Annotated in this window: 48 protein-coding genes, 2 tRNA genes and 1 pseudogene (2 of these 51 only partly in view); 7 read left to right on the top strand and 44 right to left on the bottom strand. The window is 29.7% G+C overall.

All coding sequences use genetic code 11. The features are described 5' to 3' along the window. The 5 genes from AC5SL0_RS02700 to AC5SL0_RS02680 form a co-directional block, all read right to left on the bottom strand. Positions 1-8361 carry the start of a cadherin-like domain-containing protein gene (locus AC5SL0_RS02700; RefSeq protein ID WP_494618639.1) on the bottom strand. Its footprint begins 13590 nt before the window's first position, so the window shows 8361 of its 21951 coding nt (coding positions 1-8361); its start codon is at positions 8359-8361; its stop codon lies off the left edge, out of view. Positions 8362-8417: 56 nt separating this feature from the next. Beyond that, complete coding sequence (locus AC5SL0_RS02695) at positions 8418-8645, bottom strand: hypothetical protein (RefSeq protein WP_011282048.1); 228 nt, start codon at positions 8643-8645, stop codon at positions 8418-8420. A 14-nt stretch (positions 8646-8659) separates the two neighbouring features. Beyond that, a complete protein-coding gene (locus AC5SL0_RS02690) occupies positions 8660-10558 on the bottom strand; it encodes a TolC family protein (protein ID WP_494618637.1) in 1899 nt (632 codons plus the stop codon). Positions 10559-10662: 104 nt separating this feature from the next. Beyond that, positions 10663-10962: a preprotein translocase subunit SecG gene (gene secG / locus AC5SL0_RS02685; RefSeq protein WP_006996993.1), complete on the bottom strand. Its 300-nt coding sequence runs from the start codon at positions 10960-10962 to the stop codon at positions 10663-10665. 5 nt (positions 10963-10967) lie between these two features. After that, on the bottom strand, positions 10968-11708 hold the full coding sequence (locus tag AC5SL0_RS02680) for a triose-phosphate isomerase (RefSeq protein WP_494618635.1): 741 nt from the start codon (positions 11706-11708) through the stop codon (positions 10968-10970). 56 nt (positions 11709-11764) lie between these two features. Between AC5SL0_RS02680 and AC5SL0_RS02675 the strand changes: the two genes are divergently transcribed. The 7 genes from AC5SL0_RS02675 (at position 11765) to gltX (ending at position 19177) form a co-directional block, all read left to right on the top strand. Continuing rightward, positions 11765-13186 (top strand): SurA N-terminal domain-containing protein, encoded by a 1422-nt coding sequence (locus AC5SL0_RS02675; protein ID WP_494592559.1) that lies wholly within the window; start codon positions 11765-11767, stop codon positions 13184-13186. Next, positions 13186-14640: an anthranilate synthase component I gene (gene trpE, locus AC5SL0_RS02670; RefSeq protein WP_494618633.1), complete on the top strand. Its 1455-nt coding sequence runs from the start codon at positions 13186-13188 to the stop codon at positions 14638-14640. Before AC5SL0_RS02675 ends, trpE begins: the two co-directional genes overlap by 1 nt. Beyond that, positions 14640-15215, top strand: a complete 576-nt coding sequence (locus AC5SL0_RS02665; RefSeq protein WP_018414084.1) for an aminodeoxychorismate/anthranilate synthase component II — start codon at positions 14640-14642, stop codon at positions 15213-15215. Before trpE ends, AC5SL0_RS02665 begins: the two co-directional genes overlap by 1 nt. Further along, complete coding sequence (gene trpD, locus AC5SL0_RS02660) at positions 15212-16204, top strand: anthranilate phosphoribosyltransferase (protein ID WP_006996998.1); 993 nt, start codon at positions 15212-15214, stop codon at positions 16202-16204. The genes AC5SL0_RS02665 and trpD overlap by 4 nt, the downstream gene beginning before the upstream one ends. Further along, the gene (locus tag AC5SL0_RS02655) at positions 16197-16988 is read left to right on the top strand and encodes an indole-3-glycerol phosphate synthase TrpC (protein WP_027306564.1); all 792 of its coding nucleotides are present in this window, start codon (positions 16197-16199) and stop codon (positions 16986-16988) included. The genes trpD and AC5SL0_RS02655 overlap by 8 nt, the downstream gene beginning before the upstream one ends. A gap of 88 nt (positions 16989-17076) precedes the next feature. Beyond that, on the top strand, positions 17077-17754 hold the full coding sequence (gene lexA, locus AC5SL0_RS02650; RefSeq protein ID WP_006997000.1) for a transcriptional repressor LexA: 678 nt from the start codon (positions 17077-17079) through the stop codon (positions 17752-17754). A gap of 22 nt (positions 17755-17776) precedes the next feature. Further along, complete coding sequence (gltX, locus tag AC5SL0_RS02645; RefSeq protein WP_494618630.1) at positions 17777-19177, top strand: glutamate--tRNA ligase; 1401 nt, start codon at positions 17777-17779, stop codon at positions 19175-19177. Here the strand turns inward: gltX and lpxB are convergent. From lpxB to clpX, 39 genes and pseudogenes are all read right to left on the bottom strand, one after another. Continuing rightward, the gene (lpxB, locus tag AC5SL0_RS02640) at positions 19154-20290 is read right to left on the bottom strand and encodes a lipid-A-disaccharide synthase (protein WP_494618628.1); all 1137 of its coding nucleotides are present in this window, start codon (positions 20288-20290) and stop codon (positions 19154-19156) included. The two genes, gltX and lpxB, sit on opposite strands and share 24 nt — an antisense overlap. After that, positions 20287-21072, bottom strand: a complete 786-nt coding sequence (gene lpxI, locus AC5SL0_RS02635) for a UDP-2,3-diacylglucosamine diphosphatase LpxI domain-containing protein (RefSeq protein WP_494618626.1) — start codon at positions 21070-21072, stop codon at positions 20287-20289. Before lpxI ends, lpxB begins: the two co-directional genes overlap by 4 nt. Position 21073: 1 nt before the next feature. Next, the gene (gene lpxA, locus AC5SL0_RS02630; protein WP_494618624.1) at positions 21074-21856 is read right to left on the bottom strand and encodes an acyl-ACP--UDP-N-acetylglucosamine O-acyltransferase; all 783 of its coding nucleotides are present in this window, start codon (positions 21854-21856) and stop codon (positions 21074-21076) included. Continuing rightward, a complete protein-coding gene (lpxD, locus tag AC5SL0_RS02625) occupies positions 21853-22833 on the bottom strand; it encodes a UDP-3-O-(3-hydroxymyristoyl)glucosamine N-acyltransferase (protein ID WP_494618622.1) in 981 nt (326 codons plus the stop codon). The genes lpxA and lpxD overlap by 4 nt, the downstream gene beginning before the upstream one ends. A gap of 52 nt (positions 22834-22885) precedes the next feature. Next, positions 22886-23326, bottom strand: a complete 441-nt coding sequence (gene fabZ, locus AC5SL0_RS02620) for a 3-hydroxyacyl-ACP dehydratase FabZ (protein ID WP_027306569.1) — start codon at positions 23324-23326, stop codon at positions 22886-22888. Positions 23327-23330: 4 nt separating this feature from the next. Continuing rightward, positions 23331-23855, bottom strand: a complete 525-nt coding sequence (locus tag AC5SL0_RS02615; RefSeq protein WP_494618620.1) for an OmpH/Skp family outer membrane protein — start codon at positions 23853-23855, stop codon at positions 23331-23333. Continuing rightward, the gene (gene bamA / locus AC5SL0_RS02610) at positions 23855-26092 is read right to left on the bottom strand and encodes an outer membrane protein assembly factor BamA (RefSeq protein WP_494618618.1); all 2238 of its coding nucleotides are present in this window, start codon (positions 26090-26092) and stop codon (positions 23855-23857) included. The genes AC5SL0_RS02615 and bamA overlap by 1 nt, the downstream gene beginning before the upstream one ends. A gap of 7 nt (positions 26093-26099) precedes the next feature. Next, complete coding sequence (locus tag AC5SL0_RS02605) at positions 26100-27266, bottom strand: 1-deoxy-D-xylulose-5-phosphate reductoisomerase (protein WP_494618616.1); 1167 nt, start codon at positions 27264-27266, stop codon at positions 26100-26102. A 1-nt stretch (position 27267) separates the two neighbouring features. Further along, on the bottom strand, positions 27268-27930 hold the full coding sequence (locus tag AC5SL0_RS02600) for a phosphatidate cytidylyltransferase (RefSeq protein ID WP_494618614.1): 663 nt from the start codon (positions 27928-27930) through the stop codon (positions 27268-27270). Further along, on the bottom strand, positions 27930-28607 hold the full coding sequence (gene uppS, locus AC5SL0_RS02595) for a polyprenyl diphosphate synthase (RefSeq protein WP_494618612.1): 678 nt from the start codon (positions 28605-28607) through the stop codon (positions 27930-27932). Before uppS ends, AC5SL0_RS02600 begins: the two co-directional genes overlap by 1 nt. Next, a complete protein-coding gene (frr, locus tag AC5SL0_RS02590; protein ID WP_320412859.1) occupies positions 28604-29155 on the bottom strand; it encodes a ribosome recycling factor in 552 nt (183 codons plus the stop codon). The genes uppS and frr overlap by 4 nt, the downstream gene beginning before the upstream one ends. Next, complete coding sequence (tsf, locus tag AC5SL0_RS02585) at positions 29156-30007, bottom strand: translation elongation factor Ts (RefSeq protein ID WP_494618610.1); 852 nt, start codon at positions 30005-30007, stop codon at positions 29156-29158. Between the two features lies 1 nt (position 30008). Beyond that, entirely contained in the window at positions 30009-30830 is an 822-nt protein-coding gene (rpsB, locus tag AC5SL0_RS02580; RefSeq protein ID WP_494618608.1) for a 30S ribosomal protein S2, read from the bottom strand. Between the two features lie 129 nt (positions 30831-30959). Further along, positions 30960-34374 (bottom strand): annotated as a pseudogene (gene dnaE / locus AC5SL0_RS02575) (DNA polymerase III subunit alpha). Then, positions 34358-35044 carry an ABC transporter ATP-binding protein gene (locus AC5SL0_RS02570; RefSeq protein ID WP_494618606.1) on the bottom strand — a complete coding sequence of 229 codons (687 nt, stop codon included), beginning with the start codon at positions 35042-35044 and terminating at the stop codon, positions 34358-34360. The pseudogene dnaE and the gene AC5SL0_RS02570 overlap by 17 nt, the downstream one beginning before the upstream one ends. After that, positions 35037-36269 carry an FtsX-like permease family protein gene (locus AC5SL0_RS02565; RefSeq protein WP_494618604.1) on the bottom strand — a complete coding sequence of 411 codons (1233 nt, stop codon included), beginning with the start codon at positions 36267-36269 and terminating at the stop codon, positions 35037-35039. Before AC5SL0_RS02565 ends, AC5SL0_RS02570 begins: the two co-directional genes overlap by 8 nt. After that, positions 36266-37600 (bottom strand): proline--tRNA ligase, encoded by a 1335-nt coding sequence (gene proS / locus AC5SL0_RS02560; protein ID WP_494618602.1) that lies wholly within the window; start codon positions 37598-37600, stop codon positions 36266-36268. The genes AC5SL0_RS02565 and proS overlap by 4 nt, the downstream gene beginning before the upstream one ends. Position 37601: 1 nt before the next feature. Then, positions 37602-37847, bottom strand: coding sequence for a DUF1467 family protein (locus AC5SL0_RS02555; protein WP_011282023.1), 246 nt, complete (start codon positions 37845-37847; stop codon positions 37602-37604). Further along, positions 37848-39503 (bottom strand): ribonuclease J, encoded by a 1656-nt coding sequence (locus AC5SL0_RS02550; RefSeq protein WP_494618600.1) that lies wholly within the window; start codon positions 39501-39503, stop codon positions 37848-37850. 2 nt (positions 39504-39505) lie between these two features. Next, positions 39506-40252, bottom strand: coding sequence for a type III pantothenate kinase (locus AC5SL0_RS02545; RefSeq protein WP_494618598.1), 747 nt, complete (start codon positions 40250-40252; stop codon positions 39506-39508). Next, a complete protein-coding gene (locus tag AC5SL0_RS02540) occupies positions 40249-40812 on the bottom strand; it encodes a biotin--[acetyl-CoA-carboxylase] ligase (protein WP_494591223.1) in 564 nt (187 codons plus the stop codon). Before AC5SL0_RS02540 ends, AC5SL0_RS02545 begins: the two co-directional genes overlap by 4 nt. Continuing rightward, the gene (nuoN, locus tag AC5SL0_RS02535) at positions 40812-42227 is read right to left on the bottom strand and encodes an NADH-quinone oxidoreductase subunit NuoN (protein ID WP_020169349.1); all 1416 of its coding nucleotides are present in this window, start codon (positions 42225-42227) and stop codon (positions 40812-40814) included. Before nuoN ends, AC5SL0_RS02540 begins: the two co-directional genes overlap by 1 nt. Further along, complete coding sequence (locus AC5SL0_RS02530) at positions 42227-43720, bottom strand: NADH-quinone oxidoreductase subunit M (protein WP_006997024.1); 1494 nt, start codon at positions 43718-43720, stop codon at positions 42227-42229. The genes nuoN and AC5SL0_RS02530 overlap by 1 nt, the downstream gene beginning before the upstream one ends. Next, complete coding sequence (gene nuoL / locus AC5SL0_RS02525) at positions 43720-45633, bottom strand: NADH-quinone oxidoreductase subunit L (RefSeq protein WP_494618596.1); 1914 nt, start codon at positions 45631-45633, stop codon at positions 43720-43722. The genes AC5SL0_RS02530 and nuoL overlap by 1 nt, the downstream gene beginning before the upstream one ends. A 1-nt stretch (position 45634) precedes the next feature. Then, positions 45635-45943 (bottom strand): NADH-quinone oxidoreductase subunit NuoK, encoded by a 309-nt coding sequence (gene nuoK / locus AC5SL0_RS02520; RefSeq protein WP_026225064.1) that lies wholly within the window; start codon positions 45941-45943, stop codon positions 45635-45637. Next, positions 45939-46571 carry an NADH-quinone oxidoreductase subunit J gene (locus tag AC5SL0_RS02515; protein ID WP_006997027.1) on the bottom strand — a complete coding sequence of 211 codons (633 nt, stop codon included), beginning with the start codon at positions 46569-46571 and terminating at the stop codon, positions 45939-45941. The genes nuoK and AC5SL0_RS02515 overlap by 5 nt, the downstream gene beginning before the upstream one ends. A 2-nt stretch (positions 46572-46573) precedes the next feature. Then, entirely contained in the window at positions 46574-47059 is a 486-nt protein-coding gene (nuoI, locus tag AC5SL0_RS02510; RefSeq protein WP_006997028.1) for an NADH-quinone oxidoreductase subunit NuoI, read from the bottom strand. Between the two features lie 2 nt (positions 47060-47061). Beyond that, a complete protein-coding gene (gene nuoH / locus AC5SL0_RS02505) occupies positions 47062-48060 on the bottom strand; it encodes an NADH-quinone oxidoreductase subunit NuoH (RefSeq protein ID WP_494618595.1) in 999 nt (332 codons plus the stop codon). Positions 48061-48063: 3 nt separating this feature from the next. Further along, positions 48064-50103 (bottom strand): NADH-quinone oxidoreductase subunit NuoG, encoded by a 2040-nt coding sequence (gene nuoG / locus AC5SL0_RS02500; protein ID WP_494618593.1) that lies wholly within the window; start codon positions 50101-50103, stop codon positions 48064-48066. After that, positions 50096-51427: an NADH-quinone oxidoreductase subunit NuoF gene (nuoF, locus tag AC5SL0_RS02495; protein ID WP_011282015.1), complete on the bottom strand. Its 1332-nt coding sequence runs from the start codon at positions 51425-51427 to the stop codon at positions 50096-50098. The genes nuoG and nuoF overlap by 8 nt, the downstream gene beginning before the upstream one ends. After that, a complete protein-coding gene (gene nuoE, locus AC5SL0_RS02490; RefSeq protein WP_011282014.1) occupies positions 51420-52028 on the bottom strand; it encodes an NADH-quinone oxidoreductase subunit NuoE in 609 nt (202 codons plus the stop codon). The genes nuoF and nuoE overlap by 8 nt, the downstream gene beginning before the upstream one ends. Then, positions 52028-53203, bottom strand: a complete 1176-nt coding sequence (locus tag AC5SL0_RS02485; RefSeq protein WP_494618592.1) for an NADH-quinone oxidoreductase subunit D — start codon at positions 53201-53203, stop codon at positions 52028-52030. Before AC5SL0_RS02485 ends, nuoE begins: the two co-directional genes overlap by 1 nt. Further along, the gene (locus AC5SL0_RS02480; RefSeq protein WP_006997034.1) at positions 53187-53795 is read right to left on the bottom strand and encodes an NADH-quinone oxidoreductase subunit C; all 609 of its coding nucleotides are present in this window, start codon (positions 53793-53795) and stop codon (positions 53187-53189) included. Before AC5SL0_RS02480 ends, AC5SL0_RS02485 begins: the two co-directional genes overlap by 17 nt. 5 nt (positions 53796-53800) lie before the next feature. Further along, complete coding sequence (locus tag AC5SL0_RS02475; protein WP_006997035.1) at positions 53801-54322, bottom strand: NuoB/complex I 20 kDa subunit family protein; 522 nt, start codon at positions 54320-54322, stop codon at positions 53801-53803. An 11-nt stretch (positions 54323-54333) separates the two neighbouring features. Continuing rightward, positions 54334-54702 carry an NADH-quinone oxidoreductase subunit A gene (locus AC5SL0_RS02470; RefSeq protein WP_006997036.1) on the bottom strand — a complete coding sequence of 123 codons (369 nt, stop codon included), beginning with the start codon at positions 54700-54702 and terminating at the stop codon, positions 54334-54336. A gap of 88 nt (positions 54703-54790) precedes the next feature. Beyond that, positions 54791-54867: transfer RNA gene (locus tag AC5SL0_RS02465), tRNA-Asp, on the bottom strand. Positions 54868-54880: 13 nt separating this feature from the next. Further along, a tRNA-Val gene (locus AC5SL0_RS02460) sits at positions 54881-54956 on the bottom strand. A 49-nt stretch (positions 54957-55005) separates the two neighbouring features. Then, positions 55006-57390, bottom strand: coding sequence for an endopeptidase La (gene lon, locus AC5SL0_RS02455; protein WP_011282012.1), 2385 nt, complete (start codon positions 57388-57390; stop codon positions 55006-55008). Positions 57391-57449: 59 nt separating this feature from the next. Then, positions 57450-57671, bottom strand: partial view of an ATP-dependent Clp protease ATP-binding subunit ClpX gene (gene clpX, locus AC5SL0_RS02450; protein ID WP_011282011.1) — the end only. It continues 1047 nt past the right edge of the window; the window shows 222 of its 1269 coding nt (coding positions 1048-1269); its start codon lies beyond the right edge, outside the window; the stop codon is at positions 57450-57452.

Below are 57671 nucleotides of genomic sequence, written 5' to 3'. Positions count from 1 at the left end.
TAAAACTGCAATATCCGTTTCACCTTGTCCATCTGAAACTGTATAATTAAAAGTGTCAGTTACCACATCACCTGGATCCAATGCATCCGCTGCATCTTGATTTGCTACATAGGTATATGATCCATTTGCAGCAATTGTTAATTGACCGTATGTTCCTGTTAAAGCTGAACCAACAGATCCTACGGTACCCGATCCCTCACTTGATCCTGTTCTAATCGCAGTAACTGTAAGAGTATCGCTATCAGGGTCTGTATCATAATTAGCAGTTGAACTTGTGTTAATGACATCTCCTGAATGTTCGCCGCTAACATTTACTACATTAAAAGGTGAAGCTAGATTCCATTCTTTAATTTTTGCTGGATCACTACTACCATTAAAACTAAAGAATTTTGATCCATCATTGTTAAAAGTGATAAATTGAGTAGGGACTCCATTACCAAGAGAACCAGTAGCTTCACCAGTATCAAAATAGGTGCTATTTGAACTTGCAGTCATAAGATCATAAGCAGTTGACAATGACCACTGTGATATTTTTGCTGTAGAACCAATTGTTGTTGTTTGATAAACTGTAAATAACTTTGTACCATCGTTATTATATTGCATACCAGTAACACTTGCAGACAAATATGAAGAAGTTTTTGAAGCAGTTGAAGTATCAAAAGAAGTACTTAAAGTATATTTGTATATACCACTAACTTCACTAATAAACATCTCTGAACCATCGTCATTAAAAAGAAATCTTCTATAATTTTTATACTGATTCCCTAACCGGAGGGAATTACCCGCTGTTACAGTGCTGGTAATATCGTAAGGGGTGCTTAAAGTGTATTGATACATATAACTTGAAGTATTTTGATTAGGAGAATCAAAAAGAACAAAAAGCTTTGTTCCGTCATTATTAAATCTCATAGCTTCGTTGTCTGTAGTCCATGAGCCTCCAACATCAGCATTATCATTACTTGAAACTGAAGCAGTTGATACGTCAAAAGGAATTGATAATGTGTATTGAAAAAGGCTTCTACCAGAGAGACCAGAAGCAGATCCTAATGTGTACATTTTTGTTCCATCAGGATTAAAAAGTAAATCGTTAAAAGTACTTTGAGTAGTAACAGGATTTGAATCTGAACCTGCAATAGTAAAGCTATCGCTATCATCGTAAGATGCTGGTGCAACAGTTGTTAAATTATCACCATCATCAACTTCTAACGTTGCATCTTCATTTACAGTACCATTATCATCTCGTGCAGTTAGATCTTGGCTAGCAATAATATTCATTGTAAGGGTTGCAGTAGATGTAGTGGAGCCATCTGAAACGATATAAGTGAAGACATCCTTTATATTTGCATCTCCTGCATCAAGGCCTGATATATTTGAGTTTGCAACATAAGAGTAAGAACCATCAGAGTTAATTGTTAAAGTACCGTACTCACCTGTCACTGTTTCAGAGTTACTTGAAAAAGTTGTTTGTGCATTTCCACCTGCTGTCGTTGCAGTGATACTAGTAATATTGCTACCATTATCAGTAATATCTCCAGTATGATTACCGGTGCTTGCTCCAGAGTTAGCGGCTGCACTATTTGCAACAGTTAAAGTTCCACCTTCTTTAATGAAACCTGCATCATTAACTCCAAGAATTGTAATTGTAATTACTCCAATGTCTGTTGCTGTTCCATCTGATAATGTGTAATTAAATGATTCTGTGACTGAGTCACCTACCGCTGCATCTTGATTAGCTACATAAGAATAAGAGCCATCTGCTGCAATGGTTAATTGACCATAAGTACCCGTTAAAGCTGAACCAATTGAACCAGCGGTTCCTGAACCTTCGCTTGAGCCTGTTCTAATTGCTGAAACTGTTAGAGATGCACTAGCATCGGCATCACTATCTGTATGAGAACTTGAACTAGTATCAATTACATCACCAGAATGTTCACCTGTTGCATCATAAGAACCTGAAACATTGGCATTAGCACCATTTGAAACTGTTAAAGTTCCATCTTCGACAATAACTCCAACATCATTTTGTGCAACTGGAGCATCATTCATACCAATTACTGTAATTGTTATAGTTGCTGTATCAGTTCCACCATTTCCATCATCTACAGTATAAGTAAATATATCTGTTACAGTATCTCCTGAATCTAAGGCCTGAGTTACTGTTAGATCTGCAGTATAAGTGTAAGAACCATTACCTTCTAAATCCAATGTTCCATAATAACCTGTAACATTGTTGGTTCCAGCTGTTCCAGTACTGCTTGTTGAAGATATACTACCCCCATCTTGATCTGTTGCTGATGTATGAGAGTAAGTTGTAACCGTTAGTGCGTCGCCCTCAGGGTCTGTATCATAATTATCTGTTGAACTTGTGTTAATGACATCTCCTGAATGTTCACCTGATACATCTATTAAGCTGAAAGGAGTAGTAAGCGAATATTCAAAAAGTTTATCTTGTTGTGAGCCTGTCACAAACATTTTTGTACCATCATTGTTAAATGTAATACCGAGTGGATACCAATCTTTAGATGAAACATCAAAACTACCTACAAACTCAAAAGTAGATGATAAGTCAAAACCAGTTGAGAGTGTATATTCATTAACATCCTTTCCCAATCCAGATATAAACATTTTTTTTCCATCATTGCTAAATGCAAAACCGTATGGACTTGCTTCTTGAGTGCCAACACTTACATAATTATTTGTACGAGATGCTGAAGTTACATCAAAGGCAGTTGAAAGAGAGTATTCATGCACTTCACGTTGTTGTGCATCTAGCGCAAATAATTTGGTTCCATCGCTATTAAATGCTACGTTTACACCACTACCCATATTACGAGTATTTGGGTACTCCAGTATTAAATCAAAGAAATTATTATTATAAGAACTTGTGGAAATATCATAAGCAGTTGATACGTCATATTCATATAATCTACCCGAATAAGCTGAATAGAATTTGGTTCCATCATTATTAAATGTGAAATTACTCGATGAAGAATTCTCATTACTAAGGTCAAAAGTTTCATCTGCACCATCAAATGAAGCACTAGAAATATCAAAGGCGGTTGTTAATGTATATTGATGAATTTCATTTGTATTTTGATAAGTATCAAGCACAAACATTTTTGTTCCATCAGGACTAAATTTTGTTTCCTGACTTTGATATCCTGCATCCCCTAAAGATTTAGATCTAACAAATGAAGCTGCAGTAACACTTGTTGTTGCATTACTACTATTAGAAACTGTTAACGTTACATCTTCATTTACAATACCAGTGTCACCTCTTGCAGTTGGTGCATCGTTAACTGCTGTTACATTGACTGTAATTGTATTAGCTGAGGCACTGTCTGCATCGCCATCATTTACTGTAAAATCAAAACTAGTGTAAGAAGATCCATTTTCATTTGCAGCTGGGTTAAATCTCAATTTATTATTACCGATATCCGTTGCTGTTATCACTTGATTTTCAGTTACATCTACCCAAGCTGATCCATTGTTATATTGTAAAGCACCAGCAGATTCTAATCCTGTAATTTTTACACTTACTAACGCATCATCATCATCTGCATCTGTGTAGCCAAAATCTGATGCTGAAAATACATAAGCTGTATCCTCATTTGTAGTTACAGTTTTATCTGCAGCTTCTGGTACATCATTGATACCTGTCACTGTTATTGTAATTGTTGCAGTATCCGTTGCGGTTCCATCTGAAACCGTGTAAGTAAAACTATCGGTTGCGGTATCTCCAGCATCAAGGTCATCAGCAGCTGATTGATCTGCTGTATAAGTATAAGTACCATCCGCACCAATTACTAAAGTACCATAAGTACCTGTTTTTGATGTTCCGTTACTATTGTAAGTACTACTTCCTGCAACTGATGAAGCAGATGCACCTGTTACTGCAATTTGGGTAACGGTTAATGCATCATTTTCAGTATCAGTGTCTCCATGTAAAACATCTGAAGTTCCATCGGTAACGGTTAATGTTGCATCTTCATTGACTGAATTAGTTTCATCATCTGCAACAGGTGCATCGTTAACTGCTGTTACATTGACTGTAATTGTATTAGCTGAGGCACTATCTGCATCGCCATCATTTACTGTAAAATCAAAACTAGTGTAAGAAGATCCATTTTCATTTGCAGCTGGGTTAAATCTTAATTTATTAGCAGCAATGTCAGTTGCTGTTATCACTTGATTTTCAGTTACATCTACCCAAGCACTACCATTATTATATTGTAAAGCACCTGCATCTTCTAATCCTGTAATTTTTACACTTACTAACGCATCATCGTCATCTGCATCTGTGTAGCCAAAATCTGATGCTGAAAATACATAAGCTGTATCCTCATTTGTAGTTACAGTTTTATCTGCAGCTTCTGGTACATCATTGATACCAGTTACTGTAATAGTTAAATTTGCTGTAGCACCATCTGCCGTATAGACAAATACATCTGTTACTTCATCATTTAAATCTAAATCATCAGCAGCACTTTGATCGGCTGTATAAGTATAAGAACCATCCGCACCAATTACTAAAGTACCATAAGTACCCGTAACAGAAGTTCCGTTAGATGTATAAGTACTACTACTAGCAACTGTTGAATTTGATCCACCATCTTTTTTAATATGGGTGACTACTAAACCATTAGTATCAGCAGCATCATCATTTAATACATCGTCTTGAGAACCAGTTTTAGTAATTGTTGCATCTTCATTAACACTATCCGTGTCATCTGTTAAAGAAATTGAACTTGCAACGGTAAAAGTAATGCTACCTACGTCATAGGCATTAGATCCTGAATTACTTTCATCATCACGTGTAGTAAATGTAAAAATGTCTGTTGCAGTTGCATCGTACGCGATATTATTTGTTGAACTTGCTGTGTAAGTATAAGTACCGTTTGCAGCAATATTTAATGAACCATAGGTTCCAGATACTGCTGAACCAACCCCAGTATTATCGGTTACAATTGAATTATTTGAACTTTCATTTCCTGATGCAACACCAGTTACTACTAAAACACTATCAGCATCATCACTATCTGCAACACCATCATGAACATCACCGGAACTGGTTCCATCAGCAGACACTGTTGATCCAACTGTTGCATCTGTAACATTTGGTGCAGCGTTAACAGATACTGTCATTGTGTAAGCTGATGAACTATAATCTGTACCATCATGAACTTTAAAACCAAACGTTACATTACTTTCTGAATTTGCAGCTGGGGTAAATCTTAATTTATTATTACTAATATCTGACGCTGTTATTTCTTGATTTAAAGTTACATCAGCCCAAGATGATCCATTAGATGAATATTCTAAAACACCCGCACTTTCTAAAGTAGTAATTTTTATTTTTGATAAACTATCACTATCACCGTCTGAATAATTAAAATCACTGGCTGCAAATATTTTTGAAATATTAGATGGTGTTCTATCTCCTGCTGAAGATACTTGGTTATTTTCATTAATGTATACTGTTGAATTAGATGCGGTAGGTGCAGCGTTAGATGAATTAACAGTAATAGTTAACGTTGCAATATCTGTTGCACCAAATTCATCGGTTACAGTGTAGTTAAAACTATCAGTTCCAGCGCTTGAACTTGCAACATAAGTATAGGTACCATCAGAGTTCATTGTTAAAGCACCATAACTTCCATTTAAAGCTGAACCAATTGTACCTGCGTCACCTGAACCTTCTGATGAACCTGTTCTGATTGCAGAAACAGTTAAAGATGCATCTGCATCAGCATCCGTATCACCTGCTAAAACATCTGAAGACCCATCTGTAACAGTTAATGTTGTACTAACATCTGTTGAATTAGTTTCATTGTCAGCGATTGGTGTATCATTGATACCTATAACGGTAATTGTTAAATCTGTATCTCCATTAATAGTAAAATAATCATACACAATATCCCCTGGATCTAGTGCATCCGCTGCATCTTGATTTGCAACATAACTATATGAACCATTGGATTGAATAGTTAACTGACCGTAAGTTCCGGTTAAAGCAGTATTAGTTGAACCTGATGTTCCACTTCCTGCAGCAACTGTTCCTGTTCTAATTGATGAAACAGTTGAGATACTTTCGGCAGATTTAGTTTGATCCACATTTGCAAGTGAAAATGGTGTTGAAACAGTATACTCAGTAATATCCTCAGCTAAATCATCTATTGCAAAAAGTTTTGTTCCATCTTTATTCCAAGTAACTTCTCCAAAATTATTACTTGCTATTTCTGTTCCTAATTGAAAACTTCCTTCATTGGTAACCGTTGAAGATAAATCCCAAGCAGTTGCAATTGAAAACTCATGAATTGTGTTATTATATTCATTGATGAACATTTTTTTTCCATTTGGACTAAAGCTAATTGAGTTGGCATATGTGTCGGTTAGGATTGATGAAAGATCTTTTTCAACATCTGGAGTTTGATAAGATGATAGATCCCATGCTGTTCCTAAACTAATTTGATGAACTGTTTTATCAGACCCTAAAATAAATAATTTGGTTCCATCCTCGCTAAATGTAATGTCTCTATTATATAAGCTATTACTAGCTGTTACTCCATAAAGAGAAACTGTATTTAAATCATCTGAAGAACTTCTTTGATTTGTGGACACATCCCAGGGGGTAGTCAAAGTCGATTGATAAACATATCCTGTATCAAGATCTGATGTAAACATTTTAGTTCCATCATTGCTAAAAGCTATTCCATAAGCCCTGGAACTGGAATGAGGGTTTGAGGCTAAAGTAGTACCTGTTACTGATGAAGTTTGGGTTGAAATATCGTAAGCAGTTCCAAGATTATGTGTAGTTATTGTATCGTTAGTATGCTCTAGAACAAATAATTTAGTCCCATCATCGCTAAAAGTCATTCTTCTTGGGCTACCTGATGATGAACTTAATGTAGATCCTGAGTCGACTGTAATTGGATCAGGACTTGAAGCGCTTCCTCCATTGCTAACTGATACAGAGCCATCTTCTTCAACAGTTGCTGAACCATCTGATGAGTTTGGTACAACGAGAATTCTTATATAATCTCCAGCGGAAACATTCGCATTCTGCGCTCCAAATTGTAAAAGATTATTTGTTCCACTTCCATGATTTGAAACAGAAACCCAATCAGAACCGCTACTACCATTTGCAATAGCTGCAGATGAACTATGAGATTGAGTAGTATTAAAGAAGTTTGTCATACCAGTATGACTTTTTTTACCCTCTGCCATTCTACCACCGTCATTATCTGAAGAATTGCTACTTCCTCCGCTACCACTCATTGCATAAATTAAATTGCCAGAATGATATGTGTTACCACCAACACTTGCTGCTCGAGTTTTTGCTTGATCAAAAAATATTCCAACTATTTCACCGTCAAAAACAACTTCTCCAGCTGAACCACTGGCTCTTTTGTTTATATCCTCTACTAGAAACATTAGATATGAATTTACCGTAATATTGCTTGAAGCATTTTGATTAGCTCCATTTTGTAATGCAGCATCTCCAGTATCATTATCGTCATCGAAAATATAAGTTGAATCAACATCAAGATTCGAAATTAATTCTCCACTAGAAACAGAAACATTTTGTTGTTCTACAGCTAAACCAAAATCAGAACCAACTGTTGCAAAAGCTCCTGAGCTTCCAAGTCCAACATTACCAGAATTCATCATTGTAACATTGCTATCAATATGAGTAACACCTGAGTTAGATAGAACACCTGAAGAAGATAATGATCCAAGAGCATGTTTGTAATTTTTAACTTTAAGTTCTTCTTCACCAATTAAACCTTCTTTTTTTTCTAATACCCAGTCTCCACCTTTACCAGTAAGGTCATCTGATGCTGCAATATCTGCTTTAGTAATCTCTGATATTTTTTTAATTAAAATTTCACCTTGTTCAGTGGAAGCTACATTACAACCATAAAATAAAATATCCCCACTTGTGGTTAACGATTGACCAATGGATGCTAAAGTTGATTGGTAATTAGTGATGGTGTCGTTATTTAAAAAAGCATTACCAAATAAAATTTCTCCAGCACTACCGTGACCGATGATGTGCAAACCATCAATATCTTTTCGATCATTTAAAATTTCACTAATTCTTTTAAATCCATCTTCATTGGAGTTGATTAAATAAAACTCAGTGTTTTCTTTAAATGAATTAATAATGGTTTCATAATCAGAGACAGCACTATCAATGAAAACTACATTTTTTTTGTTTTGGTCTCTTGCAGTGTTTGCAAAAGGAACTTCATTGTTGTCTTTAGTGGTATCGATTATTTTAGAGTTTTTTTTTATCTCTTCTTGATTGCGTTCATCAATTAAATCTAAAAAGGTTGAGGCCCCTGCTCCATCGAGCATTATCCTCTGCTCAAGGGCTTCTATAAATATTTTCTGTTTCTTTTTAGGTTTTTGGGTCAATTGGTTCTTCGTCTAATTTTACCAGTTATTGTTTGTCCTGGTTTTGCAATTGATTTATTGGGTGTCTTTCTAATACCTCCAATTTTACCTGTTATAGTTTGTCCTGCTCTTGCTTTAACCACACGAGGTAATTTATGTGTTTTAGGTGCATTCAATATGTTTCCTGAAACTTTTTTTTTATTCGAGGCAACTTTAACCTTAATATTCTTTGTAATTTTCTTCATTAGATCTCCTTAATTTATTGGATTTTTGAAGCTTTAACTATTTCAGCTTTTTCTTTTAATGTGGTACCTATTATTTTTGCTAAATCTTTTTGGCTCTTTAAAATTGGATCCACTATCAAAGTAAATTGATCATCAACTGTAGAATTGATATTTTTTGCATTAACAATAAGATCTATTTCATGAATATCGCCCTTTAGTACCGAGTCTATTAAAAACGCTCTTTGCGTTGGTAAAAAATCTATCCAACTAGGTAATGGTTGATCATTTGCTAATCTTGCTGAATATTGAACAGAACCTTGACCTTCAAGTTTGAACGTTTTATCTGAAAATTCAAATTTTTTATAATTTTCATCAAATTGTTTAGCAACTGGATTTTGTTTTTGAATAGGTTCTGTTACTTTTGCAATGTATTTTTTACCTAAACCACTAAATTTATTCTTAATTTCATATGCAAATAATTCCGTTCCCCCTACTATGGTGTCTCTGGTGGTAATATCAATTCCAACTGATGTATAAACTTGTGCAATTGAATGTTGCATTTTAGAAAATGAAATATCTCTTCTTAGTTCAGCAACAAGAGTACCCGCTTCTTCTCTAATTAATTCTAACTCACCAAATCTTGCAATTTTTTGTGCGTTTCGAACTTGGTTGGCAATTTTTGTTGAAACTTTTAAATAACGTTCAGCCGTATCATATTCTTCCATGCTCATTTGAAAATCAATATTTGCTAAATGAACTTGTGATAAGATAGCCATAGATAAAGCAAGACGTTGTTCTTTAATAATTTCTGTATTTGCCTCATTCATTTTCTTAATCGATGGTGCTCTAAAGACATTTAATAAGTTTGCGCCAACTGAAGAACCAAATTCAAAATTTGATTTATTTTGTAGATAATCATTTGAAGAACTTGTGAAAGCTGCGTTAATATTAAAATTAGGTAACAAAGATCTTAATCCAACTTTAGTTTCAGCAACGGATATTCTTTCTTGATATCGATTTTCTAATAACTCTGCTCTACTAACTAAAGCATGTTTTTCCATGTTTTTTAAATCCATGTCTAAAATATTGATAGGTTGATTGGTTGCTACTAATTTATAGCTTTGGTTGGGCAACAATCCCATTAAGGTTCCTAATTCAATTTTAGAATTAATTAAAGTTTGTCTTTGTGTAATAAGAGCTCTCTTTATATCTAGCAATTCTTTTTGATACAAAAGTGCATCCATTGGTTTTTGTAGCAACATCTCTTCTATTTTTTGAGAGTCGCTTAAAGCTATTTTTACTTTTTTAATTAAAGGATCGTATTTTTGAATTAACTTATCTGCAGAAAGAGCATTCCAATAAGATCGAATAACTTCTTTTGCAATATTGTTAGCTGATTTTTTTTCTATCTCTTTTGCAATTAAAAATCGATCGCTTGTTTGCCCTGCTCTGATATAAGACAAACCAAAATCAAGTGCGTTCCAAGCAAAACCTATATCTTGATCAACAACATCTCTATTTCGTGATGTAGAGTATGTAGACCCTTTGGATGCTGCTATATCATTATTTCCAACAGTTGCACTTGTGGATGATTGATAATTGTCACTTCCAGAATAACCTGCATTAGCTGACATGGTTGGTAACATGTCAAACTTTACGTCTTTCAATTGACGGTCCGCTAATGCGGTTTCGAATAATTTTACTTTTAAATCTTTGTTATTTTCGATTGCAAGGGCGATCGCTGTATATAAATCAATGTCTAAGTTTTTTTGTAATATTTCATTTTGCTTTCTAATTTTTGAAATTTTTTCAATATCTTCATCAGCAGATTTCTTTAAAAAATCAAAAGAAAATGGCAATGGGCCTCTATTGGCGCACGAAGCCAACAAGCTAAGGCTTAAGATTAATACAATTTTTATAATTTTTTGGTACACGAACTCTTTATAAATCATTAGAAATATTCTAATAAAGGTTGAGTGACCAGTTTGGGGTTTTAAAGGGAAAAAAGTATTTATTTCTTAAACTTTTTTTTAATTTTTTAATTATTTTCAGGAATTGAAGGTGTATCACTAGACTTTTCTTCAATGATATCCAAAACTGATTCAGTAGGTGTTAACTCACCTCTAGATATAATTGTTAAAGCTAAGCTACAAATTATAAATAAAGTTGCAACTACTGCAGTAGCCTTCCCCATAAAATTACCTGCAGATCTGGAAAGCATAAAATTATCCTGAGAGACACCTATGCCAAGAGCACCACCTTCTGATTTTTGTACAAGTATCAAAAGTACAAGTATTGTTGCTAGCACTAAGTTGACTACTAATAAAATATTTTCCATGTGGCTTAACTATACGTTTTTTTGACTATATCAATAAATTTTTTAGCACTTTGAGATGCACCACCAATCAAAAAACCATCAATATTATTAATTTTTTTTAAGTTTGTAATATTTTCAGGGTTGACTGAACCTCCATATAAAACTTTTGGCAATTTATCTCTAAATTTACTTTTAATAAATTCTATAGTTTTAAAAAGATCATATGATTTTGGTATAATGCCACTGCCAATAGCCCAAACAGGCTCATAAGCAATAAAAATATTAGATTTATTTTTAATATTTTTTAGACCAATTTTAATTTGTTTAGATAAAATTGAACGTGTCTTTTTTTTTCTTTTTTCACTTAAAGTTTCACCAATACAAAAAATAACTTTTAATTTAGCTTCGAGAGCACTTTTTATTTTTAGATTAATTAGTTTATCACTCTCACCTTGTTTTCTATTTTCAGAATGACCAATAATTACAAAATGCGCACCAATGTTTCTTAACATACGGGAATTAACATGGCCAGTGTGAGCACCATAATCTTTGCTTTCATGACAATTTTGTCCACCAATACCAATTTGACAATTATTAAATTTTTTAGCAAAAGAACTTATTAAAGTATTTGGAGGGCAGTAAATTAATCTACCTCCCTTTATTTCTTTAGATTTTGAAAATCTAATAACTTTATCCAATGTATTTAAAGAAGATAAATTCCCATACATTTTCCAATTAGCTACAAAATACATATATTTATTTGTCATAATGAAAAATTTAATCTATAGCTTGGTATTTTAAAGATCAATAAATTAATGAAGTAATGATAAATCCTTTTAAAAATTTTTCTAAAAAGAAAATTGGTGGTCTACTACTAATTTTTGTAATTATAGTAGCTTTTGGTTTTGGTGGTTTTGGTGGAGGATTTAGCACTGGCAATCAAAACAACATAGCTAAGATAAATAATACTAATATTTCTACACAAGATTTTATGGATTATTTAAATGAAACGGGATTAAGCCAACAGGTAATTAAAGAAAATATCGATAAAAATATTATAGAAGAACTTTTATCTACATTAGTATCCACGACTCTTCTTGATCTTGAAATAGAAGAACTTAATCTTTCAATCACAGAAGACGTATTGATTAGAAAAATTAAAAATAATAAAAATTTCCATGATGAAAATGGATTATTTCAAAGAACATTATATGAAAAATTTTTATTAACAAATAATTCTTCTGCAGCCATGTTTGAAATACGCTTGAAAAATAATGAACTTCAAAAACAATTATTTACCTACATAAGTGGTGGAACAAAATCACCAGAATTTTTAATTAATAAATTTTATAAAGAAAATAACAAAAAATTAGATATCGAATATATCGATCTAAGTACCTTTTATAAAAAAAAGGAAATGTTTACAGATAACGATATTAAGTTTTTCGTTGAAGAAAATGCAGAAAAATTAAAACAAGATTATATTGATTTCTCTTTTGTTGAAATTAGCCCAAAAAACTTACTAGGTATTGATGATTTTAATCAAGCATTTTTTGATAAAATTGACGATATAGAAAACCAAATATCAAAAAATATTGACTTTAAAACTATAGTTAAAAATTTGGATATTTCCCCTACCGAAGTTAACTCATACATAAATCTTGATAATAAAAAAATAATAGAAAATATGATCTATAATTCAAGAGAAGATAAAATTGAAATTCTTGAAAATAATGGTGCTTATATTTTTTACAATATAAATAATTCAATCTCTAAATTGCCAGATCTTGAAAATCCTATAATTAAAGAACAAATTACAAATCTTCTATTTCAAAAAGAAAAGTTGGAATTTAATAAAAATATTTTAGAAAAAATTAATAAAAAAACATTCAATCAAGTGTCATTTGATGAGTTTGGCAAAAACAATATAAAAGAAATTAAGCTAGATTCTATAAATGATACTAAAAAATTTGAGACAAACTCAATTCAAATACTCTATTCTCTTCCTATTAATTCTTTTACATTAATTGCAAACAATGAAAATGATGTGTTTATTGCAAAGACTATAAAATACGAAGAAAAAAACATTAACAAAAATTCTGCTAATTTTGGAAAAATATCTTCTGAAGAGGGAGCTCAAAGTAAAAATAATATTTTAAAATCATATGATTTATTTTTAAATAACAGATACCAAGTTGTTGTGAATGAAAAAACACTTGAGCGAGTTAAAAATTATTTTAAATAATGTTAAACAGAAACTTTAATGATTTTAAGTTTCAACATAAAAGAAACAAAAATCAAATCCTCTACACCACTAGGAAAATAAGAAATGATGACGAAATCCTAAATCTAATAGATAATTTTCTTCTAGAAAAAAATAGTTTTGTTTTTGAATCCGTAGAAAAGGGAAAAATAAGAGGTAGATACACTATTTTTGGTAAAAACCCTGATAAAATTTGGGAGTTCAATAATAACAATTCATATTTAGTTACAAACAAAACTAAAAAAAGAATTAAAGGAAAACCTGAAAAAATTATAGAAAAGATAATTGAAGAATTTAAATTTAAGATACCATCAGGGCTTCCTCCTATTAGTTCATTAATTTCTGGTTATTTTTCTTATGATTCAATTAGATACATAGAAAAAATTCCAAACAAATGTAGAGATGATTTAAAACTACCTGATGTAAGGCTTTTAAGACCAAGGGTGTTAGTTGTCCACGATAACTTGAAAAAAAAGATTTTTTATATTGTTAATATCTTTAAGGATGAAAAAATTACAAACTATAAGAATAAATACCTTGAAATTGAAAAACAAATAAATGAATTATTAATTCAAGCTTCTCTCCAAAAAAAAGATTTTAATAAAGCCATTGTCAAAAATATAAAAATTAAATCTAATACAACCAAAAATAAGTTTTTAAAGATGGTAAACAAAGCTAAAAAATACATAAAAATTGGAGATATTTTTCAAGTCGTCTTAAGTCAAAGGTTTGAAGCTAAATTGTCTAAAAGACCATTAGAAATTTATAAAAAACTTAGAATTACTAACCCATCTCCATTTATGTATTTTTTTAATTTTGATGATTTTCAAATTATAGGCGCTAGTCCAGAAATTTTAGTAAGACTAAGAGATAACAAGATTACTGTTAGACCAATTGCTGGAACTAGACCTAGGGGTAAAGATTTAAAAGAGGATAACTTTTTTGCAAAAGATTTGCTTAAAGATAAAAAAGAACTTTCTGAACATTTGATGCTACTTGATTTAGGAAGAAATGATGCTGGTAAAGTTTCTAAAATAGGAACAGTTAAAGTGACAGAAAGTTTTATGATCGAGAAATACTCTCATGTAATGCATATAGTTTCCAATGTGATGGGTATTTATAATAATAAAATTTCAAAATTTAAATCACTACTTGCTGGATTTCCTGCAGGGACTGTTTCTGGTGCACCTAAAATTAGAGCTATGGAAATTATTGATGAGCTAGAAACCACTAAAAGAAAAGTATATGCTGGGGGTATAGGTTATTTTTCTGCGAATGGTGAGTTTGACACATGCATTGCATTAAGAACTGCTGTTGTAAAAAATAAAAAATTTTATGTCCAAGCTGGTGCAGGAATAGTAGCTGACAGTAATCCAATTAAAGAATACGAAGAAACTGTTAATAAAGCCAAAGCTTTAATGAATGCATTAAAATAATGAAAATTTTATTAATAGATAACTATGATAGTTTTACATTTAACTTATATCACTATGTATCATCACTAGGCGTTAAAGTTGATGTGGTTAGAAATGATAAAATCACCCATACACAAATACTAAAAATTAAATATGACAAAATTATTATATCACCAGGACCAGGTAATCCAAATCAATCAGGAAATTGTATTAAAATAGTAAAAGCACTTTATAGAAAAATACCAATTCTTGGAGTATGTTTAGGTCATCAAATTATTGGCCAAGTTTTCGGTTCAAAAATTATTCAAGCAAAAAAGTTAATGCATGGGAAAACTAGTTTTATAAAATCAAAAAAAATAGGTATACTTAAAAATCTTCCCTCTAAATTTGAAGCTACAAGGTATCACAGTCTTATAGTTGATAAAAAAACGTTATCTGATCATCTTGAAATTACTGCAGAAACTGAAGATGGAATTATCATGGGCATAATGCATAAAAAATATAATATTCACGGTGTTCAATTTCACCCTGAAAGTATAAAAACTACCATTGGAATTAAAATATTAAAAAATTTTATTAATTACAAAAGTAAATGAAAGTTTTCATAGATAAATTAAAAGATAAACAAGACTTATCGTTTGCTGAAAGCAAAAATGCTTTTGAAATACTAATGGATGGTAAAGCATCAGATGATGAGATATTTGATTTTTTAACTCTACTTTCATCTAAAGGTGAGAGCTCAGATGAAATTGCTGGAGGGGTTTTTGTTTTAAGAGATAAATCTAAAAGAGTTAACGTTAATGACTGTATTGATACATGTGGAACGGGTGGAGACGGTATGAACACACTTAATATTTCAACCGCTTCAGCACTACTTCTATCTAGTATGGGGATAAAAGTTGCAAAACATGGCAATAAAGCTGTTTCCTCTAAATGTGGTTCAGGAGATGTTTTGGAAGCTTTAAATATAAAGATAGATTTAGAGCCTAAAGATATTGAGGAACAAATTGAAAAAAATAACTTTGGTTTTATGTTTGCACCTAACTATCACAGTGCAATGAGATTTGTTGGTCCTACTCGAAAAAAAATAGGAAAAAGAACAATTTTTAATATGATTGGTCCCTTAAGTAGTCCTGCACTAGTTAACAGGCAAGTAATTGGTGTTTTTGATAAAAAACTATTAAAAATTTTTGCTAATGCTTTGAATAATTTAGATATTAAATTTGCCTGGATTGTAAATAGTGAAGATGGATTAGATGAAATATCACCCTATTCAAAAACTAATGTTGTTCAATTAAAAGATGGTAAAATTTCTGAAATATTAATTGATCCTATAAAACTAAATATAGGTGCAAATAAATTTGAAGATTTACTTGGTGATGATGCAAAATTTAACGCAAATAAAATGTTAGATATATTCAAAGGTGAGGATAATGATTTTTCAAAGGCTGTTTGTTTAAATGCTGCAGCAGGTCTTATCGTTTCAGAAAAATATACAATTTTTATTGAAGCTTATAACGAAGCAAGAACACATATATTGTCAGGAAAAACATACAATGACTTAAAGGAAATTCAAAATGTCTAAAGATGTACTAGAGGAAATTATTAAAAAAAAAATTGAAAAAGTTGATTTATTAAAAAAATCAATTTCATTAAATTTTTTAAATGAACAAATAGATCAAAATAAATCATTTATTAACTTTAAAGATAAAATTCAAAACAACATTGATAATAATAAAATCTCTCTAATTGCAGAAATAAAAAAGGCAAGCCCATCTGCTGGTATTATAATTGATGATTATAACCCTATAGAAATAGCAAAAATCTACAATAACAATAAAGCAACATGTTTATCAATTCTTACTGAAGAAGATTTCTTTTTGGGCAGCCTAAGTGACATTAGTAAAGTGAAAGAAAAAATAAATTTACCTGTTTTATGTAAAGATTTTTTTATTGATAAATTTCAAGTACCTCTTGCAAAAAGTTATGGTGCGGATGCAATATTAATTATATTAGCTGGTGTCTCTGACGACCTTGCTAATGAATTATATGAAGAAGCAATGAGACTTAATATGTCAATAATTGTTGAGGTCCATACAATTGAAGAAGCCAAAAAAGCTCTTAACTTTAAAGAAGCATTAATTGGAATAAATAATAGAAATCTTAAAACTTTAAAAACAGATCTTAATACAACTTATGATATCTATAACGTCTTAAGTAATCACTCCTCCCCTTTAATTTCTGAAAGCGGCATTAAAACAAAGGAAGAACTTCTTTCTTTAGAGAACAAAACAGAAATAAAAACTTTTTTAATTGGTGAATCACTTTTAAAAAATTTAAATAAAAATTCTATTTTTTCCGTTCTCTAGTAAAATAAGCCCCTATTTTAAACATTTTTTAGCTATTGCAGAATTAAAAGAACACTTGTAGAACAGATTTTGTACTTTATTTGTTCTTATGCTAACTAAAAAACAAAAAAACCTGCTTTTATTCATCAACAAAAAGTTGAGAGCCTCAGGTGTATCTCCTTCATACGAAGAAATGAAAGATTCTTTAAATTTAAAGTCTAAGTCAGGAATACACAGATTAATAAGTGCCTTAGAAGAAAGAGGTTTTATTAGAAGGTTGGCTCATAAAGCTAGAGCTTTAGAGGTTATAAAACTTCCTGAAACAGCTTCTGCTAATGATATTTACAATAGCTTTTCACCTAGTGTTATCAAGGGTGGTCTAGATACAGAAAATACTAACTTAAATGAAATGGAAATACCTGTATTAGGTAGTATAGCAGCAGGAACACCTGTGGAGGCAATACAAAATGAAGTTTCTCGTATACCTCTTCCAAGCAATCTTGAAAAAAACGGTCAATATTTTGGTCTAAAAGTTCAAGGTGATTCAATGATTGAAGCTGGTATTAATGAAGGTGATACTGTTATCATAAAAAGATCTGACACTGCTGATAATGGTAAAATTGTAGTAGCTTTAATAGATGAACACGAGGCAATGTTGAAAAGAATTAGAAGAAAAGGAAAAACTGTAGCGCTTGAAAGTGCTAATAGAAACTATGAAACCAAAATATTTGGACCAGATAGAGTAAAAGTTCAAGGTGTTCTTGTATCTTTATATAGAAACTTCTAAGAAAATAGTCTAAAAATCATTGATGTCAAAAGTAGCAACAAGATTTGCTCCCTCTCCTACTGGAGCTCTTCATATTGGTGGTGTAAGAACTGCCTTATTCAATTGGCTATATTCTAAAAATAAAAATGGGACCTTTCATTTAAGAATTGAAGATACAGACAAGGAAAGATCTAAAGATGAACACAAAATTCAAATTATCAAGTCTTTAAAATGGATTGGCATTGAACATGATGGTGATGAATACATTCAATCAACTAAAATTAATGATCATGTAAATGTAGCTAATGAACTGCTAAAAAATGGACATGCTTATAAATGTTATTGTTCAAGTGATGAAATAGAAGAGCAAAAAAAACGAGCAAGACAAAAAAAACTTCCTTATGTTTACAATAGAAAATGTAGAGATCTTCAAGAGACTAATGCACCTACAATTATCAAACCAGTAATTAGATTTAAAAGTAAAATTGAAGGAACTTCAGTACTAAAAGATTTGGTGCAAGGAGATGTTGAAATTGAGAATACTACAATAGAGGATTTTATAATATTAAGAAATGATGGAACGCCGACATACAACCTTTCAGCTACTGTGGATGATCATCAAATGAAAATGACACATATAATTAGAGGTGATGATCATAAAATTAATACATTCAAACAAATACAAATATATTTAGCAATGAGTTGGGATCTTCCTAATTTTGCACATATTCCATTAATCCATACTATTGAAGGAAAAAAACTATCAAAAAGAGATAATGCATCAACATTGGACGATTACTCTAAAATAGGAATAATGCCTGATGCTTTAAGAAATTACTTATTAAGATTAGGCTGGTCTTATCAGGATAAAGAAATATTTACACTAAAAGAAAGCATTGAACTCTTTAATTTAGAAGGAATTGGTAAGTCTCCATCAAAGCTAGATATGAGCAGAATATTATCAATGAATGAACATTATATAAAAACTATTAATGAAAATGAACTTTACGATCATCTTGTAAAATATTGTGAAATTTATAAGGAAAAAATTAAACCTGAAAAAGAAACAAAAATTAAACCTTCATTAATCTTTCTTAAGAATAAAGCAAAAACATTAGAAGATATATTTAATAATGCTAGATATATAATTTTTGATGATGTGAAATTTGAAGATAAAGATTTAGAATTAATTGATAATAAAGCAAAAAATATCATAAAAGAGTTTAAGGAAAAACTAATTTCAATAAATACATTAAACAAAGAAACACTTGAACCAATAGTTAACGATTTAATTAAAAAATATGAAACTAATTTTAAAGGTGTGGGTCAGCCCCTAAGAATTGCTTTAACGGGATCAAAATTTGGTCCTGGCTTGTATGATATAATTATTTCTTTGGGTAAAGAAGAAGTGGTACGAAGATTAGGAAATAAGATAATTATTTAAGATTAAAGCTGCTTCACTTGATGAAGAAGATTTTGACTTAATTCCCTCTAAAGTTTTTTTACAATCAACTAATTGTTTTTCAATTAATTCTGGGTTTTTAAGAAAATATGTAACAGTTTTATATATCTCATCAGCATTACATTCTTTTTGTAATAATTCAGGTATCACCTCCTTGTCATTAATAATATTAATGATGTTTACAAATCTAACATTAACTAATAATTTAAATATCATAAAATTTATAAAACCTAATTTATAAATGATTATTGAAGGAATATTAGCACTAGAAATTTGGAGTGAAATTGTACCTGATTTAGAGACCGCAAAGATTGAATTCGATAAAACCTGATCTTTAATATCTTCATCTGAAATTATATCTATATTATCTAAATTAGTTTTTTTTACTTTATTGACTATAAATTCTTTATTTTCGTCTGTTGCATGAAAAACGAATAAATGATCAAGGTTTTGTTTGTTCATCAATTTAATAAAATTTAATAAAATTGGCAAAAGAACACTCGTTTCCGATTTTCTACTGCCTGGAAATAAAGATATAATTTTTTTATCTTTAGAAATTAAATTATTTAATGATGTAACTACATTATCTTTTTTTTCAATTAAGGGATGCCCAACAAAAGTATTTTTAATATTTTCTTCTTCAAAATATTTTTTTTCAAAGTTAAATAATAAAAGTATATGATCAATAAACTTTTTAATTTTTTTAACTCTATTTTTTCTCCAAACCCATACCTGTGGAGCAACATAATGGATTGTCTTTATGCTGTTATTGATATTTTTTACTTTTTCAGCAACTCTTAATGTGAAATCAGGACTATCAATACTAAATAAGATATCAGGATTAAATTTTATAATCTCCTCAACAGTTTTGTTAATTTTTTTTCTAATTTTAAAGATATTAAACAGCACACTAGTAAAACCAAGATATGTAATCTCTTTCAGATCAAATATAGATTTAATTCCTAATTTTTTAATATGCGTTCCACCTACTGACAAATATTCAATATTTGAATTATTCATTTTGAGTTTAGAAATAACTGTTGATGCTAGTTTATCACCAGAGGGTTCACCCGTTAAAATAAAAATTTTTTTCATATAATCTTAACAAAGATCTTGTTTTTATTAGCAAATGCTATGCATTTAGCCTTATCTAAAAATATATTTTTTTTAGATTTTAACACTATTCCTTTTAGGCCATATTTTTTACAATCCTTGAGAGTTTGAAGGCCAATAGTTGGTAAATCTATTCTTAAATCCTGTTTTTTTTTAGGTAGCTTAATCAATATTCCTTCAGATTTTTTCTTTAATTTTGATAACATTTTCTTAGTTCCCTGCTGGTCTTCAATAGCTAGAATAGTATTATTTTTAACAATGATTGCTTGTACGTGGTCTAGACTTTTTAGTTTATTAAAGTAAGTAATTCCTCTTTTAATAGAGTTAATGTCACTCTTATTAGCTTTTAATTTAGTATAATTTCCTCTTTTAACCGTTAGTTCAGGATTAAAAAAGACAGAACTAATAACTTTTATTTTTTCATTATCTAAAATTTTTATTATAGCTTTAATAATTGCTGCATCACCTAACTTTGCTGCTTTTAAGATACTAGGCATATAATAAATACCTTTAAGGTCCAATCTTAATGTTGAAAATTTTGGTTTTGCAATTTTACCTGCAAATAAAACATTTTTTGATTTTTTTTCTTTAATTAAATTTATTATTTTACCAAACCTACCAATACTTATTCGATTAGAGTTTATATCTTTTTTAAATTTATTATTTTTTGAAAAATCAATAATAAAATATTTTTTATTTAATTTTTTTATTTTTTTAAGAACAGCTTCTGAAAAATCTGTATCTCCTAAAAATAGTCCAATCATTTTATTTTGAAAATGGTGTACAAATAGGTCTTTTTTTATCTTTCTCTAAAAAATTCACTACCTCTAATACAAGCTCGTTCTTTTTAAAATCTTGATCTAGTTTGATCAAATTTTGAGATAAATTCTCATCCTTAAAAATTTCTTTATAGGCATCACTTAAATTTAAAATTTGTTTATTTGGAATATTCTTTCTTCTTAAACCTATTAAATTTAATCCTTGTAACACACTTCGATTACCATGAGCTATTCCATACGGTATGACGTCTCTTACAACACCACACATGCCTCCTATCATTGCTGACCTTCCGACTCTAGTAAACTGCTGTACGGCTGAATTACCTCCTATTATGACATTACTTTCTATATGTGCATGTCCTCCTAAAGGAACGTTGTTAGCTAAAATAACGTTATCTTCGACTAAACAATCATGTGCTATATGTGAAGAAACCATAAATAAACAGTTATTTCCTATTTTAGTTAATCCACCACCTCCTGCAGTTCCAGGGTTAATGGTTACATATTCTCTAATTTTATTATTGTCACCAATTTCAAGCTTCGTTTCTTCACCTGCAAATTTTAAATCTTGAGGATCATTTCCAATTGATGCAAATGAATAGATCTTATTATTGATTCCAATTTTGGTATGTCCAACAATGCTTACATGTGGTTGTATTATAGAATTTTCTCCTATTTCAACATTGGGACCTATTAAAGTGTAAGCTCCAATACTAACATTGGTGCTAATTTTAGCTTTTGGATCAATAATTGCTGTTTTATGTATCATTTATTATCTTTTAAAAAATCTCTAATATTTTTTGCAGGATATCCCATTACTTTTGAATTATCTTTAATATCTTTTATCACTCCACTGCCACCTGCTATTTCAACATTATTGCCAATAGTTAAATGACCAGAAATCCCAGCTTGTCCACCAATTCGAACGTTATTGCCAATAATAGAGCTACCAGCAATTCCTACTTGACCTGCTATAATTGAATTGTCTCCAATTTTAACATTATGAGCAATGTGAATTTGATTATCTAAAAATGAATTTTTTCCAATAACAGTATTAGACATAGAGCCTCTATCAATAGTGCAACCACAACCGATTTCAGAATTTTCACCAATTATTACAATTCCAATATGTGGATATCTTAAATTTTTTTTACTAACAGGAAAAAAACCAAACCCATGCTTACCAATAACGCAATTATCTAAAACTGTAACGTTATTATCAATTAATGTATTTCTTATAATAACATTTGATCCTATTGAGCAATTATCACCAATTGAAACATTCTGTTCAATAATAGTATTATGACCAATTAAGCAATTAGATCCAAGGGTAACATTGTCACCAATTAAAACATTTTTTCCACATTTTACTTTATCTTTAAATTTTGTTTCAGCTATATCTTTTGCTGTATAATCAAAGTTATCATTAATTGAAGTGGGATAAAATTTAGATGTAACTTTAGAAGTTGAAACTAAAACATTCTCAACAATTAATGGTGTGCAGCTTGTTGGTAATTCATCTTTTAAAATCTCAGTTGTTAAGCAAAAAGAAGCTTTAGTATTTTTTGCAACATTTTTATATTTTTTAGAATGAAAAAAAGTAATGTCATTTATTTTTGATGTAAATAAATCTTTAATATCATTAATTTCTTGATCATTATCAATATTAAGGTCTTTAAGATTTATTAATTGTAAAATATCAGATATTTTAAAGGGACCATAATTTCTAAAAAAAGGATTAATCACAAATCCTTTTTACCAAAGCTAACTAAACAGTGTTATCAAGATTTGTTGCTGATTATTTCTTATCAACAATAGTAGCTGACCATTGAGCATCAGCCATTTTTTTTCCATCAACAAAGGCATCTCCTTTATATTTCCAAACCCTGCCATGGGTTCTGATTGCTTGAATTTTTAATTCTAATTTACAATCAGGTATTACAGGATTTCTAAATCTTGCTTTTTCTATGCCCATTAAAAAAACTAGCTTGTTATCATATGTTTCTTTATCTAAACCATGAGCCGTTAATGCTGCAGCAGCTTGACCAAATGCTTCTACAATTAAAACACCAGGCATAACAGGATTATCAGGGAAATGACCTTGAACAAAAAAGCTATTTTTTTTAACATAAACAATAGCAGTGGCAGAAGATAATTTTTCAATATCGTGCAATTCATCAATTAGTAACATTGGCTCCCTATGAGGTAGCAAATTAGCAATTTGTTTTTTATCTAACATCTATTTATTTATTAATCTTAAATTCTTTAACTTTTGAATTTACAATCTTAATAACTTCGTCTGTAATGTCTAGTTGTGTTTTTGCAACAACTAAATCCTTTTTTTGTAAAATAATAGCTATTTCTTTGTCATTTGAAAATTTAACTAAAATTGGATTAATCAATTTTAAAAGATTGTTGGTATTATCTATTTTCAATCTATTAAAATCAGCTAACATTTTTTTTCTATTTTGATTGTAGTTATTAATCTCAGATTTCAGTTCACTAACCTTATTTTTAAAATCATTTTCAGATATAATATTTTTTTGAGAAATTAATTTTGTTTCTTTTTCTTTGAATTTTTTTTCTTCCTCATTTAAAAATTTTAAATTTTTTTTGTTAAGATCTGTTAATTGTTTTAAAATTGAAGAGCCTGCTTTAGATGTTGAAATAACTTTATCTATATCTATGAATGCTATTTTTTGTTCAGATAAAACTGTATTTGTAAAAAATAGAAAAATAACTAAAATTGATGGGAGTAGTTTTTTCATCAAAAAGTGGTACCTATATTAAACCTGAAAGATTCAGTTATATCATTTTTACCTTTAGTGATTGGTTCAGATAAAGAAAAGTTTAAAGGACCAACTGGTGTGAAGAAATCTACAGCTATTCCTACGGACGACCTAATTTTACTTTCATCACTTAATGATGAACTATAATCTATACCCCAGACATTTGCTGCATCAAAAAAGAGAGAAAAATTAGTATTTTGTGAACTTGGTAAAATTTGAGAAATACTTGTTGCTATATTTATTGAGGCTGCATAATTTCCACCAATATAATCAGCACCATCTTTTGGGCCAACTTTTCCAGACTCGAAACCTCTTAGTTTACTTGCTGGTAAATACAATCTATCAGAAAGTTTAATATTTTTACCAGTTAAGGAATTTGCAGTTTTGCCAAAAAAGCCAATAGATAAGATATTTTCATCTAACCATTCATTATATATTTTATAATCATAAGCGTTGGTGAGGGTATAACTTTCACTTATTAAAGGAATATTTTGCGTGAACCTACTAATATATCCATCTGAAGTTTTGTATCTTTGGTCTCTCTTATCATATCTAAGAGTATGATTAAAAAAAGTATCAAAATATGATCCTTCTTGTTTTTTAATACTAGCAGAGGCTGTGTTATCAGTCTCTAGTTTTTCAACAAACGAGGAAACTCCTGTATTCCAATATAGGTCATCATATAACTCAAAACCACTTCCAACAGAAAATCCAGTTTTATTTGATTTATAACCAAAATCTTTAAGTCTATCTGTGATCGAACTTTCCACTGAGGTGTTTAATGATCTGTTAGAGCCATTGTAGTTGGGGTTATTCATTGAAATAATTCCCTTTAGACTTTCAGTGCTAACTGTTACATCGGATGAAAAGGCTATACCTCTTCCAAGAAAATTATTTTCAGATACACCAAAAGAAAAAGTTTCACCGCCAGTACCAACACCAGCACCAGCCATAATTTCCCCTGTAGGTTTTTCTTCAACTGTAATATTAATTATTTTTTTATTTTCATTATCGATATTTAAAATTTCTGACTCAACTTTACTGAAAAAATTAAGTCCTCTTAAATTATTTAATGTTCTAGTTTGAAGTAACTCATTAAAAGCATCACCTTCATCAACCAGAAAGTTATTTCGAATTACTTCTTCACGAGTAATATTATTACCCATTATGTTAATTTTTTCGATATAGAATTTTTCGGACTCACCTATATCGAATGTAAGATTGATTAAATTGTCTTCTATACTCTCATTAACCGTAGACTCTAGAAACTCAAATTGTTCATTTAAAACAATATTATCAATTTCTTTTAAAATTTTATCAATAGAGTTGAGAGAAAAATGTTTTCCTTTAAGCTCTTTAAAAATATTATCTAATTGTTGAAAATTAGCACGATCATAATCTAATGGAAGGTTAAGATTGAATTCATTAAAATAAAATTTTTTACCAGATGAAATATTATAAATTATTTCAAAGTTATCATTACCAAGATAGTTAGCAAATGACGACTCAATTACAACATTAAAAAAACCCTTATTCTTGTAAAAATTATCCAACAATCTTTTGTCATAATTAATTAAATTTTCATTCAAGTATTTTTTTCCTGAGAGAAACTTCCAAAATTTATATTCCTCACTAATAATTATATTTCTTAATGTACTGTCTTTAAATTTTTTATCTCCAATGAATGAAATTTTTAAAATTTTAGATTTTTCACCAAGTTCAATTTGGTAAAGTAGATCAATTTTATTATCCCCTAAATCTTGATAAGACGATGTGACTTTAGAAAAATAATAACCATTATCTTTTAGGAAGCTTAATATGGCTGCTTCATCTTTTTTAATTGAGGTTAAATTATAAGAAGATCTATTTTTTAAAGTTAAGATTTCATACAATGATTCTTCTGTTTTTTTTCTTTTAATTCCCTCTATAAAAACTGTTTGAATTATTGGATTTTCCAATACATCTATAGTTAGATTATTGTTTTCAATTTTAACTGTAACATCTTTAAAAAAACCTGATTTATATAGTTTCTTTAAAATTTCATTTATGGAATTTTCATCTAAAGTTATGTCATCTTGAATTTCTGAAAAAACTAATATTGTTTCATTAGAGATTCTCTCGTTACCATTAATGATAATTTTTTCATAATTTTTTGAATACGACGAAAAAGTTAAAAATATAAAGAGTATAATTAATTGAATGAAAAACCTAAACATAGCGAGTTTATACACTCATAGAGCTGATTTTTAAACTTACATAATCACTTAAATTGTAAATTTCCTCAATATTTCTCGGTTTCATTGATTTAAATTTATTGAATTCAGGGGTATTGCAAATTTTTAGCAACGTATTTGATATATCGGTAAATTTAATCTTATTATTTAAAAAAAGTTTCACCAATTTATCATTTGCACTGACAATAATAGTCTCAAATAAAGAATCCTCATTACTCAAATTATTAAGAATTTTAATTACTGGGAATCTGATATTTTCAATTTTTTTAAGATTTAGATTATTCAAGGTTTTAATATCGATATTCTTAGATTTAAGTTTTTTGCCTGTATTAAAATAAATAGAATTAAATATTGGAATTTTCATGTTAGTATCATGAACTAAAAGTTTTGATAAACCATTATTAAACTTTACTATTGCATGCAAGTATGACTTTGGATGAATTAATATTTCAAGTTGCTTATAATTTAAGTTAAAGATCTTTTTTGCTTCTATAATTTCAAAAACTTTGTTCATCATTGTGGCAGAGTCTATTGTAATTTTTTTTCCCATCGACCAATTAGGATGTTGTAATGCATCTTTTACTGAAATATTTCTAAATTTTTTTAATGGTAAGTCTCTAAAAGGGCCTCCAGAAGCTGTTATATAAATTTTTTCAAAATTATTTTTTTTATTATTATCTAATAGTGACCAAATCGAAAAATGTTCAGAATCTACTGGTACAAAATATGTTTTATGTTTTATTAAATCTTTTTTAATTAAATTCCATCCACATATGATAGATTCTTTATTTGCTATCGCTATAGTTTTGGTAAATTTAATAATATCCAAAGTTGGTTTTAATCCCTCGAATCCTGAAATTGCACACATTGAATAATCAATTTTATTATTTGCATTAAAAATTTTATTTAACGAATTAAAATTTTTAAAAACATTGACTTCGGTATTTTTCAAAAGATTGGTTGTAATTAAAAAAGAATTATAATTAGTGACAACTACATTTTTAACATTAAACAATTTAACTTGTTTTATTAATTTCTTATAATTTTTATTAGCAGTGAGTAATACAATTTTAAAGTTTTTTTGATCATCTTTAATAATCTTCAATAATGATGAGCCAATAGAGCCAGTAGATCCAAAAATTGCAATTTTTTTCATATTAAATAACTATAAACAAAAAAATCCCGAGTGGTATTGCAAAAATTATTCCATCTATTCTATCTAAAACACCTCCATGGCCAGGTAGTAAATCACTTGTATCTTTAACTTTTGCTTTGCGCTTTAATAGTGAAATGAATAGATCACCTAATTGAGATGTTAGGGAAATAATGATTGTTATTAAAAAAAAATTTACTAATGATTGATCAATTTGAACTTTATAAAAAAAGGGGATCAGCAATATAGAGAGCATAAAAGAACCAATTGATCCAGAAATTGTTTTATTGGGACTGATTTTAGTAAGTTTCTTTCCTTTAAATATTTTTCCACAAACAAGCCCTCCTATGTCTGACAGTATTGCAACTAAAACAGAATATAAAAGGTAGATTTTAAGATTAGAATTCTCTGATTCTATAGTAAAAATTAAATAAACTAATGCTGATAAATAAATTAAAGATAAAGTTTTATAAGAGAATCTAAAAAATTTATCCTTTAAAACATTTTTTTTAAAAATTTTTGATATTAATGCATAAAATTCAATCCATGAAATTATTGCTATAATAATTAAAGAAATTATCATTATATACGAGAAAAAAAACATTCCAACTAAAAGAGCAATAAGAAGTATTGAAGTTAAAATTCTTTTTTTAATATTTAAGTTCATTAAATTGATCCAAAATTTCTTTTAATATTTTTAAATTTATTTAGAATTTTATCAAAATCTTTACCGGTAAAGTCAGGCCATAATTTTTTTTCAAAGAATATCTCAGTGTAAGATAGTTGCCAAAGTAAAAAATTACTTAGCCTATGAGTATTTCCTGTTCTTATTAAAATATCAGGATTTGGAAAACGCTTTGTATACAAATTATTGTCTATATTTTTTTCATTTATTGTGATTTTTTTTTGTTTAATCTTTTTTATGGCATTAATTAATTCAATTTTAGAACCGTAGTTTAAGGCGATATTAACTTGTAGCATTTTTTTATTAAAAGTTTTTTTTTCTGATAATTTAATTAATTTTTGAAGTTGTGCTGGTAATTTATTTAATTCACCAATGAACTTAAGCTTAATATCTTTTTCAATAATTTTATTAATCTTTTTTTGTAAAAAACTTTCTAATAATTTAAATAAAAAAATAATTTCATTTTTGGGTCTTTTCCAATTTTCAGAAGAGAAGGTATAAAGAGTTAAAAACTTAATTTTATGTTTGATGCAATGATTAATGATTAGATCAACTGTATTTAAGCCAGCTCTATGACCTGCATTTCTTGATTGTTTATGCTTAATGCCCCATCTACCGTTTCCATCCATGATGATGGCAACATGTTTAATTGGGTTCATATGGTCATTATTTCTTTTTCTTTGGCTTCAACTTTAGTATCTATGATTTTAATATGTTCGTCTGTAAATGATTGTACTAATTTTTCATTAATCTTTTCTTCATCTTCACTAATTATTTTTTCTTTAACTAGGTTTTTTAAATCATCATTGGCTTCTCTTCTAATATTTCTAATTGAGATTTTACACTTTTCACCCATAGATTTGATTAATTTTTTAATCTCTGTTCTTCGTTCTTCATTTAAATCTGGTACTGGCAACCTAATTAATTGACCATCAATTTGAGGATTTAAACCTAATTCTGATTTTTTAATTGCAGTATCAACAAGTGGTACATTATTAAGATCCCAAACTTGAATATTAATAGTTCTAGAGTCAGGAGTTGTTATGCTTGATAGTTGATTTAAAGGCATTGCTTGACCATAAACATCAACCTTAACAAGATCTAACATCGAGGCATTTGCTCTGCCAGTTCTTAATGATGTTAACTCTTTCTGAAAAACCTCAATGGTTTTATCCATCTTCTGGCTATAAGTTTTTTCATTAAACATTTATTCACCTATTTTAATTCTTAGAAAATTGTTAATCTTTAAATCGGGTATGTTTAGTTCTTTTATGACATCTTGAACTTTCTTTTTTGGCTCCATAACCCAGGCCTGTGTTAACAAAGCATTTTCTTCTTTAAATTTATTCATTTTACCTAAACTAATTTTTTGTGCAATCTCCTCTGGTTTTCCTGAGTTTTTCAACTCTTCTGCAACAAGATCCTGTTCTTTTTGAAGAAGATCTTTATCAATCATATCTGAACTTAGTGCCAAAGGATTTGAAGCTGCAATATGCATTGAAAGTTGTTTACCAAAAGCTTTAACTTCTTCACTATCGTTTGAGGTCTCAAGTGAAGTTATGACTGATAATTTAGACAAATTATCTTTAACTACAGTATGTAAATAATTAAAATTTTTAGAACCTGGTTGGCTAAATGTTTTGGCTTTACCAAGTGTTATTTTTTCTCCCATTTTTGCAATTAATGCAACAAGGCTATCTTCAACTGTTTCTCCATTTGCCATTTTTGACTTATTGAGTTTCTCTAAGTCAGATGAATTTTGATTATTCAGTTCACTTAATTCTTTTGCAAAGGATACAAAGTCATCATTTTTAGCAACAAAATCTGTTTCACAGTTAATTTCAATAACAGATATTTTATTTTCATCACCTGAAGTTGCAATAACACCTTCTTTAGCATCTCTTGACATTTTTTTTGAAGCTTTAGAAATCCCTTTTACTCTTAAAATTTCAACAGCTTTATCTAGGTCACCTCCAGATTCTTTGATTGCTAAATTGCAATCTTTAAATCCGGCACCCGTTGCTTCACGTAATTGTTTTACTTTTTCTATATCACTCATGTTAATTTAGTTTTTCCTTATCTTTTTTTGAAAATTTAGCATCTAACTTTTCTCTATCAATCTCCTGAATGGTTTTTGATGAAGTTTCTTTTGTTTTTGTATCATCAACATCTGGTTTTTCTTCAGTTTTAGATGGAGCAGCTTTTTTTGCATTTTCAATAGTTTCTTTTACTAGATTGCAATACAAATCAATTGCTCTTCTAGCATCATCGTTACCAGGAATTGGGTAATCAATACCATCAGGATTAGAATTGCTGTCAAGTATAGCACAGATTGGAATACCTAATTTAGAAGCTTCTGCAATAGCTAGAGACTCATAATTAGTATCAATAATAAAAACTAGATCAGGAACCTTTTTCATTTCTGCAATTCCACCTAATGCTCTTTCTAATTTATCTTTTTTAACACTCATCTTTAAAAGTTCTTTTTTTGTAAAGCCTCTATTTTCAGCTATAAGATCAGCCTCATATTTTTTCATCTTTTTAATTGATCCTGAGATTGTTCCCCAGTTAGTTAGCATTCCACCCAACCATCTGTAGTTTACAAAGTATTGTCCAGTTTCTTTTGCAACTTCAGCAATAGCTTCTGATGCTTGTTTTTTTGTAGATACAAAAAGAATTTTTCCATTATTGGCTATCGTATTGTAAACTTTTTCTAAAGCTACATTGGTTAATTCTAATGTTTGAGTTAAATCAATAATGTGAATTGAATCTCTTTTTCCAAAAATGTATTTTTTCATCTTTGGGTTCCATCTTAAGGTCTTATGACCTAAATGAACGCCTGCTTCTAATAGTTGTTGGATAGTTAGACTTGGTATTTTCATATTTATTCCCGGTTAAGCCACCACAGTAATTTCCATTTAAGGACCGGAGGTATAAAACCACAAACTGTGTGCGTGTTAATTTAATTTAAGAGTTATTTACAAATTATTTATAAAACAAACAAGTCTTTTTTAATGAATAGTTGTCGAAATATCTTTATTTCTGATAGTATTAATAGCTTTCCTGTCAATAAGACGCTTATTTTTTAATTTAAAGCTAATTTCATTGTTTTTATCAGTTATATTAATTTTTACCTCAGTTGTCCCCTCTTCATTCACTAAATCAGATATTTTATCGATGTCTTTAATTGATTTAATATTAAATACAATTTCGTTAACAGGCTTATTAAAAAGATCCTTGAGAGATGCAATTTTTTGAACATTTATTCTTTTAAATTTATTTTCATCGTTAGAAATGGTTTTGATCAAGGTTATGATTAAAGAGCTACCCTCAACTAAAGCCTCTCTATTAAGTTCTAAAATATCTGAAAAAATAAAGAGCTCAAAAACACTGGTTAAATCAGTGAACTTAATAACTCCGTATGAATTACCTTTTGCAGTTTTTCTTTCAGTGATTTTTAAAAGTGTAGCTGCGATATTTGCCTCTTTTATTGTATCATCCAAATTAAATTGTGCATAATCGACAATTTTATAGTCATCAAAAATTTCTTTGAATTGATTTAAAGGATGGTCAGATATAAAAAAACCAATAGCTTCAAATTCTCTTGATAAACGATCCTCAAACTTCCAATCTTCAATATTTAGAACTATTTCATTATCCTGTTCTTCATCTGAGCCAAAAAGATCAATTTGATTTGCTGCTTTGTTTTCATAAATATTTTTTGTTTTTAAAATAAAATTTGGAATAGAATTAAATAAGGCTTGTCGATTGTTATCTATATTATCAAAAGCTCCTGCTTTAACCAAACCTTCTAATTGAAGTTTATTTATATCTTTAGGATTAACTCTATTTAAAAAATCATTTATAGATTTAAAATCTCCATTTTCATTTCTTTCTTTAACAACATTTGATATTGCTTCATAACCAACACTTTTAATTCCACCAAGAGCATAATAAAAATTATTCTCATCGAATTGAAAATCTGCAAAGCACTTATTAATATCAGGTCGTATTACTTTAATATTAATTCTTTTTAGTTCTTCATGGAATTCGCCCAATTTATTTTGATTTGAAATATCCATTGTCATAGATGCTGCAAAAAACTCTTTAGGATAATAGGTTTTTAAAAAAGCTGTTTGATAGGAAATTATAGCATAAGCAGCAGCATGACTTTTGTTAAATCCATATTCAGCAAATGGTTCAATTTTTAAAAATATACTAGCTGCAACTTCTTTGCTAATTCCATTTTTCAAAGCACCAGCAATAAATCCCTGTTTCTGCTTTTCTAATTCGGCTCTTTTTTTTTCCCATAGCTCTTCTTAAAATATCTGCCTCACCAGCGGTAAAACCAGAGAGTTTTTGTGCTATTTGCATCACTTGTTCTTGATAAATAATAACTCCATAAGTAGGTTTTAAAATATCCTCAAGTAATGGATGCAAATAATCAGGTGTTTGTCTTCCATGCTTACAGTCATTGTAAATTGGTATGTTGCTCATAGGTCCAGGACGGTAAAGAGCAACAAGAGCAATAATATCTTCAATATGGTTGGGTTTCATTTGCAACAAAGCTTCGCGCATACCAGCGCTTTCAACTTGAAATAATCCAACAGTGTTACCAGAAGATAAAAGTTCAAAAACTTTTTGATCATCAAAATCAATATCTTCAATTTTGAAATCTTTAACTTTTTTATTAATCAATTTTTGTGTTCTATTAATAACTGTTAAAGTTTTTAATCCTAAAAAATCAAACTTGATTAAGCCAGCATTTTCTGCTGAATACATGTCAAATTGTGTTGATGGTAACAGCAAGTCTGCTGCAGCATCTTTGTATAAAGGTACAACTTCTGTTAATTTTCTATCAGCTATTACAACACCTGCTGCATGAGTTGCTACATTTCTATTTAAACCTTCTAATTTTAAAGAAAGATCAGTTAATTTTTTTACACGTGGGTCTTCATTAACTAATTTTTGAAGTCGTGGTTCACTATTAATACACTCAGTTAGACTTTGAGGTCTAGAAGGATCAAAAGGGATCATTTTTGAAATACTGTCAACAAAACCATATGGTAAACCTAATACTCTACCAACATCTCTAATAACCATTCTCGCTTTTAATTTTCCAAATGTAATTATATGAGCAACACTATCTTTATATTTTGTAGTTAAATATTTAAAAACAAGATCTCTTTTTTCCTCACAAAAATCTATATCAAAGTCAGGCATTGATACTCGATCAGGGTTTAAAAATCTTTCAAATATTAAATTAAATTTAATCGGATCAACATCTGTAATGGATAAACACCAAGCAACCAGTGAGCCAGCACCAGAACCTCTACCAGGTCCTACTGGAATATCGTTATTTTTAGCCCATTTAATATAATCAGATACAATCAAAAAATAACTTGGATATTTCATTTCGATTATAATTTTTAACTCATGATCTAGTCTGTCTTTGTATTTCAAAAATTTATCATCTGTTTTTAAATTGTTTTCTTCAATTTTAAAAACTTTCAGGAATTTTTCTTTTAATCCATCTAGCGAATCTTTTTTAAGTATTTCATCAGCACTGCCTCCTTTTTCAGAACTAATATTCGGAAGTACGGGTTTTGAAAACTGTGGTCTAAAATTACATTTAAATGGTAAATTGAAGTTATTTTCTAAAGCTTCAGGAAGATCTGAAAATAGCTTTGACATTTCTTCATTAGATTTAAAATAATGCTGGTTGCTATATTTAATTCTATTTTTTTCATTAACATAAGTTTTAGAACCAATGCACGTTAAAGCATCATGAGCTTCGTGCATGTCAGGTGTTAAATAATAAACTTCATTTGTAGCAATAATTGGTGTCTTAATTTTTAAAGATTGTTCTAAATTAAATTTTTCAAAAGCAATTTCGTTTTGATCACCATGTCTTTGGATTTCTAGGTAAAAATTATCATTAAATTTTGATGATAAACTTCTATATAGTTTTGATATTTCATCTAAACGACCTTTTTCAAATAGTTTACCAAACAAACCTTGAATAGTCCCAGAAAGTAAGGACACACCTTCAGTGTCTATTAAAAGTTCTTTTACATCTAAATGAGGGTCAGATATTGCATCATTTTCAAGGTAAGACCTTGAGGAAAGTTCAATAATTCTCTTATATCCATTTTCGTTAAGAGCTATTAGAGGTAATAGCCCTGTTGTATCTTCAAATCTAAAATAAATTTGAGTCCCAATAATTGGCTGTGTACCAACCTTAGAAATATTTTCAGCAAACTCTAATGCACCACATAAATTAGATGTATCTGAAATACCTAAACAAGGTATTTTTTTTTCTTTACAAAAATCTTTTAAGTTATCAATTTTGATAGCACCTTCACAAATTGAATACTGTGTGTGAATTTTTAAGTGATTAAAATTTTGATTATTTAATTCTGGCATTGATAGTTTTTATATTACCATCAATCATTTCTAATTTGCAATCAGCCATATTAGCAAAAAATCTATTGTGAGTTGCATAAATTATTAATCTATTTTTATTTTTTAATTTATATAAAACATTAAAAACCTCTTTAGCAGTAGTATGATCTAAGCTGCCAGTAGGCTCGTCTGCTAATATAATTTCAGGTTCATTAATTAGTGCTCTAGCCATTGCAATTCTTTGCATTTCACCACCTGATAGTTCAGATGGAAAATGAGCTTCGCGTGATGAAAGACCCATTGTTTTTATAATTTCTTTTGCTCTTTCAATTGAATTTTTTTTATCATTAGTTAAAGCTAAACCAGCTAAATAAACATTCTCTAGTGCTGTAAAATCTGGAAGTAAATTATTTTGTTGATAGATAATACCAATTTTACTTGATCTAATTTTATCATTTTTTGCATTTTCATTAAAGTTTACCGGTGTTTTATTAATTAACAATGAACCAGTGGTAGGTTTATCTATTAGTGACAAAACATTTAATAATGTAGACTTTCCAGATCCAGATGGACCAACCAGAGAATAAATCTTACCTTTTATAAAAGAATAATTAATTTTTTTTAAAACATTTATTTTTTTATTGTTAGAAAAAGATTTAGATATGTTCTTTAATGATATCAAATTATTCATACTTAAGTCCTTTAACAGGGTCTAATTTTGAAGCTTTTATTGCTGGAAAAATTGAAACGATAATAGTTATAAAAATTGAACAAAGAGAAATTATAAAAATTGAGGTTGGGTTTATTTCAGAGGGCATTGTGCTCAAAAAATAAATCTCTTCAGGAAACAAGCTAATATTAAATGTATTACTTAAGAATTCTCTCAGGTTTTCAATGTATAAAGAAAATATTACACCTAAAAAGATTCCAAAAAGTGTTGCTGTAGTTCCAATAATAACACCAACAAGGAAAAATATCTTAACAATAGACTTGTTCAGGACACCAATGGACTTAAGTATAGCTATATCTCTTGTCTTATTTTTAACCAAAATTGTAAGACCTGAAATAATGTTAAAAGCAGCTACTATAATAATCAAAGATAAGATTATAAACATTACATTTCTTTCAACTTTTAATGCAGAAAATAATGAGCTATTCATATCAGCCCAACTGTATACAAATTCATTTTTGAATATTTGTTGAATTTTACTTTTTGCTTCTTCGATATTTGATGGTTTGTTCAAATAAATTTCTAGGTTACGCTCTTCTTTTTCAAAACTAAAAAAGCTTTCCAAAGTGTCTAAATTTATAAAAGCAATGTTTGCATCAAAATCCGCTAAACCACTATCAAAGATAGATCTAATAATAAAAGTTTCTTGCCGGGGTAAACTTCCTATTATTGTTTCAATGCCTACTGGAGACATTATTGACACTTTATCTCCTACACTAAGATTTAAATTAAAACTTAATTCTTTACCTATTGATATCGAATTCTTTGTTAATTGGTTTGGTTTACCAATTAAGTTTCCTTTTTTTACAACATCAAGTTTTAGAAAATTTTCTCTACTATAACCTCTTAAAATTAAACCTTTGGTGTAGTTTTTGCTAATAACAATAGCTTCACCAGAATTACTAAGTATTAATTCTTTTGAAATTAATTTTAGATTTTCATTATCTAGTTTTTCTAAATTAATAGAAGTCTCATATGGTTTAACAGTGACATGAGCATTAAATCCTACAATCTTATTAATTAACTCACTTCTAAAGCCATTCATAACAGACATCACAATAATAAGTACTGCAACACCAAGGCTAATTCCAATAAATGAAAAAATGGATATTATATTTAAAAAACCATCTTTTTTTCTGGTTTTTAAATATCTAAGTGTAATTTCTTTTTCTAATGCAGAAATCAATTTTTTAATTTTTGTTCAGTTAAAATTTGAGTTATTTGATCTAGTGTTAAACTTTTAGGATCCTTTCCAATCTCTTTAAACTCTAATAAATTATCTTCTGAATTTTTTCCTATAATTATTTGATAAGGCACACCTATCAAATTAAATTTTTTAATTTTAGATGAAAGATTTTCATCCATGTCATCAATAATTGTATCAATATTTTTACTTTCAAAATGTTTAAAAAGTTTATTCGCTTTATCTAATGCCGATGTATCATTTTTGTTAATCATAGGTATTATTGCAAGTTCGTATGGTGCTACAGAAAATGGCCATTTCATTATTTCATCTTTTTGATCATATTTAGCTTCTATAATTGCTCCAACTAGCCTTGATACACCAATTCCATAAGATCCCATTTTAACAAAATCTTTTTTGCCACCTGGAAGATCTACAGCTGCATTTAAAGCTTTTGAATATTTATCTCCAAAATAAAAAATGTGACCTACCTCTATACCTTTTGTAATTAACCTATTTTCTTCTGACACCTTTTCTTCAAATTCATTTTTATTAAATTTTTCATCGGCTACAGCGTAATATTGTTCATATTTTTTTCTTAAGTCTTGTAAGGATTGTCTATCCAATACAGTTCCTTCACTACCTAAATCAAAAACTCTTTTATCTGTAAAAATTTTACTTTCTCCTGTATCTGCTAAAATAATAAATTCATGAGATAAATTTCCACCAATTGGTCCCGTATCAGCTGCCATTGGTATTGCTGAAAGTTCTAATCTTTTAAATGTTTTTAAATATGAGAAAAAGAATTTATTATACGAGAATGTTGCATCTTCGTCATTAACGTCAAACGAATATGCATCCTTCATATAAAACTCCCTACCTCTCATTATTCCAAATCTTGGTCTAACTTCATCTCTAAATTTCCATTGTATATGATATAATAATTGAGGAAGTGATTTATAAGATTTTACACTTGATCTAAATATATCTGTAACTAACTCTTCATTGGTTGGTCCATAAAGCATTTCTCTATCTTGACGGTCTTTAATACGAAGCATTTCATCACCATAATCGTCATAACGACCACTTTCTTTCCAAATATCGCTGGGCTGTATAGTTGGCATAAGTATTTCTTGGGCACCAATTTTATTTTGTTCTTCTCTTACTATTTGTTCAATTTTTTTCATCACCTTAAAACCTAAAGGTAGCCATGAATAAATACCTGCTGAGGATTGTTTAATCATACCAACCCTTAGCATTAACTGATGTGATTTAATTTTTGCTTCTGATGGGTTATTTTTTAATATTGGAATGAATGACTTTGAAATGTACATTTTAATTAATTATATATCTTAAATTTAAATATTCATATTTTATCAATAAATAAATTATCACGAAAATAACTGTTGTTATACCAGTACAATAAATAAATTTTTTTAGCATCTTAGGATTTTCAGGAGAACCTGCGTCTTCACCATCAATTTTGATAGATTTTTGTCTATTTACATCAATTGGAAGAATTGTAAAAAAAACTATCCACCAAATTATTATATAAATTATAGCAAGACCTGTTGCACTCATTTAAATTCTTACTAGGTTGATATTGATAAATGGTCTTTTACCAGTGAAATCTTTAGCACATTTTCTACATGTTATTTTTAAAGCATCAATTAAATTAAATTCTTGCTTTTTACTTTTTATAGAAAAAGTTCTAGTTGTTTTTTCGATTGCTTCTTCTAATTCGTATATAAACTCATCAACATCATAAACAGGCAGTCCTCTAAAAGTTAATACGGGTCTTTTGTGGATATTGCCTTTTGCAGTAATTAAAATAGTAACCTCCATATATCCATTTGCACTAATGTTTTTTCTATCTTTGATTGATTGAGCATCTTCTTCTACACTCATATTACCATCCAAATAAAGTCTACCGCTTGGTGCTTTATCAAAAACATGTGGTTTACCAGGCGCTAATTTTACAATATCTCCATTTTCAACTTGAACAGGATGTGGAACTTTCATTTCTTTAGCAAACTTCATATGTTCAATCATATGTCTGTGTTCACCATGAACAGGAACTGCACATTGAGGTTTTACCCAATCGTACATCTCTCTAAGATCATCTCTATTGGGGTGTCCAGAAACATGAACAAATTCGCTTTCTTCTGAAATAACTTCAACACCATCTTTAACTAGTTGATTTTGTAATTTATACAATTTTTTCTCATTACCGGGAATAATTTTTGAAGAAAAAATAACAGCATCATCTTTTTCAATGAATACATCCGGGTGAGTATTACTAGAAATTCTCATTAGTGCTGCCATAGGTTCCCCTTGGCTACCTGTACAAAGATAAATTATTTTTTCTCTAGCAATTTTTTTGGCATCACGCGCATCGATAGGTTCTATAACATTTTTTAAATAACCACATTGTCTTGCTGCTTTAAATATTCTATGCATGGACCTTCCTACTAAAGATATTTGTCTACCAGTTTTTTCTGCACAATAAAAAGCTGTTTCCATACGTGCAACATTTGAAGCAAAAGAAGCCATTACAATTCTCTTTTTAAGGCTGCCCATGATATTTAATAAGCTTTTTCTAACATCTAACTCTGAACCAGCTTTACCCATGCTAAATACATTTGTTGAATCACAAATCATAGCAAGCACACCCTCATTACCAATTTCTTTAAGTCTATCTGAATTGATCTTTTCACCAATAAGTGGCTCAGGATCAATCTTCCAATCACCAGTATGCAATATTACACCTGCTGGAGTTTCAATTCTAAGACCATTGGGCTCAAGGATTGAGTGAGTTAGAGTTATATATTCTATTTTAAATGGATCTAAATTTACTGTTCCATTTAATTGAACTATTTTGAGAAACTTGGTTACATCTATATTTTTTTCTTTAAATTTTTCTTTTATTAAAACCGCTGTAAATGGAGTTGCAAAGATTTTACATTTAAGTTGAGGCCAAAGATGTGCGATCGCACCAATATGATCTTCATGTGCATGAGTTAAAATAATTCCTAAAAGGTCATCTTTTTTATCAACAATAAATCCAGGATCTGGGTAAATAAGATCAATACCGGGTAAAGTATCATCAGCAAATGTAACCCCAATATCAACCATGATCCATTTATGCTCACCAGGTTTACCGTAGGCAAATAGGTTCATATTCATACCAATTTCTCCGGACCCTCCTAGAGGGCAAAATAATAATTCATCTTTCATATTTATTTAATTAAAGTAGTGGCTCTGATTAGGCCTTTAATTGTTATGTCTTTATTTAATGTAACTTTCGTTTTTATTGAATTTTTGAATAAACCAGAAAATCCTCCAGTAATAATAATTTTAAAGGACATCTTAGTCTCTTTCTTAATTAAATTAACAATATTGTCAATTAAACCCTCGTATCCCCAAAAAAAACCTGCTCTAACAGCACTAATAGTGTTTAATCCAATTACTCTATTTGTTTTTTTTAAATTGATCTTTGGTATTTGTGATGCTTTATCAGTTAATGTATCCAATGAGAGTTTAACACCAGGCGCTATAATGCCACCATGATAAGTATTTTTAATCAGAACATCAAATGTGGTTGCAGTTCCAAAATCTAAAATTATAAAATTATCCTTATTATTAATGATGCTAATTGCATTTGCTAATCTATCTGAACCAATTTGTTTATAATTAACTTTAATCTTAATCAATTTATTTAACTTAAGTTTTTTCAGTTCGTGACACTTTATTTTATAAACTTTGTTAAAAAAGATTTTAACTGCATTAAATTTTTTTGGTACAACGCTGCAAAATAAACATTTATTAATTAATTTATTTTTTAAATTTAGGCCAAGTAAAGATTTATTAAGTGAGGAGTGATTTATTTTTTTTGTTAACAAAGTAACACGTTTAATGATAATATTTTTAGAGTTTACCAAACAAATTTTAGTTTCTGTATTTCCTATATCACCAACAATAATCATTTTAAATTTCTATCTAAGTTTTTTATATTAAATTTAGGAAACATTGGAATAAAAGTTTCATAAATTTTTTTTAACCTTAAAGCAGCATAATTAGGTGTAATTTTAATGCCAGTTAAGTCAAACAAATTTGTAGTTAAATAGTTTTTTATAATTGGACTCTTGGTCAAATTTATACCCACTCCAACAACAATAAATTTTTCACCAGATTTGATTAATATTTCTTGTAAAATACCTGAAATTTTCATTTTATTTATTAACAAATCATTTGGTTTTTTAATTATAATTTTACCATTATAAAATTTTGATAATAATTTTTTAACTAAAAGACAGTTAACTTTTGTCAAATCTTTCAATGATAATTGGACTTTGTTAATTTTAAAAAAAATACTGACAAATAAATTTCCCTTAAAAGAAGTCCATTTTTTTCCATATTGACCCCTTCCCTTTTTTTGCTTTTCAGCAATTATAATTCCAGATTTGTTATTGGTTTTTTTTATTATTTGTATAGCTAGATCGTTAGTACTATTTACAGTTTTAAAATTGAACTTTTTTAATTTCATTAAATAATATTAATTCTAGATACAATTTCCACTAATTTGCTTGGAAAAATAAAATATAAGAGAATTAATAATGTTGAAAAAGTCAGGGATCCTTTTAGCCAAATATTATGATCTGTGTCATAACTTTCCTTTTCTTTATCAAAGTAAATAACCTTAATTATTTTGAGATAATAAAATGCAGCTATTACCGTTGATAAAAGACCTACAATAGCCAAGAAGTACATTGACTGCTCTATGACAGCTTTAAAAATATAAAATTTTGCAAAAAAACCAGCTAGTGGAGGAATGCCTGCTAATGAAAAAAGAATAGCTAGTAATGATAATGATAAAATTGGATGATTTTTTGATAGCCCTGATAAATCATCAATGGTTTCATAGTAAGCATCATTTCTCTTTAACATCAATAGGCAACTAAAAAAGGCAAGATTCATAACCAAGTATATCGACATATATACAATGGAACTTTGAATGCCTTCGTTTGAACCTGTAGACAAACCAGCTAGAGCATAACCCATATGACCAATTGAACTATATGCAATCAACCTTTTAAGATTATTTTGACCAATTGCAGCAATAGCACCAAAAATCATAGAGGCGATTGATAAAAATATTAATATAGGTTGCCATTGATCGATCATATTAACAAAAGGTATATATAAAAATCTTATGAAAACCGTAAGAGCTGCAACTTTTGGTACAATTGCAAAGAATAATGTGACAGCAGTTGGAGAGCCCTCATACACATCTGGTGCCCACATATGGAATGGTACAGCTGATATCTTAAATGCCAAACCAACAAGTATAAAAACAATTCCAAATGTTAAACCATAATGAGATGAATTCATTACATCACCAATAACATTAAAATTAGTTGATCCAGAAAACCCATAAACCAAAGAACATCCATACAACAATAATCCTGATGATAAAGCACTCAAAACAAAATATTTTAGTCCAGACTCTGAAGACTTTAATTGATCTCGATTAAATGATGCTAACACATATAAAGCTAAAGATTGCAACTCAAGACCTATATAAAAAACCATAAGATCATTCGAACTGATCATTACCATCATGCCTAAAATTGAAGAAAGAATTAAAACTGGATATTCTATTAAAAAAATCTTAAATATTTTGAGATATCTTGTTGAAATTGATAAAACAAATGCACCTCCTAAAATAGTGAGTATTTTCATAAATGATGAAAGATTATCCACAACGTAACCATCATTAAATAGTGAAATATTTTGATCTAACGGATTATTAAAAATTAAAATACCCGTAATAAGTAAAGATCCTACTGCAAGATTATGAACAATATTTGAGCTATTCTTTTTATAAACTCCAAGAAGCAATAAAAACATTATAGACAAAGATATAAATATTTCAGGTAGTATAAAATTTAAATTATCCATTAATTTTGTACCTCTGTTATATTCATATTTAAGTTAAAATTGTACATCTCTATTAAATCTTTTACAGAAATTTCAATCGTATTAATAAGAGGCTCTGGATAAAATCCAAAAAATAAAACTGGTATTGCTAAACACCACAAAATAAATTTTTCTGAATTATTAAGGTCAGGCATTTTTAAAAGTTCTTTATTTTTAATCTCTCCAAATACAACTCTTCTATATAGCCACAACATATATGCGGCGCCAAAAATAACACCTAAACTAGCTATAACTGCTACTAAGAAATTATCTTTAAATGCCCCCATTAGTATTAAAAATTCACCTATAAAACCACTAGTACCGGGTAAGCCTAATGCAGCTAAAGTGAAAAGCATAAATAATATAGAATATTTAGGCATAACCGAAACTAAGCCACCGTAAGTTGCTATTAATCTGGAGTGCATACGATCATAAACAACTCCAACACATAAAAACAATGCTGCTGAAACCAAACCATGACTTATCATTTGAACTATACTTCCTTCAATACCTTGTTGGGTAATTGTAAAAATACCTAATGTAACAAATCCCATGTGTGCAACTGAAGAATACGCTATTAACTTTTTCATGTCTTCTTGCATCAGCGCAACAAGAGATGTGTATACAATAGCAATCAAACTCAAGGCATAGACTAGAGGCGTAAATAAATCAGAAGCTACTGGGAAAAGTCCTAAAGAAAACCTAATAAACCCATAACCAGCCATTTTAAGTAATATAGCTGCAAGCAAAACAGAGCCAGCAGTAGGCGCTTCAACGTGTGCATCTGGCAACCAAGTGTGTACAGGCCACATTGGAGTTTTGACAGCAAAAGAACTAAAGAAAGCTAACCATAATAAATTTTGATATTTAGTGTCTATACCAAGTTCATAAAGCTGAGTTATATCTGTGGTTCCTGATATCCAATAGATCGAAATTATAGCAATTAGCATTAAAACAGAACCTAGTAATGTGTATAAGAAAAATTTAAATGCTGAATATACTCTTCTTGCTCCACCCCATATTCCAATTATTAAAAACATAGGTATTAATCCAGCTTCAAAAAATAAATAAAATATAACAAGATCAAGAGAGCAAAAAACACCAATCATTAAACTTTCCATTACTAAGATAGCAATCAGGAAATCTCTAAGTCTGTCTTTAACAGTATTGTTAACTGAGATTATACAAAGTGGTGTTATTAGCGCAGTTAAAACTATAAATAAGATTGATATTCCATCAATACCTATCTTATAATTAATAATTCCCTTTAACCATTCTCTATCTTCAACAAACTGAAAATCAGAAGTGGTTGGGTCAAACTGATACCAAAGATATAAAGAAATTAAAAAGTTAACAAACGATGTAAATAAAGCAACATATTTACCTGTATTAGAATTCTTATCTTTGGAAAATAATAGAAATAAAGAGCCCACTACAGGAAGTAAAATTAAAGATGATAAAATTGGAAAATTCATTAATTCAAAATTAAAAATGTTAATAATGCAGAAAATCCTAATAATATCATAAATGCATATTGATAGATAAATCCACTTTGAAATTTACTAGCTTTTAAAGATAGCCTATTAATCAATGAAGAAACTCCATCTGGTCCAAATTTATCAATAATTTTAACATCAACCATCTTCCAAAAAAATATTCCTAATTTTTTTGAAAATTTAATAAACAAAACATCATAAAGTTCATCGAAATACCATTTGTTTACTAAAAAGTTATGTAATGGTTTATTGGATTTAGCAATTTGATTTGGAATATCTTTATCTTTAACAAATAAATAATAAGCAATTGGAATGGAGGTTAATACAAGTGCTGGTGTGGTTAAAAGAAACCATAAAGGAGGATGTTCTGTACTTAATGGATTTAAAAATTTAATTGAATCTCCCCAAAAAATATTTCCACTACTATTGCCAATGAACAAATCCTTAAATAAAAAACCAGCAAAAATAGCTCCAATAGCAAGTATAAATAAAGGTAAAAGCATTACTAATGGGGATTCGTGCATTTCGTTAATATTAATTTTTTTATTATTATAATCTCCATGAAACGTTTTAAAAATTAATCTCCAAGAATAAATTGATGTTAAAACAGCAGTCAAAATTCCTACACCTGCTGCATAATATCCTGTTGTATTTCCTTTAAGATACGCAAATTCTATAATTGCATCTTTTGAATAAAAACCAGATAAGAATGGAAAACCAGTAAGAGCTAATGTTCCAATAATCATAAATATATAGGTGTATGGAAGTTTTTTATAAACACCTCCCATCTGATTAATATCTTGCTCATCTTTAAATGAGTGAATTACAGATCCAGAACCTAAAAAAAGTAAAGCTTTGAAAAAGGCATGAGTAAATAGGTGAAACATAGCAACATTATAAGCACCTACTCCTGCCGCAAAAAACATATAACCAAGCTGACTACAAGTTGAGTATGCAATTATTTTTTTTATATCAGTTTGTACTAAAGCTACAGTTGCAGCAAAAAAAGCTGTAGTCATTCCAACAACAGTAATTATATTTAGTGTAAGAGGTGAGTATTCAAAAATTGGAGAACATCTTACAACTAAAAAAACACCAGCTGTAACCATGGTAGCCGCATGAATTAAAGCTGAAACTGGTGTGGGGCCTTCCATGGCATCTGGTAACCAAGTGTGTAAGAAAATTTGTGCTGATTTACCCATTGCACCTATGAATAAAAGAATACAAATTAAATCAATTGCTCCAACATTCATTCCTAAAAATAAAAGTTTTTTTTCAACAATTTGTGGAATTTGATTAAAAACTTCTACATAGTTTACAGTACCAAATAAATAAAAGATTAAAAAAATTCCTAAAGCAAAGCCAAAATCACCTACTCTATTTACCACAAAGGCTTTTATTGCAGCTGCATTTGCTGTTTCTTTTTTAAACCAAAAACCAATCAAGAAATATGAACAAAGCCCTACACCCTCCCATCCAAAAAATAGCTGAAGAAAATTATCAGAGGTAACCAATGTTAGCATTGAAAAAGTGAAAAGTGACAAATAAGCCATGAATCTTGGCTTATGTGGATCATGAGACATATAACCAATTGAGTAAATATGCACTAAAGCTGAAACTAAAGTTACAACAACAAGCATTACAGATGATAAAGCATCAACTTTAATAGACCAATTAACATCTAAAGTTCCAGAGTTAATCCAAGTTGCTACAACTACATTACTTTCATATCCGTTAACAATCACTTGATAGAATAATATAATTGAAAGTAACGCTGAAATTGACACAAAAAGACTAGTTACAATTTCTGAATTCCTATCACCTAAATATTTACCAAAAAAACCAGAAGTTATTGAGGCTAATAATGGAAGAAATATTAAAGCTAATTCCATATTATCCTTTTAAACTGTCAATTTTCTCAACATCAATTGTTGATGAGTTTCTATAATAGACAACAATAATTGCTAAACCTATTGCCGCCTCTGCCGCTGCAACAGTTAATATAAAAAGAGTGAATATTTGACCAGAAATATCGTTTAAAAATATTGAAAATGAAACTAAATTAATATTTACAGCTAATAAAATAAGCTCAATACTCATTAAAATTACTATAATATTTTTTCTATTTAAAAATAATCCGACTATGCCGATAGTAAAAATTATTGCAGCCAATGTAAGATAGTGACCTAAACCTATACTAATCATCAGATTTAACTCCTTTATTGTTCTCAACATCAATTAATTCAACACCATCTGATCTTTCACGAGATATTTGACTAAAATAACTTTGTCTTTTAACTCCAGATCTTTGTCTAAATGTAAGAACAATAGCACCTATCATTGCAACTAATAAAATCATTCCACTTAACTGAAAAACATGAATGTAATCTGTATATAGAACGTAACCAATTGAATGAGTATTGGTTATATTTTTATCTATTGTTAAAGACATTGCCGAGACAAGATCAGGTTTATATTTCCATCCACCAATTACGATTATTAATTCGAAAAATATTATAACACTTACTATTAGTCCAATAGGTATATGTTTTGAACTTTCCTGTGCACTAAACCACTGATTTTTTTGTTGAGCTACATTTAACATCATAACTACAAATAAAAATAAAACAGCAACCGCGCCTACATAAACAATCAACATGATCATTCCCAAAAATTCAGCGCCGATCATTATAAATAGGCATGAAATGCTTATGAAATCTAAAATTAAAAAGAAAACAGAATGAACGGTGTTTTTAGATACTGTTACCATTATAGCAGAAACAATTGCTATAAAAGAAAACGTATAAAAAAATATTGCGTGCGCTAACATAATTATCTGTGAGAGTTATCAGCTTTAATATTGGCTGCTAAAACATTTTCCCATCTATCTCCATTATCGAGTAATTTTTCTTTATTGTAATAAAGTTCTTCTCTTGTTTCAGTTGAAAATTCAAAATTAGGCCCCTGTACAATAGCATCAACTGGACAAGACTCTTCACAAAGACCACAATAAATACATTTCATCATATCAATATCATATCTAGTAGTTTTTCTGCTACCATCAGCTCTTTCAGAGGACTCAATTGTGATTGCTTGAGCTGGACACACAGCTTCACATAACTTACATGCAATACATCTTTCTTCACCGTTAGGATATCTTCTTAAAGCATGTTCACCTCTAAATCTTGGGCTTATTTTTCCTTTTTCAAAAGGGTAATTTATTGTTTTTTTAGATTTAAATATTTCTTTGATAGCAATATTTAAGCCACCTAAAAAATCTAATAAAAAAATTGTTTTAAATATTCTTGAAATTTTCATAATTAATTAACCGGTAATAAGTTGAAGTAAAACAAATAGCTAGCTGTTAGAACTACCCATGTTAATGATAATGGTAAAAATATCTTCCATCCTAGTCTCATTAATTGATCGTATCTATATCTTGGAACAATAGCTTTAACCAAGGCAAACAAAACAAATAAGAATAATATTTTAAAAATCATCCAAATTGCGCCTGGAATTAAGTTAAATGGATAAAGATCAATGGGCGATAGCCACCCACCTAAAAAAAGTATTGACCCCATAGCGCACATCAAAAGAATATTTGCATATTCTCCAAGCCAAAACATTGCATACATCATGCCTGAATATTCAGTTTGATAACCCGCAACAAGTTCTGCTTCTGCTTCAGGCAAATCAAATGGCGGTCTGTTTGTCTCCGCTAATGCAGAAATAAAGAAAATCACAAACATTGGAAATAATGGAATTATAAACCATAAATTTTCTTGAGCCATAATTATATCGTTCAAATTTAAAGAACCAACACAAAGCAAAACGTTAATAATAATGACTCCAATTGATACTTCGTAAGAAACCATTTGTGCGGCAGATCTAATAGCGCCTAAAAAAGGATATTTTGAATTTGAAGCCCAACCACCCATAATAATTCCATAAACACCTAAAGAAGAAACAGCAAATAAATAAAGGACACCTACATTAATATCTGCCAATACTTGAGTTGTGCTGAATGGAATAACAGCCCACGAAACTAAGGCCAAAGTCATAGTTACAATTGGTGCTAGTATAAAGATTACTTTATTTGAACTTGAAGGAATTATAACTTCTTTAAAAATATATTTTAATGCATCAGCTAATGATTGAAGCAAACCAAAAGGTCCAACAACATTAGGTCCTTGCCTTTTTTGTACAAAGGCCCAAATACGTCGGTCAAGCCACACAATCATAGCCACAGAAACTAAAACAGGAACTAATAAAAATAATATTTTGTAAGTTTGTAAAAAAATAATATTAATATATTCCATAAATTAACCTTCTGTTCCTGTAGACTTTAAATCTGCTTTTAAATGTCTACACTCAGACATAGTTTTTGAAGCTCTAGCAATTACATTTGAATAATAATAATCATTATCTATCTTAATCAATTCATTTTCAAAAATTAATTCCTTAACTTTTGATGAAGTTAAAGAGTTATTTTTTTCAATATGTAGATTTATTTGATTAATTAAACTGCTATCCAGCTCATCTTTATCATTAAATAATTTTCTATGATTCATGGACTCTGCAAGTTCATTTATTATTACCCAATCCTCTTTTGCAAGTTCTGGTGGATAAGATGCTTTGTAGGCTTTTTGTAATTTACCTTCTAAATTTGTAAAATAACCATTTTGTTCTGTATAAGCAGCCCCTGGCAAAATAATGTCTGCTATTTCCGCTCCTTTATCTCCATGAGAGCCTTGATAAATAATAAACTCATTTTTTTTTTCAAAATTAATAGTGTCTAGACCTAGAAGATAAACAATTTCAAACTTGTGATCTTCCAAGTCTTTCAAAACTTCATTGTCACCATCAGTTGTTTTATATACCCCAAGATCAAACGCACCTACCGTGGATGCATTTTCAGAAATTATATTTAAAGCATTCCAATCATTGGAAAGTTTATTATTTTCATCTAAAAATTGCTTGATTGACTCAAAAATATATTTAGATGATTTACTTTTTAGTGCAGATTGACCCATTATAATCATAGGTTTCTTTGCTTGTTTAATTAAATCAGATACCTCATGTTTACCTTCGATAATTTTTTTAACAGTTTCAGTGTTTCCATCTAAAGACTGGTAAGGGTATGTAAGGTCACCTACTTCATTTAGCGAAATAATTTTAGTTTTGTTTTGAAGATAGGATTTTCTAATTCGGGCATTTAAAATTGTTGCTTCAAATCTAGGGTTTGTCCCTAAAAGGAAAATAAAATCAGCTTCTTCAATTCCATTAATTGATGAGTTGAATAAATAATTTTCTCGCTTTTCTGGATTTAAATAACTGTAATTATCTCTAGACTCTATATTTTGAGAATCTAATGTTTTATTAAAAAATTCTTTAAATATATAAAGTGTTTCCATATTGACTAAATCACCAGTTAACCCACAGATTTTTTCTTTATCAGTGTTTTTAAACTTAGATTTAATTATATTAAAAACTTCAGACCATGATGCTTTTTCAAATTTTCCATTATACTTAATATAAGGTGTATCTAGTCTTTGATTTGATAAACCATCGCAAGCATGTCTTGTTTTATCAGAAATCCATTCCTCGTTAATGTCTTCGTTTATTCTTGGTAAAATTCTCTTAACTTCCCAGCCATAGGTATCAACTCTTATATTAGAGCCAATAGCATCCATAACATCAATAGATTCGGTCTTTTTTAATTCCCAAGGTCTTGCTTCAAAAACATATGGTTTAGATGTTAAAGCTCCAACAGGACACAAATCAACAACATTAGCAGATAATTCTGATTGCATTGATTGCTCAAGGTAAGTAGTTATTTGCATATCTTCACCACGTCCTATTGCTCCTATTTCTGGTACACCAGCAATTTCTGTTGCAAACCTAACACATCTAGTACAATGGATGCACCTTGTCATTTGAGTTTTAATTAAAGGACCCATATTTTTTTCAGGAACTTGTCTTTTATTTTCTTTAAATCTAGATTTATCTACCCCATAAAACATTGATTGATCTTGAAGATCACATTCGCCTCCTTGATCACATACAGGACAATCTAATGGGTGATTTGCAAGTAAAAATTCCATCACGCCTTTTCTTGCTTTTTCAACAAATTCAGTATTGGTTTTAATATTCATACCTTCAGCAGCAGGCATCGCACATGAAGCAACTGGTTTTGGAGATTTTTCCATTTCAACTAGGCACATTCTACAATTTCCAGCAATTGAAAGTTTTTCGTGATAACAAAATCTTGGAATTTCAACTCCAGCTTTTTCACAAGCTTGTAAGACTGTTAAGCCATCTTCAACTTCAACTTCAATATTGTTAACTTTTAATTTAGGCATTTTTTTTATCCAATAAATGTTGATCGACTAAATAAGGAACTTCATTGTTTTTTTTTATTGTTGGTTCAAAATTGTTTCGTTCTTCAATTTCTTTTCTAAAATGTCTTAACAAACCCTGGACAGGCCATGAAGATCCTTCACCAAAAGCACAAATAGTATGACCAGCAATTTGATTTGTAACATCACCAAGCATTTCTACTTCATCTTTTGACGCTTCTCCCTTAGCCATTCTTTCTAACATTCTCCACATCCATCCAGAACCTTCTCTACATGGTGTGCACTGTCCACAACTTTCATGTTTATAAAATCTAGCAATTCTTGCCATACATTTAATAATATCTTGATCATTATTTATAACGACAATACCTGCGGTTCCTAAACCACTTTTCTCAGCAACAAGTGAATCAAAATCCATTGTTAAAGTTTCACATGTTTTTTTTGGTATAATAGGCATAGAAGATCCACCTGGTATTACTGCTTGTAGATTATCCCATCCACCAATTACTCCGCCAGCATGTACTTCTATTAACTCTTTAAGAGATATACTCATTTCCTCTTCAACGTTACATGGTTTATTAACATTTCCAGATATACAAAATATTTTAGTTCCTGTATTTTTCGCTTTTCCTAATGACGCAAACCATTTACCACCTTTTCTCAAAATCGTCGGAACAACAGCTATAGTTTCCACGTTATTAATTATTGTTGGACATCCGTATAATCCTATTAAAGCTGGAAAAGGAGGTTTTAATCTTGGCTGACCTTTTTTACCTTCGATGCTTTCTAGAAGTGCTGTTTCTTCACCACATATATAAGCGCCTGCTCCATAATGAATATAAATATCTAAGTCCCAGCCAGTACCAGAGGCATTTTTTCCTATAAGTTTTTTTTCATAAGCTTCATCGATTGCTTTTTGAAGTTTTTGTCCATCAATAAAATATTCACCGCGTATATAAATATAGCAAACATGGGCCTGAACTGCGTAAGAAGCAATCAAACATCCTTCTATTAATTTGTGAGGTTCAAACCTTAAAATATCACGATCCTTACATGTGCCAGGTTCAGATTCATCACCATTTATAACTAGATAGTGAGGTCTAGAACCAAGTTCTTTTGGGGCAAAAGACCATTTAAGACCCGTAGGAAATCCAGCACCACCTCTTCCTCTTAATTCCGATGATTTAACTTCTTCTATAATCCATTCTCTACCTTTTTTTATTATTTCAGCAGTATCTACCCAGTCACCTCTATTTTTTGAAGACTCAACATCTGAACCTTTATCATTATATAGGTTTTGAAATATTCTATCTTTATCGTTAAGCATTTTTTAAATCCAAAAGTGTTTTTCTGTTATTTTCAGGTTCATTATTAACTCTTCCTCTATAAGATCCTGGCTTTGGCGTCTTACCGTCAAGTATCTCATCTAAAATTTTTAAAGTTTTTTCTTTATCTAGGTCTTCATAATAGTCATCATTAATTTGCATCATTGGGGCATTAACGCATGCACCCAAACATTCAACTTCCATCCATGAGCATGATTTATCAGTGGATAATTCATTTTCATTTTCTGAAATTTTTTCTTTGCATGCTTCAACAAGTTTATAAGCTCCTCTGATCATGCATGGTGTAGTTGTGCAAACTTGAATAAAGTGTTTTCCAACTGGTGATAGGTTATACATTGTATAAAAAGTGGCCACCTCATAAACTTTTATATAAGGCATATCTAAAAACTTTCCGATATATTTCATTGCTGCAAGTGGTATCCAGTTATCATTTTGTTTTTGAGCGATATATAGTAATGCCATTACAGCGCTTTGTTGTTTTCCTTCTGGATATTTGGAAATCATTTCTTTTGCTGCAGCTAGACTATCTGCTGTGAATTCAAATTTTTCTGGTTGTTCTTTTGCAGGTTTTCTTAAACTCATTATCTATCAACCTCTCCAAAAACAATATCTAACGAACCTAAAACAGCAGGTACATCAGCAAGCATATGTCCTTTAATCAAATAATCCATTGCTTGTAGATGAGAAAAGCCAGGAGCTCTAATTTTACATTTGTAAGGTTTGCTGGTTCCATCAGATATTAAATAAACACCAAATTCACCCTTTGGTGCTTCAACAGCAGTATAAATTTCATCTTTGTCAACACGATAACCTTCAGTGAATAATTTAAAGTGATGAATTAAAGCTTCCATTGATTGTTTAATATCTTTTTTAGGTGGAGGACTAATTTTTCCATCTAATGATTTAATTGGTCCTTTTTCCATTTTACTTAAACATTGTTTGATTATTGAAACACTTTCTCTCATTTCTTCAATTCTACATAAATATCTATCAAAACAGTCTCCATTTTTTCCTACTGGAATTTTAAATTCTAGTTGTTCATAACAGTCATAAGGTTGAGACTTTCTTAGATCCCAAGGAACTCCAGAGCCTCTAATCATAACACCGCTAAAAGAATAATCTAACGCATCTTCCTTGGTTACAATTCCTATATCAACATTTCGCTGTTTAAATATTCTGTTGTCAGTCAATAATGTTTCTAGATCATCTATTATCTTCGGGAACGACTTACAAAAATTACCTATATCCTCTGCAAGACCCATCGGTAAATCTTGATGAACACCACCGGCCCTGAAGTAATTGGCATGTAGTCTTGAACCAGATACTCTTTCATAAAATGTCATTAATGTTTCACGTTCTTCAAAACCCCATAGTGATGGAGTTAAAGCGCCTACATCAAGAGCTTGAGTTGTAACATTTAATATATGACTTAATATTCTTCCAATTTCACAAAACATTACTCTGATTAATTGGGCTCTAATTGGAACATTTATCTTTAAAATTTTTTCTATAGCTAAAGCAAAAGCATGTTCCTGATTCATTGGAGCAACATAATCAAGTCTGTCAAAATAAGGGACTGCTTGCATATACGTTTTATTTTCTATTAACTTTTCTGTTCCCCGGTGTAGAAGACCAATATGTGGATCAGCTTTTTCAACAACCTCTCCATCTAATTCTAAAATTAATCTTAACACACCATGAGCTGCGGGGTGCTGAGGTCCAAAATTTAGATTTAATGTTTTAATTTTTTTTGTCATTTTCAAGGTCAGTTTGATCTTTAATATATTTTGTTCCTTCCCAAGGGCTTTCGTAATCAAAATTTCTATAATTTTGCTCTAACTTAACTGGTTCACTAATAACTTTCTTTTGATCTTCGCTATATCTAACTTCAGTATGACCAGTTAAAGGAAAATCTTTTCTTAAGGGGTGTCCTTCAAAGCCATAATCAGTAAGTATTCTTCTCATATCTGGATGGTCTTTAAACTTAACTCCATACATATCAAAAACTTCTCTCTCCATCCAATTTGCTGCAGGATAAATGGGTGTTAGTGATGGAATAACTTCATTTTCACTTATTAGGTAACTTAATATAATTCTTTGATTAAATTCATGACTTAAAAACAAATACACAACTTTAAAACGTTGAGCATTTTCAGGGTAATCAACAACTGTAATATCAATTAACTGTCTAAATTTTGTATTCTCGTTACTTTTAATAAATAACGTTACATCTATCAAATCTTCATTATCAATATTAATATATAACTGTTCATGTCTAATCTCAGTTTTTTTAATTTTAGTTGTAAGTTCCGAGTTAATTTTTTTTTCAAGATCTATTAAATTTTGCATATAAATTACCTTTCAAAAGATCCTTTGTTTCTAATTTTTTTTTGTAATTGCAAGATTCCATAAAGTAATGCTTCAGCTGATGGAGGACATCCTGGCACATAAATATCCACAGGTACTATCTTATCACAACCACGGACTACAGAATAAGAGTAGTGATAATAACCACCACCATTTGCACAACTACCCATCGAAATAACATATCTCGGTTCAGGCATTTGATCATAAACTTTTCTTAATGCCGGTGCCATTTTATTAGTTAAAGTTCCAGCTACAATCATAACATCAGATTGTCTTGGTGACCCTCTTGGTGCAGCACCAAATCTTTCTAAATCATATCTTGGCATTGCTGTTTGCATCATCTCAACAGCACAGCAAGCTAAACCAAAAGTCATCCAGTGTAATGAACCAGCTCTTGACCAGTTTATTAAATTATCAAGTGAAGTTGTGATAAAACCATTTTTACTAAAGTCTTCAGCAAGTTTTTTAAATTCTTCAGGAATTTCTTTATTTTTATTTTCTAAGTTCATAATCTAAAATTTTATTCCCAGTCTAGTGCACCTTTTTTCCATTCATAAATAAATCCAACCGTAAGAATGAATAAAAATATCATCATTGAAGTAAAGCCAAGACCTCCAATATTACCCAATGATATTGCCCAAGGAAAAAGGAAAGCTATCTCTAAATCAAAGATTATAAATAGAATTGCCACTAAATAAAACCTTACATCAAATTCCATTCTTGAATCTTCAAAGGGTTCAAAACCACATTCATACGCAGATAATTTTTCTGGATCTGGATGTTTTGGTGATAATATTAAGTTTACAACAACAAAAGCACAACTCAGACCAAGTGCAATAATCAAAAATATAATAATTGGTAAGTAATCTTTTAAAAATTCTGAAAGCATTTGAGTCTATATAGCAGTTTTTACCTCTTGTTGAAGGGTACTTACGTCACATTTTTAATAATATAAATGTTAATTAATAGGGAAAAAGTGGCGGGAGTGAAGGGACTCGAACCCTCGACCTATCGCGTGACAGGCGATCGCTCTAACCAACTGAGCTACACCCCCACTTTAGTTGTTTTGGTGGGCAGTAAAGGACTCGAACCTTTGACCCCCTCGGTGTAAACGAGATGCTCTACCAACTGAGCTAACCGCCCAAAACAAGCGCTACTATTACATCAAGGAATAGATAATGTAAATTGGTAATTATTGAATACTGGCTTGAGATTTATCATTAGATTGAGAAATTTTCTCAACCTCGACCCACTCAACTCTTTTTAATTCTTTTGTTAAAGCTATTTTTAATACTTCGTCAGCTTGCTCAACAGGAGTAATTTTTATATCATCAATAATTTTCTTAGGCATATCAACAAGATCTTTTTCATTTTCCTTCGGAATTATAACTTGTTTTATCCCAGCTCTGTGTGCTGCTAATAGTTTTTCTTTTAATCCACCAATTGGTAATACTTGACCTGTTAATGTTACCTCGCCTGTCATTGCAACATCTCTTCTGACGGGGTTATTTGTGATTGCAGAAACTATTGAAGTGACCATACCAATACCTGCTGAGGGTCCATCTTTAGGAGTAGCTCCTTCTGGAACATGAATATGAAAATCCTTTTTTTCAAATAAAGGAGGAATGATTCCATAATCTAAACTCTTTGATCTAATAAAAGATTTTGCAGCTTTGATAGATTCTTGCATAACCTCACCTAATTTTCCTGTAATTTGCATTCTGCCTTTTCCTGGCATTATAACAGTTTCAATTTTAAGAATTTCCCCACCGTATTCAGTCCAAGCTAAACCAGTAACAACACCGATTTTATCTTTACTTTCAAGTTCACCAAATTTAAATTTTTGAATTCCTAAATAGTCTGGTAAATTTTTTAAATCAATTTTAACTTCTTTCTCTTCTCCAGAAACTACTTTCTTAACAACTTTTCTGGCTACTTTTGAAATTTCTCTTTCTAGGTTTCTTACACCAGACTCTTTTGTATAGCTTTGGATAATTTCTTTAATTATATCCTCAGATAAAGTCATTTCATTTTCTTTAACTCCATTATCTTTAACCTGTTTGGGTAGTAGATACTTATTTGCAATACTAATTTTTTCATCTTCTGTATAACCAGCTAATCTAATGACTTCCATTCTATCTAATAACGGTGGTAAAATATTCAAAGTATTAGCTGTAGTAACAAACATGACATCAGATAAATCATAATCAACTTCTAGATAATGATCATTAAATGTTGTGTTTTGTTCTGGATCTAATGCTTCTAACAAAGCAGAAGATGGATCTCCTCTATAATCATTTCCAATTTTATCTATTTCATCAAGAAGAATAAGTGGATTTTTTGTACCTGCTTTTTTCATCATTTGAATAATTTTACCAGGTAAAGAGCCTATATAAGTTCTTCTGTGTCCTCTTATTTCCGCTTCATCTCTCATACCACCAACAGAAACTCTTACAAATTCTCTGTTAGTAGCTTTTGCAATTGATTTTCCTAATGATGTTTTACCAACACCTGGAGGACCAACTAAACATAAAATTGGACCTTTAATTTTTTCCATTCTTTTTTGGACTGCTAAAAATTCAATAATTCTTTCTTTAACTTTTTCTAAACCAAAATGATCTGCATCAAGAACTGCAAGTGCTTTTTTTAGATCAATATCAACTTGGCTTTTTTTATACCAAGGTAGATCTGTCATCCAATCAAGATAATTTCTGATAACAGTAGCCTCAGCAGACATTGGGCTCATATTTTTTAATTTTTTAAGCTCAGCCATGCATTTCTTCTCAACATCTTTTGGCATTTTTGCTTTAATAATTAATTTATTCAAACTTGAAGTTTCATCTTTTCCATCTTCAATTTCACCTAATTCCTTTTGAATAGCTTTAAGTTGTTCATTTAAATAATATTCTCTTTGAGTTTTCTCCATTTGAGTTTTAACTCTTCCTCTAATTCTTTTTTCTACTCCAATAATACTCGTTTCATTCTCCATTATTTTAATTATAGAATTCAGTCTTTTCTTAACATCTATAGTTTCAAATATTTGTTGCTTCTCTGAAATTGTAGCTGTTAGGTGAGATGCGATATTATCAGCGATGTGTGATGCATTAGTTAATTTTTTAATATTATTAATTGTTTCACTTGATACTTTTTTATTAATTGAAGTTAGTTTTTCTAATCTTCTTACAGCAGTCATTGCTAGTGGTATTAAGTCTTCATCTTTAGTCACTACATCATGGTGATGAGCATATTCACAAATAATAAATTTCTCATTATCTTTAAAATCTAAAATTTTTACTCTTTTACTTCCTTCTACTAAAACTTTTACTGTACCGTCTGGTAATTTTAATAACTGAAGAATATTACCTTCACAACCATACATGAAAACATCAGTTTTTTTGGGGTCATCTATTTCTGAATTTTTTTGAGTAACTAGAACAATTTTTTTGTCCTTTTTCATAACTTCATTTAAAGCGGCAATAGATTTATCTCTGCCAACAAATAATGGGACTACCATATTTGGAAATACAACAATATCTCTTAACGGTAATAAAGGTCGTTCAATTTTTACATCCATCATCTAAATATGGATATTAAATATGATATTGCAATAGCTATTTATTACTTATTAACGTGAAATTAGGCAGCAGAAGTTTTGTCAGTCTTTGTTTTGCTACTATTTTTTGAATGAACTATGATTGGTTGAGATAGTCCTTTGGCCGCACTAGCGTCTACAATAACTTCCTCCACATTGTCTTGACTTGGAAGATCGTACATTGTTTTTAATAAAATATTTTCTAAGATTGATCTAAGGCCTCTAGCCCCAGTTTTCTTATTAATTGCTTTTTGTGCAATCTCTTT

This window comes from Candidatus Pelagibacter sp. PS_16, assembly GCF_059417965.1.
The sequence above is the reverse complement of the archived record's forward strand: the minus strand, read 5'-3'. Positions and strand labels throughout refer to the sequence as shown.

Excerpts from the sequence above, each read along its gene's own strand:
- trpE (WP_494618633.1), top strand. The coding sequence starts at position 13,186 with ATGTTAAACAGAAACTTTAATGATTTTAAGTTTCAACATAAAAGAAAC.
- AC5SL0_RS02515 (WP_006997027.1), bottom strand. The coding sequence starts at position 46,571 with ATGTTAGCGCACGCAATATTTTTTTATACGTTTTCTTTTATAGCAATT.
- bamA (WP_494618618.1), bottom strand. The coding sequence starts at position 26,092 with ATGTTTAGGTTTTTCATTCAATTAATTATACTCTTTATATTTTTAACT.
- AC5SL0_RS02600 (WP_494618614.1), bottom strand. The coding sequence starts at position 27,930 with ATGAACTTAAATATTAAAAAAAGAATTTTAACTTCAATACTTCTTATT.
- lpxA (WP_494618624.1), bottom strand. The coding sequence starts at position 21,856 with ATGATACATAAAACAGCAATTATTGATCCAAAAGCTAAAATTAGCACC.
- AC5SL0_RS02655 (WP_027306564.1), top strand. The coding sequence starts at position 16,197 with ATGTCTAAAGATGTACTAGAGGAAATTATTAAAAAAAAAATTGAAAAA.
- proS (WP_494618602.1), bottom strand. The coding sequence starts at position 37,600 with ATGTACATTTCAAAGTCATTCATTCCAATATTAAAAAATAACCCATCA.
- secG (WP_006996993.1), bottom strand. The coding sequence starts at position 10,962 with ATGGAAAATATTTTATTAGTAGTCAACTTAGTGCTAGCAACAATACTT.
- nuoF (WP_011282015.1), bottom strand. The coding sequence starts at position 51,427 with ATGCTTAACGATAAAGATAGAATATTTCAAAACCTATATAATGATAAA.
- nuoE (WP_011282014.1), bottom strand. The coding sequence starts at position 52,028 with ATGAGTTTAAGAAAACCTGCAAAAGAACAACCAGAAAAATTTGAATTC.
- nuoN (WP_020169349.1), bottom strand. The coding sequence starts at position 42,227 with ATGGATAATTTAAATTTTATACTACCTGAAATATTTATATCTTTGTCT.
- AC5SL0_RS02470 (WP_006997036.1), bottom strand. The coding sequence starts at position 54,702 with ATGCTTTCAGAATTTTTAAAAGATTACTTACCAATTATTATATTTTTG.
- trpD (WP_006996998.1), top strand. The coding sequence starts at position 15,212 with ATGAAAGTTTTCATAGATAAATTAAAAGATAAACAAGACTTATCGTTT.
- AC5SL0_RS02475 (WP_006997035.1), bottom strand. The coding sequence starts at position 54,322 with ATGAACTTAGAAAATAAAAATAAAGAAATTCCTGAAGAATTTAAAAAA.
- lpxB (WP_494618628.1), bottom strand. The coding sequence starts at position 20,290 with ATGAAAAAAATTTTTATTTTAACGGGTGAACCCTCTGGTGATAAACTA.
- uppS (WP_494618612.1), bottom strand. The coding sequence starts at position 28,607 with ATGAACCCAATTAAACATGTTGCCATCATCATGGATGGAAACGGTAGA.
- nuoH (WP_494618595.1), bottom strand. The coding sequence starts at position 48,060 with ATGGAATATATTAATATTATTTTTTTACAAACTTACAAAATATTATTT.
- lon (WP_011282012.1), bottom strand. The coding sequence starts at position 57,390 with ATGATGGATGTAAAAATTGAACGACCTTTATTACCGTTAAGAGATATT.
- AC5SL0_RS02680 (WP_494618635.1), bottom strand. The coding sequence starts at position 11,708 with ATGACAAATAAATATATGTATTTTGTAGCTAATTGGAAAATGTATGGG.
- AC5SL0_RS02540 (WP_494591223.1), bottom strand. The coding sequence starts at position 40,812 with ATGAAATTAAAAAAGTTCAATTTTAAAACTGTAAATAGTACTAACGAT.
- AC5SL0_RS02665 (WP_018414084.1), top strand. The coding sequence starts at position 14,640 with ATGAAAATTTTATTAATAGATAACTATGATAGTTTTACATTTAACTTA.
- AC5SL0_RS02530 (WP_006997024.1), bottom strand. The coding sequence starts at position 43,720 with ATGAATTTTCCAATTTTATCATCTTTAATTTTACTTCCTGTAGTGGGC.
- AC5SL0_RS02675 (WP_494592559.1), top strand. The coding sequence starts at position 11,765 with ATGATAAATCCTTTTAAAAATTTTTCTAAAAAGAAAATTGGTGGTCTA.
- AC5SL0_RS02695 (WP_011282048.1), bottom strand. The coding sequence starts at position 8,645 with ATGAAGAAAATTACAAAGAATATTAAGGTTAAAGTTGCCTCGAATAAA.
- nuoI (WP_006997028.1), bottom strand. The coding sequence starts at position 47,059 with ATGAAAATTTCAAGAATATTTAAAACAATTTTTTTATTAGATTTTTTA.
- nuoG (WP_494618593.1), bottom strand. The coding sequence starts at position 50,103 with ATGCCTAAATTAAAAGTTAACAATATTGAAGTTGAAGTTGAAGATGGC.
- AC5SL0_RS02480 (WP_006997034.1), bottom strand. The coding sequence starts at position 53,795 with ATGCAAAATTTAATAGATCTTGAAAAAAAAATTAACTCGGAACTTACA.
- AC5SL0_RS02545 (WP_494618598.1), bottom strand. The coding sequence starts at position 40,252 with ATGATTATTGTTGGTGATATAGGAAATACAGAAACTAAAATTTGTTTG.
- rpsB (WP_494618608.1), bottom strand. The coding sequence starts at position 30,830 with ATGAAAATACCAAGTCTAACTATCCAACAACTATTAGAAGCAGGCGTT.
- nuoL (WP_494618596.1), bottom strand. The coding sequence starts at position 45,633 with ATGGAATTAGCTTTAATATTTCTTCCATTATTAGCCTCAATAACTTCT.
- frr (WP_320412859.1), bottom strand. The coding sequence starts at position 29,155 with ATGTTTAATGAAAAAACTTATAGCCAGAAGATGGATAAAACCATTGAG.
- AC5SL0_RS02555 (WP_011282023.1), bottom strand. The coding sequence starts at position 37,847 with ATGAGTGCAACAGGTCTTGCTATAATTTATATAATAATTTGGTGGATA.
- AC5SL0_RS02570 (WP_494618606.1), bottom strand. The coding sequence starts at position 35,044 with ATGAATAATTTGATATCATTAAAGAACATATCTAAATCTTTTTCTAAC.
- gltX (WP_494618630.1), top strand. The coding sequence starts at position 17,777 with ATGTCAAAAGTAGCAACAAGATTTGCTCCCTCTCCTACTGGAGCTCTT.
- AC5SL0_RS02485 (WP_494618592.1), bottom strand. The coding sequence starts at position 53,203 with ATGACAAAAAAAATTAAAACATTAAATCTAAATTTTGGACCTCAGCAC.
- tsf (WP_494618610.1), bottom strand. The coding sequence starts at position 30,007 with ATGAGTGATATAGAAAAAGTAAAACAATTACGTGAAGCAACGGGTGCC.
- AC5SL0_RS02550 (WP_494618600.1), bottom strand. The coding sequence starts at position 39,503 with ATGAAAGATGAATTATTATTTTGCCCTCTAGGAGGGTCCGGAGAAATT.
- lpxI (WP_494618626.1), bottom strand. The coding sequence starts at position 21,072 with ATGATTGGACTATTTTTAGGAGATACAGATTTTTCAGAAGCTGTTCTT.
- lexA (WP_006997000.1), top strand. The coding sequence starts at position 17,077 with ATGCTAACTAAAAAACAAAAAAACCTGCTTTTATTCATCAACAAAAAG.
- AC5SL0_RS02615 (WP_494618620.1), bottom strand. The coding sequence starts at position 23,855 with ATGAAAAAACTACTCCCATCAATTTTAGTTATTTTTCTATTTTTTACA.
- fabZ (WP_027306569.1), bottom strand. The coding sequence starts at position 23,326 with ATGTTAGATAAAAAACAAATTGCTAATTTGCTACCTCATAGGGAGCCA.
- AC5SL0_RS02605 (WP_494618616.1), bottom strand. The coding sequence starts at position 27,266 with ATGAAAAAAATTGCAATTTTTGGATCTACTGGCTCTATTGGCTCATCA.